Annotated in this window: 53 protein-coding genes (2 of these 53 cut by a window edge); 35 read left to right on the top strand and 18 right to left on the bottom strand. The window is 68.6% G+C overall.

All coding sequences use genetic code 11. The annotated features are described in order from the left end of the window. Window positions 1-4,083: the 3' portion of an AAA family ATPase gene (locus QHF83_RS00425; protein WP_282415716.1), read on the top strand. The gene continues 882 nt to the left of window position 1, outside the view; only the last 4,083 of its 4,965 coding nucleotides appear in the window; the start codon falls outside the window, past its left edge; the stop codon is at window positions 4,081-4,083. Window positions 4,084-4,123: 40 nt separating this feature from the next. Here the strand turns inward: QHF83_RS00425 and QHF83_RS00430 are convergent, their stop codons facing one another. After that, window positions 4,124-4,816: a hypothetical protein gene (locus tag QHF83_RS00430; RefSeq protein ID WP_282415717.1), complete on the bottom strand. Its 693-nt coding sequence runs from the start codon at window positions 4,814-4,816 to the stop codon at window positions 4,124-4,126. A 284-nt stretch (window positions 4,817-5,100) separates the two neighbouring features. Between QHF83_RS00430 and QHF83_RS00435 the strand changes: the two genes are divergently transcribed. The 9 genes from QHF83_RS00435 (at window position 5,101) to QHF83_RS00475 (ending at window position 11,070) form a co-directional block, all read left to right on the top strand. Next, a complete protein-coding gene (locus QHF83_RS00435) occupies window positions 5,101-5,541 on the top strand; it encodes a transcriptional repressor (RefSeq protein WP_282415718.1) in 441 nt (146 codons plus the stop codon). Between the two features lie 116 nt (window positions 5,542-5,657). Beyond that, the gene (locus tag QHF83_RS00440) at window positions 5,658-6,197 is read left to right on the top strand and encodes a peroxiredoxin (protein WP_282415719.1); all 540 of its coding nucleotides are present in this window, start codon (window positions 5,658-5,660) and stop codon (window positions 6,195-6,197) included. Window positions 6,198-6,201: 4 nt separating this feature from the next. Continuing rightward, complete coding sequence (locus tag QHF83_RS00445) at window positions 6,202-6,744, top strand: carboxymuconolactone decarboxylase family protein (RefSeq protein ID WP_282415720.1); 543 nt, start codon at window positions 6,202-6,204, stop codon at window positions 6,742-6,744. A 106-nt stretch (window positions 6,745-6,850) separates the two neighbouring features. Continuing rightward, a complete protein-coding gene (gene dps / locus QHF83_RS00450) occupies window positions 6,851-7,327 on the top strand; it encodes a DNA starvation/stationary phase protection protein Dps (protein WP_282415721.1) in 477 nt (158 codons plus the stop codon). Window positions 7,328-7,511: 184 nt separating this feature from the next. Further along, complete coding sequence (locus QHF83_RS00455) at window positions 7,512-8,378, top strand: hypothetical protein (protein WP_282415722.1); 867 nt, start codon at window positions 7,512-7,514, stop codon at window positions 8,376-8,378. A 69-nt stretch (window positions 8,379-8,447) separates the two neighbouring features. Beyond that, complete coding sequence (locus QHF83_RS00460) at window positions 8,448-8,723, top strand: hypothetical protein (RefSeq protein WP_282415723.1); 276 nt, start codon at window positions 8,448-8,450, stop codon at window positions 8,721-8,723. Window positions 8,724-8,765: 42 nt separating this feature from the next. Continuing rightward, window positions 8,766-10,085, top strand: a complete 1,320-nt coding sequence (locus tag QHF83_RS00465) for a serine/threonine-protein kinase (protein ID WP_282415931.1) — start codon at window positions 8,766-8,768, stop codon at window positions 10,083-10,085. 125 nt (window positions 10,086-10,210) lie between these two features. Next, the gene (locus QHF83_RS00470) at window positions 10,211-10,834 is read left to right on the top strand and encodes a hypothetical protein (protein WP_282415724.1); all 624 of its coding nucleotides are present in this window, start codon (window positions 10,211-10,213) and stop codon (window positions 10,832-10,834) included. Next, window positions 10,831-11,070 (top strand): hypothetical protein, encoded by a 240-nt coding sequence (locus QHF83_RS00475; RefSeq protein WP_282415725.1) that lies wholly within the window; start codon window positions 10,831-10,833, stop codon window positions 11,068-11,070. Before QHF83_RS00470 ends, QHF83_RS00475 begins: the two co-directional genes overlap by 4 nt. Before the next feature lie 35 nt (window positions 11,071-11,105). On the opposite strand, the gene QHF83_RS00480 is transcribed toward QHF83_RS00475, so the two are convergent. The 4 genes from QHF83_RS00480 to QHF83_RS00495 form a co-directional block, all read right to left on the bottom strand. Continuing rightward, a complete protein-coding gene (locus tag QHF83_RS00480) occupies window positions 11,106-12,209 on the bottom strand; it encodes a DUF4215 domain-containing protein (protein ID WP_282415726.1) in 1,104 nt (367 codons plus the stop codon). An 88-nt stretch (window positions 12,210-12,297) separates the two neighbouring features. Further along, window positions 12,298-13,386 (bottom strand): DUF4215 domain-containing protein, encoded by a 1,089-nt coding sequence (locus QHF83_RS00485; protein WP_282415727.1) that lies wholly within the window; start codon window positions 13,384-13,386, stop codon window positions 12,298-12,300. Between the two features lie 91 nt (window positions 13,387-13,477). Next, on the bottom strand, window positions 13,478-14,410 hold the full coding sequence (gene rnz / locus QHF83_RS00490) for a ribonuclease Z (protein ID WP_282415728.1): 933 nt from the start codon (window positions 14,408-14,410) through the stop codon (window positions 13,478-13,480). 83 nt (window positions 14,411-14,493) lie between these two features. Continuing rightward, window positions 14,494-15,246 carry a M15 family metallopeptidase gene (locus QHF83_RS00495; protein ID WP_282415729.1) on the bottom strand — a complete coding sequence of 251 codons (753 nt, stop codon included), beginning with the start codon at window positions 15,244-15,246 and terminating at the stop codon, window positions 14,494-14,496. 125 nt (window positions 15,247-15,371) lie between these two features. Between QHF83_RS00495 and QHF83_RS00500 the strand changes: the two genes are divergently transcribed. Continuing rightward, window positions 15,372-15,920 (top strand): hypothetical protein, encoded by a 549-nt coding sequence (locus tag QHF83_RS00500; protein WP_282415730.1) that lies wholly within the window; start codon window positions 15,372-15,374, stop codon window positions 15,918-15,920. A 60-nt stretch (window positions 15,921-15,980) separates the two neighbouring features. Here the strand turns inward: QHF83_RS00500 and QHF83_RS00505 are convergent, their stop codons facing one another. Next, complete coding sequence (locus tag QHF83_RS00505) at window positions 15,981-18,773, bottom strand: DUF4215 domain-containing protein (RefSeq protein WP_282415731.1); 2,793 nt, start codon at window positions 18,771-18,773, stop codon at window positions 15,981-15,983. A 130-nt stretch (window positions 18,774-18,903) separates the two neighbouring features. Between QHF83_RS00505 and hrpA the strand changes: the two genes are divergently transcribed. After that, the gene (gene hrpA / locus QHF83_RS00510) at window positions 18,904-22,605 is read left to right on the top strand and encodes an ATP-dependent RNA helicase HrpA (RefSeq protein ID WP_282415732.1); all 3,702 of its coding nucleotides are present in this window, start codon (window positions 18,904-18,906) and stop codon (window positions 22,603-22,605) included. 351 nt (window positions 22,606-22,956) lie between these two features. Here hrpA and QHF83_RS00515 read toward each other — a convergent pair whose 3' ends face one another. Next, window positions 22,957-23,436 (bottom strand): hypothetical protein, encoded by a 480-nt coding sequence (locus QHF83_RS00515; protein WP_282415733.1) that lies wholly within the window; start codon window positions 23,434-23,436, stop codon window positions 22,957-22,959. 864 nt (window positions 23,437-24,300) lie between these two features. On the opposite strand from QHF83_RS00515, the gene QHF83_RS00520 reads away from it, so the two are divergent. Next, complete coding sequence (locus QHF83_RS00520) at window positions 24,301-25,161, top strand: PEGA domain-containing protein (RefSeq protein WP_282415734.1); 861 nt, start codon at window positions 24,301-24,303, stop codon at window positions 25,159-25,161. Between the two features lie 27 nt (window positions 25,162-25,188). Here QHF83_RS00520 and QHF83_RS00525 read toward each other — a convergent pair whose 3' ends face one another. Next, a complete protein-coding gene (locus QHF83_RS00525; RefSeq protein WP_282415735.1) occupies window positions 25,189-25,746 on the bottom strand; it encodes a hypothetical protein in 558 nt (185 codons plus the stop codon). Window positions 25,747-26,111: 365 nt separating this feature from the next. Beyond that, window positions 26,112-26,720 carry a hypothetical protein gene (locus tag QHF83_RS00530; protein WP_282415736.1) on the bottom strand — a complete coding sequence of 203 codons (609 nt, stop codon included), beginning with the start codon at window positions 26,718-26,720 and terminating at the stop codon, window positions 26,112-26,114. 60 nt (window positions 26,721-26,780) lie between these two features. Between QHF83_RS00530 and QHF83_RS00535 the strand changes: the two genes are divergently transcribed. Further along, a complete protein-coding gene (locus tag QHF83_RS00535; protein WP_282415737.1) occupies window positions 26,781-28,712 on the top strand; it encodes a hypothetical protein in 1,932 nt (643 codons plus the stop codon). 1 nt (window position 28,713) lies between these two features. Here QHF83_RS00535 and QHF83_RS00540 read toward each other — a convergent pair whose 3' ends face one another. Together QHF83_RS00540 and QHF83_RS00545 are read right to left on the bottom strand one after the other, a co-directional pair. After that, the gene (locus tag QHF83_RS00540) at window positions 28,714-29,205 is read right to left on the bottom strand and encodes an LEA type 2 family protein (protein WP_282415738.1); all 492 of its coding nucleotides are present in this window, start codon (window positions 29,203-29,205) and stop codon (window positions 28,714-28,716) included. Between the two features lie 28 nt (window positions 29,206-29,233). Next, the gene (locus QHF83_RS00545) at window positions 29,234-30,538 is read right to left on the bottom strand and encodes a hypothetical protein (RefSeq protein WP_282415739.1); all 1,305 of its coding nucleotides are present in this window, start codon (window positions 30,536-30,538) and stop codon (window positions 29,234-29,236) included. A 253-nt stretch (window positions 30,539-30,791) separates the two neighbouring features. Here QHF83_RS00545 and QHF83_RS00550 point away from each other — a divergent pair, with 253 nt between their 5' ends. Further along, on the top strand, window positions 30,792-31,352 hold the full coding sequence (locus tag QHF83_RS00550) for a 3'-5' exonuclease (protein WP_282415740.1): 561 nt from the start codon (window positions 30,792-30,794) through the stop codon (window positions 31,350-31,352). 42 nt (window positions 31,353-31,394) lie between these two features. Then, window positions 31,395-32,651, top strand: a complete 1,257-nt coding sequence (locus QHF83_RS00555; protein ID WP_282415741.1) for an NAD(P)/FAD-dependent oxidoreductase — start codon at window positions 31,395-31,397, stop codon at window positions 32,649-32,651. Between the two features lies 1 nt (window position 32,652). Here QHF83_RS00555 and QHF83_RS00560 read toward each other — a convergent pair whose 3' ends face one another. Next, the gene (locus QHF83_RS00560; protein WP_282415742.1) at window positions 32,653-34,605 is read right to left on the bottom strand and encodes a hypothetical protein; all 1,953 of its coding nucleotides are present in this window, start codon (window positions 34,603-34,605) and stop codon (window positions 32,653-32,655) included. 114 nt (window positions 34,606-34,719) lie between these two features. On the opposite strand from QHF83_RS00560, the gene QHF83_RS00565 reads away from it, so the two are divergent. Both QHF83_RS00565 and QHF83_RS00570 read left to right on the top strand, forming a co-directional pair. Next, a complete protein-coding gene (locus tag QHF83_RS00565) occupies window positions 34,720-35,442 on the top strand; it encodes a hypothetical protein (RefSeq protein ID WP_282415743.1) in 723 nt (240 codons plus the stop codon). Continuing rightward, window positions 35,439-36,146 (top strand): enoyl-CoA hydratase/isomerase family protein, encoded by a 708-nt coding sequence (locus QHF83_RS00570; protein ID WP_282415744.1) that lies wholly within the window; start codon window positions 35,439-35,441, stop codon window positions 36,144-36,146. Before QHF83_RS00565 ends, QHF83_RS00570 begins: the two co-directional genes overlap by 4 nt. 9 nt (window positions 36,147-36,155) lie before the next feature. Here the strand turns inward: QHF83_RS00570 and QHF83_RS00575 are convergent, their stop codons facing one another. Further along, a complete protein-coding gene (locus QHF83_RS00575) occupies window positions 36,156-36,533 on the bottom strand; it encodes a hypothetical protein (protein WP_282415745.1) in 378 nt (125 codons plus the stop codon). Between the two features lie 36 nt (window positions 36,534-36,569). Next, window positions 36,570-37,721, bottom strand: a complete 1,152-nt coding sequence (locus QHF83_RS00580) for a fatty acid desaturase (protein WP_282415746.1) — start codon at window positions 37,719-37,721, stop codon at window positions 36,570-36,572. A gap of 65 nt (window positions 37,722-37,786) precedes the next feature. Here QHF83_RS00580 and QHF83_RS00585 point away from each other — a divergent pair, with 65 nt between their 5' ends. From QHF83_RS00585 to QHF83_RS00630, 10 genes are all read left to right on the top strand, one after another. Beyond that, window positions 37,787-38,434, top strand: a complete 648-nt coding sequence (locus tag QHF83_RS00585) for a hypothetical protein (protein ID WP_282415747.1) — start codon at window positions 37,787-37,789, stop codon at window positions 38,432-38,434. Window positions 38,435-38,525: 91 nt separating this feature from the next. After that, window positions 38,526-40,499: a c-type cytochrome gene (locus QHF83_RS00590; RefSeq protein ID WP_282415748.1), complete on the top strand. Its 1,974-nt coding sequence runs from the start codon at window positions 38,526-38,528 to the stop codon at window positions 40,497-40,499. Further along, window positions 40,499-41,380 carry a hypothetical protein gene (locus tag QHF83_RS00595; RefSeq protein ID WP_282415749.1) on the top strand — a complete coding sequence of 294 codons (882 nt, stop codon included), beginning with the start codon at window positions 40,499-40,501 and terminating at the stop codon, window positions 41,378-41,380. The genes QHF83_RS00590 and QHF83_RS00595 overlap by 1 nt, the downstream gene beginning before the upstream one ends. A 39-nt stretch (window positions 41,381-41,419) precedes the next feature. After that, window positions 41,420-41,923, top strand: a complete 504-nt coding sequence (locus QHF83_RS00600) for a peptidylprolyl isomerase (RefSeq protein ID WP_282415750.1) — start codon at window positions 41,420-41,422, stop codon at window positions 41,921-41,923. A gap of 218 nt (window positions 41,924-42,141) precedes the next feature. Beyond that, complete coding sequence (locus QHF83_RS00605) at window positions 42,142-42,567, top strand: hypothetical protein (protein ID WP_282415751.1); 426 nt, start codon at window positions 42,142-42,144, stop codon at window positions 42,565-42,567. A gap of 37 nt (window positions 42,568-42,604) precedes the next feature. After that, window positions 42,605-42,991 (top strand): DCC1-like thiol-disulfide oxidoreductase family protein, encoded by a 387-nt coding sequence (locus QHF83_RS00610; protein WP_282415752.1) that lies wholly within the window; start codon window positions 42,605-42,607, stop codon window positions 42,989-42,991. A gap of 17 nt (window positions 42,992-43,008) precedes the next feature. Beyond that, entirely contained in the window at window positions 43,009-43,692 is a 684-nt protein-coding gene (locus QHF83_RS00615) for a TetR/AcrR family transcriptional regulator (RefSeq protein ID WP_282415753.1), read from the top strand. Between the two features lie 39 nt (window positions 43,693-43,731). Further along, the gene (locus tag QHF83_RS00620; RefSeq protein WP_282415754.1) at window positions 43,732-44,184 is read left to right on the top strand and encodes a hypothetical protein; all 453 of its coding nucleotides are present in this window, start codon (window positions 43,732-43,734) and stop codon (window positions 44,182-44,184) included. Then, complete coding sequence (locus tag QHF83_RS00625; protein WP_282415755.1) at window positions 44,181-44,999, top strand: hypothetical protein; 819 nt, start codon at window positions 44,181-44,183, stop codon at window positions 44,997-44,999. Before QHF83_RS00620 ends, QHF83_RS00625 begins: the two co-directional genes overlap by 4 nt. A 95-nt stretch (window positions 45,000-45,094) precedes the next feature. Beyond that, complete coding sequence (locus tag QHF83_RS00630; protein ID WP_282415756.1) at window positions 45,095-45,250, top strand: hypothetical protein; 156 nt, start codon at window positions 45,095-45,097, stop codon at window positions 45,248-45,250. 13 nt (window positions 45,251-45,263) lie between these two features. Here QHF83_RS00630 and QHF83_RS00635 read toward each other — a convergent pair whose 3' ends face one another. Beyond that, a complete protein-coding gene (locus tag QHF83_RS00635; RefSeq protein ID WP_282415757.1) occupies window positions 45,264-46,385 on the bottom strand; it encodes an AAA family ATPase in 1,122 nt (373 codons plus the stop codon). A 79-nt stretch (window positions 46,386-46,464) separates the two neighbouring features. Between QHF83_RS00635 and QHF83_RS00640 the strand changes: the two genes are divergently transcribed. Beyond that, a complete protein-coding gene (locus tag QHF83_RS00640; protein ID WP_282415758.1) occupies window positions 46,465-47,124 on the top strand; it encodes an RNA ligase family protein in 660 nt (219 codons plus the stop codon). Window positions 47,125-47,129: 5 nt separating this feature from the next. On the opposite strand, the gene QHF83_RS00645 is transcribed toward QHF83_RS00640, so the two are convergent. After that, the gene (locus tag QHF83_RS00645) at window positions 47,130-47,747 is read right to left on the bottom strand and encodes a nucleotidyltransferase domain-containing protein (RefSeq protein ID WP_282415759.1); all 618 of its coding nucleotides are present in this window, start codon (window positions 47,745-47,747) and stop codon (window positions 47,130-47,132) included. Between the two features lie 119 nt (window positions 47,748-47,866). On the opposite strand from QHF83_RS00645, the gene QHF83_RS00650 reads away from it, so the two are divergent. The 6 genes from QHF83_RS00650 to QHF83_RS00675 all read left to right on the top strand — a co-directional run bounded on the left by QHF83_RS00650 (window position 47,867) and on the right by QHF83_RS00675 (window position 55,040). Next, window positions 47,867-49,024, top strand: a complete 1,158-nt coding sequence (locus QHF83_RS00650) for a hypothetical protein (protein ID WP_282415760.1) — start codon at window positions 47,867-47,869, stop codon at window positions 49,022-49,024. Window positions 49,025-49,032: 8 nt separating this feature from the next. Beyond that, complete coding sequence (locus QHF83_RS00655; protein ID WP_282415761.1) at window positions 49,033-50,691, top strand: DUF1592 domain-containing protein; 1,659 nt, start codon at window positions 49,033-49,035, stop codon at window positions 50,689-50,691. 26 nt (window positions 50,692-50,717) lie between these two features. Next, on the top strand, window positions 50,718-52,049 hold the full coding sequence (locus tag QHF83_RS00660) for a DUF1552 domain-containing protein (protein ID WP_282415762.1): 1,332 nt from the start codon (window positions 50,718-50,720) through the stop codon (window positions 52,047-52,049). Then, on the top strand, window positions 52,046-52,918 hold the full coding sequence (locus tag QHF83_RS00665) for a hypothetical protein (RefSeq protein WP_282415763.1): 873 nt from the start codon (window positions 52,046-52,048) through the stop codon (window positions 52,916-52,918). Before QHF83_RS00660 ends, QHF83_RS00665 begins: the two co-directional genes overlap by 4 nt. A gap of 115 nt (window positions 52,919-53,033) precedes the next feature. Next, window positions 53,034-54,098: a hypothetical protein gene (locus QHF83_RS00670; RefSeq protein ID WP_282415764.1), complete on the top strand. Its 1,065-nt coding sequence runs from the start codon at window positions 53,034-53,036 to the stop codon at window positions 54,096-54,098. A 21-nt stretch (window positions 54,099-54,119) separates the two neighbouring features. Next, the gene (locus QHF83_RS00675; protein ID WP_282415765.1) at window positions 54,120-55,040 is read left to right on the top strand and encodes a UbiA family prenyltransferase; all 921 of its coding nucleotides are present in this window, start codon (window positions 54,120-54,122) and stop codon (window positions 55,038-55,040) included. Here QHF83_RS00675 and QHF83_RS00680 read toward each other — a convergent pair whose 3' ends face one another. Continuing rightward, the gene (locus QHF83_RS00680; RefSeq protein ID WP_282415766.1) at window positions 55,041-55,868 is read right to left on the bottom strand and encodes a carotenoid biosynthesis protein; all 828 of its coding nucleotides are present in this window, start codon (window positions 55,866-55,868) and stop codon (window positions 55,041-55,043) included. It abuts the gene before it with no gap. A 35-nt stretch (window positions 55,869-55,903) separates the two neighbouring features. Continuing rightward, a protein-coding gene (locus QHF83_RS00685) for an adenylate/guanylate cyclase domain-containing protein (protein WP_282415767.1) crosses the window boundary here: on the bottom strand, window positions 55,904-56,516 show its 3' portion. Its footprint extends 593 nt past the window's final position; 613 of the gene's 1,206 nt are visible here — the last part of the coding sequence; its start codon lies off the right edge, out of view — the gene reads right to left on this strand; it ends in the stop codon at window positions 55,904-55,906.

A 56,516-nucleotide genomic window follows, 5' to 3' on the forward strand; every position in this document is an offset into this window, starting at 1 on the left:
GTGCTGCCGCAAAGGCTCTACGGGCGGGAGCGGGAGCGGCAGCAGATGGCCCAGGCGTTCGAGCGCGCCGCATCCGGGCGGCTCGGGGTGATCGTGCTGTCGGGGCCGGTCGGCGTGGGCAAGTCGACGCTCGCGCGTGAGCTCGAGAGCGCGGCGGCGCTGCGCGGGGGGATCTTCGCGGAGGGCAGGGCCGACGCGGTCGGGAGCCGCGCGCCGTGTGGGCTGCTCTCGTCGGCGCTGCGGGACCTCGTGCGGCGGATCCTCGGCGGGCCGCCCGAGGACGCGCGGGCGTTCTTGCGGGAGCTCGCGCGGACGGTCGACGCGGGCTCGGCGGCGCTGTTCGCCCTCGTCCCGGAGCTCGAAGGGGCGCTCGGCGAGCGGGAGGCGCATCCGCCGATGTCGGCGGCGGCGTCGAGCGGGAAGCTCGCGGTGCTCGTGCGCGCGCTGCTCGACGCGGCGAGTCGGCAAGGGCCGCTCGTGCTGTTCCTCGACGACATCGGCGCGTCCGACGCGGACTCGATCTCCGTGGTGCGGGTCCTCTGCGCGGACCCTTCGGCGAAGCAGCTCTGCGTGGTGCTGTCGCGGCAAGAGAGCGCGCCGTCCGACGAGGCGCGGCTCCTCGATCTGCAAGAGCTGCGGCAGACGGGCGTCTGCGTGACCGAGATCGCGCTCGGGCCGCTCGCGCCCTCGGATGTGCGCGCGCTGCTCGGCGATGCGCTCGGAGCGTCGGAGGATCGTGTCGCCGATCTCGCGGACGTGCTCGCGGCGGCGACGCACGGGAGCCCCTTCCTCTTGCGTGAGGCCCTGCGCGCGCTTCACGCCGAGGGGTTCGTGCGGTTCGACGCGGGCGCGGGCGCCTTCCGCTGGGACGTCGAGCTCGTGCGCGACCACCTCGGCGCCGAGGGCGCGCGGGATCTCGTCAGCGAGCGGATCGCCGCGTTGCCGGCGCGCTCGCAGCGGATCCTGGAGCTCGCCGCATGCCTCGGCCCGAGCTTCGACCTCGACACGCTCGCGTGCGTGGCCGAGCGAGAGCCGGCCGCCGTCGCCCAGGACCTCTGGCCCGCGCTCGAAGCGGGCCTCGTCCTGCCGCTCTCGTCCGATTATCGCTTCGCGCACAGCTCCGCGACGCCGCCGCCGCCGGGGGAGGGGTGGGAGGTGCCGTACGCCTTCTCCCACGAGCGCGTGCACGAGGCCGTCTACGCGCGGATCCCCGATTCACGGCGGCAGGACGAGCACCTCCGGCTCGGCGAGATCCTTTCGTCCCGCGGGGAGCACGGCGATCGCGACATGCTGGCGGCGGTCCGCCAGCAGAACCGGGGGCTCGCGTCGATGCGCGACGCGGGGCAGCGACGCGCCCTCGCCGAGCGGGATCTGCTCGCGGGCCGGAGGCTCCAGGCGATCGGCGCGCTCTCCGAGGCGATCGCATGCTTCGAGGCGGGGCTTCTGGCCCTCGCCGGGGACGAGCCCCACGCGCTCTGGTTCGATCTGACCCGCGAGCTCTGCGCCTGCCTCGTCACGCGCGAGCCGCGCGGAGCCGCCGAGTCGCTCGTCGCGGCGCTCGCCCGCGGGGCGCGGTCGAAGCTCGAACGGATCGAGGCCGAGCGGCTGGAGGTCGCTCGGCAGGCGGCCGCCGGTCACCCGATCGAGGCGCTCCGCGTGGGCGCGCGGGACCTCGGCGAGCTCGCGTTCGTCGTGCCGGACAGCGAGGCCGAGCGGCGCGCGGCGCTCGGCCAGAAGGCGCAGGCGATCGAGGCCGAGCTCGCCGGCCGCGCGCCCACGTCGCTCCTTTCGTTGCCCGTCGCGCGGAGCCCGGAGGCCGTGGCCACGATGGCGCTCCTCCTCGAGTTGCTCGCGCCGGCGGGCGCCGTGAGCCGCTCGGCCACGGGGCTCGTCGCGGCCGCGCTGGTGCGCGCGTCCATGGCGCACGGCAACACCGAGGCGTCGGCCGTCGGCTATGCGGCGTACGGCGCCGCGTTGTTCGTCCTTCCCGAGCTCTCCGAGGCCGGCCAGGCGTTCGGCGATGTCGCGCTCGCGCTCGCGGAGGACCTCGGCGAGGGGCCGCTCGCTTGCCGCGTCCACCTCGCCGCCGGCTCGATCCTGCATGCGCGCAGGCCTCGGCGCCTCGCGCTCTTCCATTTCCACCGCGCCGTGGGCCAGGCCGCGGCCGTGGGCGACGTGCCCACGGCTTGCCGCGCGGCGGCGGAGGTGCTCGCCGCGCGCTTCGAGCTCGGCGACGACCTCGCCCGCGCCTGCGACGAAGCCGAGCGCAGCCTCTCCCTCGCGCGCCGCGCCCCGGGCGCCGAGGCTGCGGCCGATCCGGCCGCGCGCGTCACCTTGCAGGCCGTGCGCAGCCTGCTCGGGCGCACCCGCGCCCCCGCGAGCCTCGACGGCGACGACTTCGACGAGGCGACCTTCTTCGGCACGGACGAGGGCGCCGGCGGCGCGCGGGCGCGCTTCTACGGGCACGCGCGCCGGGCCGAGCTGTTCCTCCTGCACGAGGACGCGGCGAGCGCGGCGCGCGAGGCGCTCGCGGCGGCCGAGGGCCTCGCCGACGTCGAGGGCGAGTTCCTCGCGACGGACCTGCCCGTCTGGCTCGGGCTCGCGCTCCTCCTCGACACCACCGCGCTCCCGTCGGCGCGCGCGTCACGCCTCGCGCGGGTGGACGCGATCCTCGCCGAGCTCTCGACCCTCGCCGCGCGTTGCCCCGAGAACTACGAGCGCAAATGGCTCCTCGTCTCGGCCGAGCGCGCGCGCGCCGCGGGGGACGAGGCCACGGCGCTCTCGCTCTACGAGAAGGCGATCCGCGCGGCCGCCGAGAGCGGCGTCTCGCGGGACGAGGCGCTCGCCAACGAGCTCGCCGCGCGCTTCCACCTCGAACGCCGCCGCGACACGGTCGCGCGTGCCTACATGGGCGAGGCCTACCAGGCCTACCTTCGCTGGGGCGCGATCACCAAGGTCGACATGCTCCGCGAGCGGTACGGCTTTCTCCTGCCGCGCCGCAGCGTCGGCCCCTCGGCTGCGCCCCTGCCGGGGCTCTCGGGCGAGTTCGACCTCGGCGCGGTCATGCGCGCGACCCGGGCCATCGCCGAGGAGATCGTCCTCGATGTGCTCCTCGATCGGGTGATGCGCGTCATCGTGGAGACCGCGGGCGCCCAGCGCGCCGTGCTCCTGCTCGATCGGGGCTCGGGCCTGCACGTCGAGGCGGCCATGACGATCGATCCCGACCGCGTGCTCGTTGGCATCGACGCCGCGCGCGCGGCCGGCGAGGAGCTTCCGCGTGCGCTCGTCGACGAGGTCGCGGCGACCCGCGCGCCCGTCGTGCTCGGCGGCTCCCGCGGGTTCGATCGGTTCTCCAAGGACCCGTACCTCGCCGAAAGGCGGCCGCGTTCGCTCCTCTGCCTCGCCATGGCCCACCGTGGCCGCCTCTCGGGCGTGCTCTACCTGGAGAACCGCGCCGCGGCCGACGTCTTCAACGACGCGCGCATCGCCGTCGCCTCCTTCCTCTCCTCGCAGGCCGCGATCGCCGTCGAGAACGCGCTGCTCGTGGCGAGCATCCAGCGCATGCACGAGGCGCAGAGGCTCGCGAACGAGCGCCTCGAGCACGAGGTCCGGGCGCGTACCGCGGAGCTCGAACGCGAGCTCGTCGAGCGCGAGCGCGCCGAGCGCGAGAAAGAGGCCCTCCACGACGCGATGCTGACGGCGCAGGAGGAGCGCCTGCGCGAGCTCTCGGCGCCGATCCTCCCGATCGCGGACGGGATCGTCGTGATGCCCCTCATCGGCGTGCTCGACGAGCGCCGCGCCGACGAGATCCTCGCGGCGGCGCTCACGGGCGTCTCGTCGAGCGGCGCGCGCGTCTTGATCCTGGACATCACGGGGGTACGGGGGGCCTCGGCGAGCGTCGCGTCCGCGCTCGTCGCCGCCGCCTCGGCCGTGGGCTTGCTCGGGGCCGAGGTCGTCATCTCCGGCATTCGCGCGGCGGTCGCGCGGACGCTCGTCGACCTCGGCCATCCGATGCAGGGCATCGCCACCCGGGCGACCTTGAAGGGCGCGGTCGCCTGGGCGCTCGCGCGGACCCAGCGGTAAGGTTGTCCCGACGGACGAGCGCGCCCTCGCGACGCCCCGATCAGCGGAAGCCGCGCATACCGACCAGCATGCGCCCGCTCACGGCCGACGCTGCGATCAGGATGCCGCCGCCGAGCCCGAGCAGCGCCACGAGCAGCAGCGTGTACGGCTGGATGCCGAGCAGCGCGAGGATGCCGAGGATCGCGGCGCCGATGCCCACGAGCGCCTGCACGCCGGCTGCGCCTTGCACTGCGTCACGCGCCATGCGCACGCGCCGGTCGTAGGGGAACGCCTCGCCGAGCTGGTTCACGGCGCTCGTCGCGCCGGTCGAGAGCAAGAGCCCGCCGCCGAAGGCCACGACGGACACGGCCGACAGCGTCAGCGGCTCGATGCCGAGCAGGATGAGGACGCCCATCACGACGCCTGCGGCGCCCACGAGGAACTCCACGCCCACGCCTCCGCCGAACTCCACCTCGTCCACGCGTTGCCCGCTCACGCGCGAGGCGAACTGCGTGTACCGCGAGGCCAGCGCGCCGCCTGCGAACAGGAGCGCGGCGCCGATCGCGATGATGGCGACGGCGATCATCGTTTGCCGAGCGATCCCTGCCAGACCGAGGACCGAGAGCACGACGGCGGCGACGCCGCCGAGGGCCTCCACGAGCGAGCCGGCCGTCACGACCTGCATCGAACGCTCGCGCTCTTGCCGGTCGAACTCGGGCGGCCGGGTGCCCGTCGTATTGCCGAGATTGTCCATGGTTGTTCCCCTCGCCTTTGGTTGGCCGAGCCTGGGCGCTGCGCGAGAGGGCGCAGCGGCGTGTGAGATCGGCCAGGCACGCCGGTTCGTGATCGCATGCGCCGTGCCGAAAGGGTTCGTCCGGACGGGCGGGCGGGCGCTCGTCCACGCCCGCTGCCTTCCGCGCGCGCTCGGCCTGCCTGCGCGCGTCATCCCTTCTCATGCGGCCGCCCCGGACCGAGCCCTGGCGAGAAATTCGTTCGCCGTTCTTGACAGGGTCTCGGTTTAGACACAGTCTAACCCACGTGAAGCCGACCAAGCCGACGACGGCGAGCAGCGTGCTTTCCGAGGCGGAGCTCCTCGAACGGCACGGTGTGCTGCCCTCGGCGCAGCGCCTGGCCATTGCGCAGTACGTCCTGCGTACCGATGAACACCCGTCGGCCGACCAGGTCTTTGCGAAGGTCAAGCGGGCGCTGCCGATGGTGTCGCGGGCGACGGTCTACAACACCTTGAACCTCTTCGTGGACAAGGGCCTGCTTCGGGCGCACGTCCTCGCGGAGGGCAAGGTGGTGTTCGATCCGAACCTCGCGCCGCACCATCATTTCATCGACGAGGAGACGGGCGCCATTCACGACGTCCCGTGGAGCGCGCTCGCCGTCTCGAACGTGGACGCGCTCGAAGGCTTCGACGTGCACGAATACCAGGTCGTCTTGCGCGGCAAGCTCAAGAAGGCCCGCTCCACCTGACGCGTTCGCGCGTCCGAGGCGTGGCCGCTTTCTTGCGCCAAGCGTTTAGACGAGGTCCAGAGCTGGACACAGTACAAAACGGATTCTGAAGTCGAGAGAGTTCCCAGGAGGAAGACATGCTGACGGTTTCCCAGAAGATCCCCGCGTTCAACCTGAAGGGCGTCGTGAGCCTCGAGCAGGGCAAGGAGTTCCACGACATCAAGAGCGAGAACTTCCAGGGCAAGTGGCTCGTGATGTTCTTCTGGCCGATGGACTTCACGTTCGTCTGCCCGACCGAAATCGCCGGCTTCGGCAAGCGCTATCGGGACTTCAAGGATCGCGATTGCGAGGTCCTCGGCGTCAGCACCGACACGGAATACGTGCACCTCGCCTGGCGCAAGCAGCACCCGGACCTGAAGGACCTGCCGTTCCCGATGGTCGCCGACACGAAGCGCGAGCTCTCGCAGTCCCTCGGCATCCTGCACCCCGAGGCGGGCGTGGCGCTCCGCGCGACGTTCATCGTCGACCCGCAGGGCATCATCCGGCACGTCGGCGTGAACGACCTCTCCGTCGGCCGCAGCGTCGACGAGGTGCTCCGTGTCCTCGACGCGCTGCAGACCGACGAGCTTTGCCCCTGCAACTGGGTGAAGGGCCAGCCGACGCTGGAGGCGTCCTGACGTCATGAGCGCGCTCGAGGCCATCCGCGCGAAGCTTCCCGACGCCGCGCGGGACACGAAGCTGAACCTGCAGAGCGTGCTGGAGGGCGACTCCTCGCTCAGCCGGGCGCAGCGGCTCGGGATCGCCATCGCGGCGGCGGCGAACGCGCGTTGCTTGCCGCTCCGCGAGGCGCTCCTCGAGCAGGCGCGGGCGGAGCTCGAGAACGCCGACGCCCTCATCGACGACGCCTATGCAGCGGCGACCCTGATGGCGATGAACAACGTGTATTACCGGTTCCGGCACATGATCGGAAAGGAGACGTATTCGCAGCGCTCGCCGAAGCTCCGGATGAACCGCATCGCCCAGCCGAAGACCTCGAAGGTCGATTTCGAGCTCATGAGCCTCGCCGTGAGCGCCATGAACGGCTGCGAGGCGTGCGTGAAGTCGCACGAGCACGCCGTCCTCGCCGCCGGGCTCGGCGAGGATCAGGTGCACGACGCGGTGCGAATCGCCGCGACGATCCAGGCGGCGACGGTCGCGCTGGAGATCACGGCCGGGGCGGTTTAACCTCCCAAACCCTCGGACACGGCGCCTCGCCGCGCTCGCCCCCCTGCGCGGCGAGGCGCCGTGTTCCCGAAGGACGAACTATCACCCATTCCGATAGGAGCTTCTCATGTACTCCACCTCGAGCCATCTGCCCGAATCCTCCCGCGCGGCCATCGTCAAGACCCTGAACGAGCGCCTCGCCGACGGCCTCGACCTGCACAGCCAGATCAAGGTCGCGCACTGGAACATCAAGGGCCCGCATTTCGCCGCGCTGCATCCGCTCTTCGAAACGTTCGCCACCGAGCTCGCGGCGTTCAACGACGAGATCGCCGAGCGCGCCGTCACGCTCGGGGGCCTCGCGACGGGCACGGCGCGCCACGTCGCGGCCTCCTCGCGGCTGCCCGAGTATCCGCAGGAGACCACGCGCGGCCTCGAGCATGTCCGCCTCCTCGCCGACCGCTTCGGCGTTTACATCCAGGGCCTGCACGCCTCGCGCGCGATCTCCGACGAGAATCGCGACGCCGACACGTCCGACCTGCTCACGAACATCATCACGACGTTCGACAAGCACACCTGGTTCCTGCTCGCGAGCCTGGAAGGCTGAGCACAAAAGGAAACCGGGCACCGGCCTCTCTCCCCTCGAATCGCTTTTCCAACGTCAGGGGCTCCGCTCGGCCAAGCCGAGCTCTGCCCCCGAACCCCCGCGTCCCGAACATAGGACATTTCCTGTCCTTGCGCAGTGCGCGAATGCGTTGACGCGGAGCGTCTCCCATTCGATGCTTCCATGCATGAGCCCGTCGGGAAGGAAGACGCTCCTCGTCCTGATCACCCTGCTTGCGCCCGCGATCGCGGGTTGCGGCATGGCGTCGACGATCGGCACGAACACGCGCGCCATCCAGGAAACCACGAAAACCATGAACGAGACCGCCGGCGTCCTCGAGCGGTCGAATTCGAACATGGAGCGAATGGCCGGAGAGCTCGACGAGCTCGGCGCGCCCATGGAGCGACTCTCGGGGCTCGAAGCGCCGATGAAGGATCTCGCGTCCCTCGGCCCGGTGATGGACCGACTCGGCGCCGGCATGGCGCGCCTCGAAGCGCAGATGAGCACCATGGAAAAGGGCCTCGCGCGGCTGGAAAAGCCCATGGAGGACGTGGCTTTGCTGCGTGAGCCGATGAAAGACGTCGCGGCGCTCGACGACGTGATGGGCAAGGTCGCGCGGCTCGACGAGCCGATGAGCAAGGTCGCGACGCTGCGCGGCCCGATGGAGGACGTCGCGGGGCTCCGTGGATCCATGGAAACCATGGCGAATTGGGCGCGCGGTGAAACGGGCGTGAAGACCGCGGGGTTTGCGTTCGGGGCGCTCGCGGCGTGGGCCGGCGCGACGTTCCTCGGCGTCTACCTCGGCTTCCTGGCCGGCATGCGGCGCCTCCGGACGCCGCGTCGCTCGGGGCGACGCAAGTCGCGGGCGCGGCGCGGCGCGGTCGTCGTCTCGATCGACCGAGGCGGAGCCAAGGCGCTCGGGGGCAAGTCCGCGCGCGGGCGGAAGGAGACGCGCGAGGAGGACGAGGAGCGCGGGCCCGCGAGCGGCATGCGGCGCACGTTCGGCTCGCTCCACGAGGAGTGGAGCAGCCACGGGCCCACGGGTGCGCCGTAGTGCACGAGATCTTGCGCACGAAAACAAGCACTTGCCCGCGTGCGCCGAACCTCGTATGACCCACGAGCGATGAAGCGAGAGAAGCGATTGACGAAGCGCGAGCGCAAGGCCCTCGCGCCCCCGCGCCCCGCGGCTGCTCCGGCGCACGTGCATCACATCCATTGCATTGCGTGCGGCCGCCACCTCGAGCCCGAGGAGATGCAGACGGGCGAGGCGGTGATGCTGCGTTGCCTGCACGGCTCGACGTTCCCCTCGTGCAGCGGCTGCCGCGCGCGCTCGACGGAGCTTCTGGCCGAGCACGACCGGACGGGCCAGGCGGTCCGGACCGCGTCGGCCTGGCACTGAGGGCGAGGAGCGGGGGGGTTCGGTGAGGGCGGGGCGCGGGTGATGGGGAGCGCGGATCGATTCACGCTCGCCGAGCGCGTCGGTATCGGCGCGACGGCGGAGGTCATTCGAGGCTTCGACCAGGAACGCCGCGTTCCCGTGGCGATCAAGCGCCTGCACGAGCACCTCTCCGTCGATCCGCTCACGCGGGATCGATTCGAGCGCGAGGCGCGGCTCTCGGCGCGGATCTCGAGCGAGCACGTCGTCGGTTACGTCGCCTCCGGCATCGACGCGGACGACCGCCCCTACCTCGTGCTCGAATGGCTCGAAGGCGAAGACCTCGCGCACCGCATCCGCACCTCGGGCGCGCAGATCGGCACGGCCGAGGCCCTCACGATCACGCGCCAGGCGGCGCTCGGGCTCTTCGCGCTGCACGAGGCGGGCATCGTCCATCGCGACGTCAAGCCGGGCAACCTCTTCCTCGCCGAGCCGCCCGATGGCGGGCCCTTTGTGGTCAAACTTCTCGACCTCGGCGTCGCGCACGACAGCGCCTCCGAGAGCGTCGACGGGGTCGCGCTCGGCACGCCGTTTTACATGTCCCCCGAGCAGGCCCGGGGCGACACCGAGATCGGCCCTCGCTCGGACCTCTTTTCCCTCGGCGTCCTGCTCTTCGAGCTCCTCTCCGGGAAAAGACCTTTTGCGGGGGACGATGCCTTCTCCGTCCTCGCCAAGATCGTCCTCCAGGCGCCGCCGCGTTTGTCGAACGCCTGGCCCGAGGCGCCGCCGGTGCTCGACGCCCTCGTCACGCGGGCGCTCGCGCGCGACCCCGAAGCACGATTCTCCTCGGCCCGCGAGATGGCCGACGCGATCGCGGCCGCCCGACGCGTGGTCCTCGAAGGCGCGGCGCCCCCGCAGGATATCGTGCTTCCGAAGGCCCTCGTCCCGAGCGACGATCACCTCGTGGGCGTCATCTTCGGCCGATTGCCTCTTTCGAGCAATGTGGGCCGGACGCGAGCCCTGTTCCAGCGCATCGCCGAACAGCAGGGCGGGGTGGTCATTCCATTGCTCGGTCGTGGCGTGGCCGCCATCTTCGACGGCGAGTGCGCCGACGGCCTCCTGCGCGCGGCCGACGCGGCGCTCGACCTGGTAAAACAGGTGACCGGTGTTCGATTGTCGCTCGTGACCGGCGGGGCTTTGCCGTCCGGGGCGGGGTTATCGGCGTCCGTGATCGAGCGTGGAACCCGCGCGCTCGAGCGTCCGCGCGCCGACGTGAACGAGCCGCCCGTGCGTATCGACGACGCCACGGCGCAGCTCCTCGAAGAGCAATATGCGATCGAGGGGGCGCCCGGATCCTTGTCGATTCGTGGCACGCGTGGGCGGTAGCTCCCCGAATACGTGATTGTATTTGCCCTCGTCGACGCGCCCGGGATAAAGTCCGCGTCGCTTCGAACGGATCGACGAGCGCCGTGGTTTCCCTTTGGGGGGCGGCGCGCGAAGGGAGATCTACGATGAGCGGATTGTGGAAAAAGGGCGCCGTGGCCCTCGTGCTGGGCGGATTGCTCGGCGTGACGGGCATGGCGTCCGCGGATGTGGCGCCGTACCCGAGGCCGACTCCGGTCGTGGACAAGGGCAAGGGCCCGGAAAAGGCGCAGGCGGGCAAGGGGCCCGAGGGCAAGGGGCCCGAGGGGAAGGGCAAGCCCGACGACAAGGGCAAACCGGACGACAAGGCCGACAAGGACGCGGGCGCTGACGCGGCCGCGGCTCCGGCCGAGTCCGAGGCGGACCAGAAGGCCCGGGACGAGAAGCGCAAGGCCAAGAAGGAAGCGCGCAAGGCGAAGTCCAAGGAGGACCGCGACGCGCTCAAGAAGAAGGTCTCGGCCGCGCTGAAGGGCCAGCCGATGGCCGTGGCCATGAAGCAGGAGCTCGAGCGGCATGCGCGCCGCCTCGCGCGCCTCGAACGCGTGAAGGACCTCGCCGAGGAGGCGAAGGACACCGAGGCGACCGAGCGCGTGCAGAAGCTCCTCGACAAAGAGAATGCGCGCCACGAGAAGTGGATGGCGAACTACGACGCGAAGCTGACGGGCGCGAAGGGCGCGGACGGGAAGCCCGCGGAGAAGGCAGGTGAGAAATGAATCGCTCGATCGTGCTAGCGCTTTTCGCGCTCTCGGCGCTCGTCGTCGCCTGTGAGGAGCCGAAGTCCCAGACCGGCGGGACGACGGGCGCCGCCGCCCCGGCCCCGGTGGTCCTCGACGACAAGGACATCCCGACCGCGGCCGATTACGACGACCAGGCCGAGAAGGACATTTCGGCCACGAACTACAAGAACGAGCTCGACACGCTCGAAAAGGAAATCAACGCCCAGGACTAGGCGCGAGGGGCCGGGAGACCGGCCCCTTTTTCATTTCAGTTCGACCCGCAATAACGAAGCGAGCACTGCGGGGTCAGCGGGAGGTAGAAGACGTAGTACCCGCCGCAATGCGCGATCTGGATGGCCGAAGACCATTCACACGTGCTGTTGAGCCAGTTGAAGCACACGGTGGCGTTCACCACTTCGCCTTGGCTCTGCGGGTACGTGCCCTGCACCCAGCCGGGCGCGTCGGTACCGCAGGCATAATGAGGGGGCGGGGAGGTGGGCATCTGGGTGCCCGCGGCGCCCGTGAACCGGTACCAGCCCTCCCCGATCGCCTGGTTGTCGCAGATCTCGACCCCGAGGTCGCCGTCGTTGAAATTGACGTTCCGGTCCGCCTCGCTCAGCGTCCCGTAGCTCATGCATTGCGGCAGGAGGTTGTCCTTCGTGCATCCGGGCCCGCAGCCGTCGCCGCCGAGGAGGTTGCCGTCGTCGCACTCCTCCACGCCGGCCCGCACGTGTCCGTCGCCGCAGACCGCGTTCTTGCACGCGACGCACGCGTCGGTGTTCGACAGGTTCATGTCGTCGCATTCCTCGACGCCCACCTGGACGAACCCATCACCGCACGTCGCGGGCTTGCAGCCTTGCAGGCAGCCGTCCGTGTCGTCCGTGTTCCCGTCATCGCACTCCTCGAACCCCGCGTGCACGAATCCATCCCCGCAGGTCGCGGTCTTGCAGGCGGACGTGCAGACGTCGGTGTCGTCCGCGTTGCCGTCATCGCAATCCTCACCTTCCTGGATCGTGTTGTCGCCGCAGGTCGACAGCTTGCAGGTATTCGTGCAGCCGTCGTCGTTCACCATGTTGCCGTCGTCGCAGCCCTCGACGCCCTCCCAGACGAACCCGTCACCGCATTTCGGCTTCTTGCAGGTCGAGAGGCAGCCGTCGGTCTCGACGTCGTTGCCGTCGTCGCATTCCTCGCCGGTCTGATACACGCCGTTTCCGCAGGGCGACGGCACCCCGCCGCCCGAGGCGCCCGTGCCTCCCTCGCCGCCCTCGCCGCCCTCGCCCCCTCCTTTCACGGGATCCGGCGCGTTGACGAAGGAGCAGGCGGCGAAGAGCGTGAGGGCGAGGAAAATCCCAGCGTGGCGAAAAGCGGTCATGGCATCTCCCGGGCAAGATCCAGCAAAGATGCCATCCATGTTCGACCGGAACTCCGGCAACGTCAAGCGAACGCGGGATCGGACGCGCTCAGTTCGTACCGCAGTACCGGAGGGAGCAAACCGGCGTGAGCGGCAGGTAGAAGACGTAATAACTTCCGCAATGCGCGATCTGGATGGCGGAAGACCATTCACACGTCCCGTTGATCCAGTTGAAGCAAACCGTCGCGTTCACCACCTGGCCCTGGGCGGCGGGGTAGGGATCCTGCACCCAGCCGGGCGCGTCGGTGCCGCACGCATAATGCGGGGGCGGAAACGTCGGCATCTGGGTGCCCGCGGCGCCCATGAATCGGTACCAGCCCTCGCCGATCAGGTTGCTGTCGCAAACCACGCTGCCGCTGTAATTGACGTTCCGATCCGCCTCGTCCAGGACGCCGTAGCTCATGCATTGCGGCAAGAGGTTGTCGAGCGTGCAGCCGGGACCACAGCCGTCGCCGCCGAGGAGGTTGCCGTCGTCGCACTCCTCCACGCCGGCCCGCACGTGTCCGTCGCCGCAGACCGCGTTCTTGCAGGCGACGCACGCGTCGGTGTTCGACAGGTTCATGTCGTCGCATTCCTCGACGCCCACCTGGACGAACCCGTCGCCGCACGTCGCCACGTTGCAGCCTTGCAGGCAGCCGTCCGTGTCGTCCGTGTTCCCGTCATCGCAGGCTTCGATCCCCGCGTGCACGAATCCATCCCCGCAGGTCGCGGTCTTGCAGGCGGACGTGCAGACGTCGGTGTCGTCCTGGTTGCCGTCGTCGCAATCCTCGCCTTCCTGGATCGTGTTGTCGCCGCAGGTCGACAGCTTGCAGGTATTCGTGCAGCCGTCGTCGTTCACCATGTTGCCGTCGTCGCAGCCCTCGACGCCTTCCCAGACGAACCCGTCGCCGCATTTCGCCTTCTTGCAGGTCGAGAGGCAACCGTCGGTCTCGACGTCGTTGCCGTCGTCGCATTCCTCGCCGGTCTGGTACACGCCGTTTCCGCAGGGCGACGGCACCCCGCCGCCCGCGCCGGTCCCGCCCTCGCCGCCCTCGCCGCCCTCGCCCGCGCCCTTCACGGGATCGGGCGCGTTGACGAAGGAGCAGGCGGCGAAGAGCGTGAAGGCCAGGCACATTCCCGCATAGCTCTTGATTTTCATGGCGTCTCCCGGACAAACTCGGCAAAGGGGCCGCCATGTTCGTCCGGAACGCCGGCAACGTCAAGCGCGGCCGGTCCCGATTTCGGACGCGTCAATCGCGCAGCGGCAGGTCGATCCCGTCGCCGTCCTCGGCCACCATCACGGGCGTCCGCTCCCCGAGCTCCTCGCGCGCCTGGCCGAGCAGAATGTCCGGATCTCGATCGTATCGCGTCGACAGGTGCGTGAGCACGAGCTTCTGCGCGCCCGCGTCGCGCGCCACGATCGCCGCCTCCCGCGCGGTCGCGTGCCGCGTCTCCCGCGCGCGCGCCTGCTCCAGATCGCCGAACGTCGCCTCGTGCACCAGCACGTCCGCGCCCTCCGCTGCCCGAATCGTGCCCTCGCAAGGCCGCGTATCGCCGGAAATCACGATCCGCCGGCCGTGCCGCGGGGGCCCCATCACCTCGTGAGGCGCGATCGTGCGGCCGCCCGGCAGCCGCACCACCTCGCCGCGCTGGAGCCTGCCGAAGAGCGGACCCTCGGGCACGCCGGCCGCGCGCGCCGCCGCCGGATCGAACCGGCCTGGCCGCGGATCCTCGATGAGCGCGTACCCGATCGACGCAATGCGGTGGTCCGTCGCGAACGCCTCGATGCGATATCCGTCCCCCCGGAATACCACATCACCGGGCTCGGCTTCGGCGATCGTCACGGGCAGGGGCGCGTCGTCGGCGCCGAGGCGGATCACCTTGGGTAGGAACGTCGCGGCCGTGCGGGGGCCGACGAGCGCGAGCGGCTCGGTGCGGCCGAGCATGCCGAGCGTCCGCAGAAAGCCGATGATGCCGAGGTAATGGTCGGCGTGGAAATGCGTGAAGAACACGGCGTCGAGCGCGAAGCCCGTGCCGAAGCGGATCATCTGCCGCTGCGTGCCCTCGCCGCAGTCGAAGAGGAAGCTCTGGCCCTCGCGCTTGACGAAGAGGCCGGACAGGTTCCGGTGCGCGGTCGGGGCCGCCGCGGACGTGCCGAGGAAGGTGAGGCGTAGGCTCGACATGGATGGGAGGTGGGGACGTTTGTCTTCGGACCGGCCGGACGAACGTACCACGCGCGCGGGCCCCTGCCATCCCGCGCTTTCGATCACGGTGTGGACGTGATCCGGTCCGGGTCGCCGAGGAACTCGAAGTGCATCGTGTCCTCGAGCTTGTCGTGCCCGAGCCAGTAGAAGCCGTATCGCTCGAACGTCTCGATCCAGCACCGCGGCAGCTCCGCGCGCTCGTAGGCGGTCGCGCCTTGCTTGCGGCATGCCGGGTGATCCGGGAACGGCTCGACGCAGCGGCAGCAGGGGTTGCGCTCGGGATCGATGTCGATCGCGATCCCATAGAGGTGGTTCGAGACCTCGCCGTTGTGGAACGTGTTCTTGCCGCGCACGCCGAGCAGGCGCTTCGGCTCGTAGGGCGTATCGCCGCAGCGCGCCGCGATCGCCTGCTCCACGCAGCGCAGGGCGGGCACGATCCTTCGGTTCACCTGCACGGGCAGGCCGAGGAAGCGCACCGGCTCGATGTAGTCCGCGACCGCGTGCTCGTTCCATTCGAGCGGCGCCGCGCCCGAGGACCTTCCATATCGCTCGGTCCGGAACCGGAGCGCCCGCGTTTGCATCTCGACGCGGGTCTTGCGCTCTTCGGGGGGCAAGCCGTCCTGGATCGAGTAGTTCCCGCGCACCAGGAATGGCAGCGGCTTCTGCTCGTTGCAGGCGATCCCTTCGAGCGGCACGTCGGGCGCGCTCGACGCGTGCGCCGCCGCCGCGATCCCGAGCGCGAAGACGAGCGCGAGCCCGACCTGCCCGGGAAGGGCGCGACGCAGGGCGCGGCGGTCGTCGCGTGGGTCGATCACGGCGATACGAGAATACCAGAAAGAAGAAACGAGCGAGCTCCACGCGCTCCCCACTTCGGACATATCCTGTCCGATTCGACGGCGCGTGGACGGGGCCGGCATGCCCTGGTATCCAGTCGTGGCGCATGATTCGGCTCGAGCTCGCCGGCGTCCACTCGCTCCTCCTGTCGCCGCTCTGCGCGCGCTGCCCGCACGGGCGGGCTGGCTGCTGCGAGGCCCCGCCGGCCGTGGCCTGGGCCGACATCGGGCGGATCGTATCGCTCGGCGGCCGTGATTTTTTGCTTGCCGAGATCCACGAAGGCCGCCTCCTGCCGCAGACGCGCGGCCTCTCCATTCGACGCGCCCCGCCGAGCGAGCCCTTCCCCGAGCGATGCGGCTACCTCGGCGAGGCCGGCTGCGTCCTCCCGCCCGATCGAAGGAGCGCCACCTGCAACTATTACCTTTGCGAGGAAGCGTTCTCCGCGGCGGAAGAAGAAGGCGATCCGCGCGTGCCGCGAGGCCGCAAGATGCACGATCGCTTGACCGCGCTCTTCGGCCGCTGGGACCTCGAGCTCGCCGAGGCGATCGGCGCGCGATATCCGGACGGCGCGCCCTGGGACGCCGAATTCCTCGATTGGCTCGGCGCCGAGCTCCGAGCGCTCGCACGCAAAGCGCGGATATCGATGGGAATGTAGGGGAGGGGGCCGCGGGGCGAGGGCGGCATCCGCGCGCGCGGAGCCGCCCTCGCCGACTTTTCAATGCTTGTTCTTGCGGGATTCGCGGCGCCGCAGGAGCAGCAGCGCGAGCAGGCCGAGCCCGAACGCGGGCGCCCGGCCCTCCCCGCGGGACGAGCCCACGTTGCAAGCGCCGCCGAATACGACCTCGCCGTCGTTGCTCCGGCACTCGCCGCTCGTCGGGTCGAACGTCTCCGACGCGTCGCAGATCGGGTCGCACGCGCTCGGCTCGTCCTCGCAGGTGAAACCCGGCTCCACGGCGCAGGCCGCGTCGCATCCGTCTTCGCCCGCGGTGTTGCCATCGTCGCAGGCCTCGGCGCCCGCGATCACGCCGTCGCCGCAAGTGGTCACACATTCCGAAGGCGCGCCCGTGCAGGTGTAGCCCGGCTCCACGGCGCACGCGCCCGAGCAGCCATCGCCGCTCGCGTCATTGCCATCGTCGCAGGCCTCGGCGCCCGCGATCACGCCGTCGCCGCAGCTCGTCACGCATGCCGAGGGCGCGCCCGTGCACGTGTAGCCCGGCTCCACGGCGCAAACGTCCGAGCAGCCGTCGCCGCTCGCCGTATTGCCGTCGTCGCAGGCCTCGGCGCCCGCGATGACGCCGTCGCCGCACGCCGACACCTCGCAGGTCGAGGGCTCGCCATTGCAGCTCCAGCCCGGCTCGACCGCGCAGGCTGCGTCGCAGCCGTCGCCGGCCACGGTCCCGCCGTCGTCGCATTGCTCGTCGCCCGCGACGAACCCGTCGCCGCACGCCGCCGCCTCGCACGTCGAGGGCGCGCCCTCGCACGACCAGCCGTCCTCCACGGTGCACGTATCGTCGCAGCCGTCGTCGTTCGTCGTGTTGCCGTCGTCGCAGCCCTCGACGCCCGCGAGGATCCCGTCGCCGCACGCGCCGGCCTCGCAGATCGAGGGCTCGCCGCCGCAGGTCCAGCCGGGCTCCATCACGCACGTCGGCGAGCAGCCGTCGTTCGCGTTCGTGTTCGCGTCGTCGCACGTCTCGTCGCCGGCCACGATCCCGTCGCCGCAGGCGGCCGCGCCGCAGACCGACGGCGCTTCATTGCAGCTCCAGCCGGGCTCGACCTCGCAGACGTTCGAGCAACCGTCGTCGTTCGTCGTGTTGCCGTCGTCGCAGACCTCGCTGCCGGCGATGATCCCGTCGCCGCACACCGTGACGCAAACGACGCCGTTGCCCGCATAGCCCATGTTGCAGGCGCAGGTGAACGAGCCCGGGTTGTTCGTACACGTCGCGTTCGCGTCGCAGTTGTCGACGTTCAGCGCGCATTCGTCGATCTCGGCACACACGACACCGTCGCCCGCATAGCCCATGTTGCAGGCGCAGGTGAACGAACCCGGATTGTTCATGCAGGTCGCGTTCGCGTCGCAGTTGTCGGTATCCAGCGCGCACTCGTCGATGTCGGTGCACACGACGCCGTCGCCCGTATAGCCCATGTTGCAGGCGCAGGTGAACGAGCCGGGCGTGTTCGTGCACGTCGCGTCGTCATCGCAGTCGTCCGTATCGAGCAGGCACTCGTCGATGTCGACGCAGACCACGCCGTTGCCCGTGTATCCCATGTTGCACGTACACGTGAACGATCCCGGCGTGTTCGTGCACGTCGCGTCGTCGCTGCAGTTGTCGGTGCCGAGCGCGCACTCGTCGATCTCGACGCAGGGCGCGTTCGGCGTCGGACACGTGTATCCCGGCTGAACCTGACACGTGCTCGAGCAGCCGTCGCCCGCCGTCGTGTTGCCGTCGTCGCAGCCCTCGCCGATCTCGACGACCCCGTTGCCGCACACGGGCGCGAGGGTCGTCGTGAGGAACGTGGCCGTGTTGTTCGCCGCGACCGGATCGAAATTGCCCGCCTGGAACGTGGGTTTGACCGTCAGCGTGCTCGTGCGAATCGTGCCCACCGCGGACGCCGCGAGGTCGATCGAGAACGAAAACGCGCTCGACGTCCCGACCGCCAGGGCGGCCGCGCGGGTACACGTGATCGTCTGCGGCGCCGCGTTCGCGACGCACCCCCACGACGCCCCGTCCGCGCCCGACACCGAGAGCGACCCGGCCGCGCCGCCGAGCACGCTCACGCCCGCGGGCAGCGGATACGTCACGACCGGCGCCGTCCCCAGGCTCGGCCCGTTGTTCGTCACGGTGACATTCACCGGGGCCGAATTGCCACCCGGCAGCGCGCCGAGGGGCCCGGTCGCGGCGATGGCGAAGTCGGTGTTCGTCGCGACCGCCACCTGCACCGAGTCGAGGAAGATCCAGTTCGAGTTGTTCCCGGTCGGATTGCGGGCCGCGAAGGAGAGCGTGCACGCGATCGCATTCGCCGTGAAGACCTTCACCTCCTGGATCCATTTGCGGTTCTGCGCCCAGGGGATGTGCAGGGTCTCCTGGGTGCTGCCGCAGAACGTGACGTCGAACCACGCCTCCTCCGTGCTCGAGCCGAGCACGCGGTCGGCCATGATGTACCACTCGACCGCGTACGCCTGACCTGCGGTCAGCCCGGCGATCGTCTTCTGGATGGTCTCCCTCACGCCGGGGACGCCGTCGTACTGCACGCCGCCGCCGTAGGAGTTCCCGTCGGGGGGCGAAAGCCACATGTGGTTGAGGAAGTTCGCCCCCGTGGCGATTGGGTCATACGTACCGACGACGTTGACCCACCCATCGCCGGTGAACGTCGGGTGCATGTCGTTGTCCGCGGCGGACGAGACGATTTGCGCCGATGCCGTGCTCGTGACCGCGACGGCGGTCGAGAACACGAGCGCGGACAGCACGCGCTTGTCGAAGATCCAACGTTTTCCGAGGGGCGACCTCATCTTGCCTCCTGCGCGATCTGACCAAAAGAGCAGAATTTCAACGTATCACGGCCCCCATCCGTCCCGCGCGTTTTTTTCAGTGTCCCCGCCGCAAGCGCTGTTCTGCGTCGGGTGCTATCCCTCGGCCGCCGTGAGCCGATCGCCTGTCGATTTCCCCGAAGAGCTGCCCATCTCTGCGCGCGTGCGCGACATCGCGCAGGCGATGCACGAACACTCCGTCGTGATCATCGCGGGCGAGACCGGCTCGGGCAAGACCACCCAGCTCCCGAAGGTCGCGCTTGCCATGGGCCGCGGCCTCCACGCGCGCATCGGCGTCACGCAGCCCCGCCGCATCGCCGCGACGAGCGTCGCGGCCCGCGTCGCCAAGGAGCTCGGCGTCGACCTTGGCAAGGAGGTCGGCTACAAGATTCGATTCGCCGACCGCACGAGCCCGTCGACGTACGTCCGATTCATGACGGACGGCATCCTCCTCGCCGAGATCCAGGGCGACCCGCTCCTCCGCGCCTACGACACGCTCATCGTCGACGAGGCGCACGAGCGCACGCTCAACATCGATTTCCTCCTCGGCTACCTCAAGCGAATCCTGCCTCGGCGAAAGGACCTGCGCGTCGTCGTCAGCTCCGCGACGCTCGAGACCGAGCGATTCTCGGCCTTCTTCGACGGCGCGCCCGTCATTCAGGTCTCGGGCCGCACGCACCCGGTCGAGGTCATCCATAGGCCGCCGCGCAAGGAAGAAACCGAGCTCGCCGAGACGATCGGCAATACCATCGAGGAGATCACCGAGCTCGACCCTCGCGAGGACATCCTCGTCTTTTTGCCCGGCGAGCGCGAGATCCACGAGACCATGGACGAGCTGCATTCGCACGGCCTGCCGCACACCGTGGTCCTGCCGCTCTACGGCCGCCTCCCGCAATCCGAGCAGCAGCGCGTCTTCGCCCCTTTGCCGCAGCGGCGCATCGTCCTCGCCACGAACGTCGCCGAGACGTCGCTCACGATCCCGGGCATCGTCTACGTCGTCGACGCCGGCCTCGCCCGCGTCAATCGTTACCACGCGCGCTCGGGCGTCACGGCGCTCCAGATCGAGCCGATCTCCCGCGCCAGCGCCGAGCAACGCAAGGGCCGCGCGGGCCGCATCCGCAGCGGCGTCTGCTTCCGCCTCTACGAAGAGCGCGACTTCGAGACGCGCCCGGCCTACACCGATCCCGAGGTTTTGCGGGTCGGCCTCGCGGGCGCCATCTTGCAGATGAAATCGCTCGGGATCGGCGACATTCGGGATTTCCCCTTCCTCGACCCGCCTCCGCGCCGCGCCGTCGACGAAGGGTATCGGGTCCTCGAAGAGCTCGGGGCGATCGACGACGCGGGCGAGCTCACGGACATCGGCAGGAAGCTCGCGCGCCTCCCCCTCGATCCGCGGCTCGGCCGCATGGTCCTCGGCGGCGAAGCGGAGGGCGCGCTGCGCGAGGTCCTCGTCGTGGCCTCGGCGCTCGGCATCCAGGACCCGCGCGAGCGCCCGCTTTCCGCGCAGAAGCAGGCGGACGAAGCGCACCGCAAGTTCCGCGACGAGCAGAGCGACTTCGCCGGCCTCATCAAGCTCTGGCACGCCTACAAGCAAGCCGAGGCGCGGCTCTCCAAGAACCAGCTCCGCAAGTGGTGCCGCGACAACTTCCTCTCGCACCTCCGCATGCGCGAGTGGAGCGACATCCACCAGCAGATCTCGCAGATCGTGCGGGAGATGGGCTTCCGGGTCGAGGGCACGCAAGGCGACGGCGGCGACGGCGTGCACCGCGCGATCGTCCCGGCCCTGCTCAGCAAGATCGGCATGTGGAGCCAGGAGGCGAAGGCGTATGTCGGGGCCCGACAAACCCGCTTCCAGCTCCACCCGTCGAGCGGCCTCTCGAAAAAGCCGCCGGCGTGGATCATGACGGCCGAGCTCGTCGAGACCTCGCAGCTCTTCGGCCGCACCGCGGCGCGCGTCGATCCCGGCTGGCTCGAAGAGGCGGGCGGGTCGCTCTGCCGCAAGCACCACAGCGACCCGCACTGGGAGGAGAAACCCGCGCAGGTCATGGCCCGCGAGCAGGTCTCCCTCTACGGCCTGCCGATCGTACGGGACCGGAAGGTTCATTACGGCCCGCTCGACCCTGCGGCCTCGCGGAAGATCTTCATCACGCACGCGCTCGTCCGGCAGGAATACGCGACGAAGGCGCGCTTCATGGAGCACAACAAAAAGCTCTTCGAGGAAGTGAAGCGGCTCCGGGACAAGGCGCGCAAGAGCGACATGCTCGCCGACGACCACGCCCTCTCCCTCTTCTTCGAGGAGCGCATCCCCGATGGCATTTACAGCGGCAAGACGTTCGAGGCCTGGCGCAAGGAGGCCGAGGCGGAGAACCCGCGCCTGCTCGAGCTCTCGCTCGCGGACGTCCTCCAGGGCGAAGCGGACGAGCTCACGCCGGAGCGATTCCCGGACACCCTTTCGCTCTACGGCACCAAATTGCCGCTCACGTACCGCTTCGATCCGGGCGAGGACGACGACGGCGTCACGATCACGCTGCCCCTCGCGCTCCTCCCGCAGGCGGAGCCGGCCGTGCTCGAATGGACCATCCCGGGCTGGCACGCCGAGAAGATCGAATGGCTGCTCGACGCGATGCCCAAGGCCGTCCGCAAATCGGTCGGCGGCGTGAAGGAGCTCGTGGCCGAGCTCGCGCGGCGCCACCGCCCCTTCGAGGGCCCGATGCTCGAAACGCTCGCCCGCTCGATCCAGGAGCGCACGGGCGTCCGCATTCCGATGGACGCGCTCCGCCCGGACGAGCTCCCTCCCTTCTTGCGATTCTATTTCCGCGTCCTCGACGAGGAGGGCCGCGTCGTCGGCGAAGGGCGCGACCTCGCGGCGCTCAAGGAGCGATTCGCGAAACGCGCGCGAGATGCCTGGGCCGGCGCCTCGAAGGCGACCCTCGAACGCGAGGGCCTCACCTCGTGGAGCTTCGAGACCTTGCCCGAAGAGGTGCGCATCGAGGTCGCGGGCCGAAAGCTCGCGGGGTATCCCGCGCTCGTCGACACGGAGATGTCGGTGGCCCTGCGCGTGCTCGCCTCGCGCGAGGCGGCGGACGAGGCGACGCGCGGCGGCTTGCGGCGGCTCTTCTTGCTCCAGATGAGCATGCCGATGAACAAGCTCGAGCACCAGGTCTCCGCGGCCGTCGCCACGGGCGCCCTCGCCGAGCGCGCGGGCGCGGGCGGCGTTCCCTTGCGCCGCCAGATCGTGCTCCGGGCGCTCGACGACGCGTTCGGCTTGAACGACCCCGGCCGCTTCCCGCGCGCGCGCAAGGACTTCCTCGCGCGCCTCGACGCCGGCAAGGTCGAGCTCGCGGCGAGCATCTCTCGCCTCGGCAAGCTCGCGCAGGAAATCGCGGCGGAGCTCTCCCGCGCCGAACAAGCGCTCCGCGCGCTCTCGGGCAAACCCGGCGCGCCCCGCACATCCCTCGCGGAGATCCGAATGCAGCTCGACCACCTGATCCCGCCGGGCATGTTCCTGCGCGAGCGCGTCGAGCGACTCTCGCACTTGCCGAGGTATCTCCGCGCCGTGCAGATCCGGCTCGAGCGCATGCCGAATGGCCCGCAGAAGGACCAATCGAAGGCCGAGCAGGTCTTACCGTTCTGGAAAAACTACCTCGACCACCACGAAGGCCTGCGCGGGCGAGGTGTCCCGGGGGAGGACCTCGACACGTTCCGGTGGCTCATCGAGGAGCTCCGGGTGTCGCTCTTCGCGCCGGAGCTGAAGACGGCGGTGACGGTGTCGCCGCAGCGGCTGACGGAGTTTTGGCGGGTGCTCTCGGGCTGAGAGTGTGTTCCATGGGCGACGTCCGCGCCGGGGCGCCGCCCCGGACCCCGCGGGGGCTGTCCGCCCCTCGACCCGGACCAGGCACGGCCTGGACCGAAGGTGGAAGAACTGCGCTCCGCGCAGTTCTTCCAACGGGCCCGTTGGATCGCGTTGCCAATCGAAAGGGCAGCGCGGCTGTCTTGATGGGCAGGGGGCTCGCCGGTCTTTCCTCGGCCCGTTCGATGAACTGCGCATCGCGCAGTTCATCGACCAAAGGTCCAGCGCTTGCGCTGGTCCGGGTCCAGGGGCGGATAGCCCCGGTGGGGCCTGGGGCAACGCCCCAGCGCAGCGGCTCCCAGATGAGACCAATGCTCAGACGGGCGCCTCGGCCTCCTTCTTGTTCTTCTCGCGCGCCGCCGCGGACTTCTGCCCCGTGGCGAAGTGGTAATCGAGCAGCGCTTCGAACGGCCCCGCCACCTCTGCGCCGTTCGCGGACCGATCGGCCCGACGCCGCACCTGATGCGCCATCTCGCCGAGGCGATATGCGATCTCGTGCCCTCGCACGAGGCGCGTCTCGTGGAGCAGCTCGAGGAGCTTTTCGACGGCCGGCAGCACCTCCTCGATCTGCTCGTAGGCAGCCCAGTTCGCGTTGAGCTCGGCGACCTCCACCTCGCTCAACCCGGCCCGCTGCCGCGCTGCCGCGGCTGCCGTGAGCACGGCGGCGATGGCCCCCGCGTGCCCTTCGCGGAGCTTGCTCAAGTGGGCCACGTGATCGGGCGTGATGTCCACGAGCGGGATGTCGCTGAGGTCCATGGTGCGGTCGCCGGCCTTGGGATGCTTGGGGTCACTCATGATGATGGGTCTCCTCTTCCTCGGAGGAAGGGTGGTGGTTGCTCGAATGTGGCCTCGACGTCGGTTGCGTCGCGGTCGCGGCACCTATCAGCAAGGGGAGTGCCAGCGTTGGAGGTGAGTGAGGACCGTTGCAAAGAGGGGCGCTCCTGTCTCCACGACGGGTGCGTCTTCGAGGGCGAGAATGGGGGACCCTGCCGGGCTCCGGTAGGCCCTGGCGGCGCGGCGGGACGAAGCCATCTTCGTGAATGATTTCGAGCCTCTATCGAGTGAGATCGACGTGGGGCCGGCGACGGGTCCACCTGTCTCCGAGGTGAGTCGTACCCACCCGCGGGAGGGTCGGGACCCTCGGGAGGCGAGTTCGGACAGGGCGCGCCCAGGGACCGGACATGTCCAGAGATTTGTCCGGATTTGTCCGGATTTGTCCGGACATGTCCGGAAGACGGATGCGACCCCCTGGGGGGAGGGATGTGACCCTCTTGGAGGAGGGTCGTGACCGGGATGGGGGAGGGGTGAAGCGGTGGTGGCATGCTGGACGCTCACGCGAATGGGACACTGCGCTTCGACGGGATCGTCAATGGGTACTCGAGTGGGAACGACGGGAACGACGCGGAGCGAGAGCGTTGGACCAGGACGAACCACGGGTTTGCCCGCGAACACGTAGGGTTCGTCCGAGGAAAAGGTTCGTCTTGACCGACCGATGATCCAGGGGCTAGGCTTGTTCTCATGAAGCACGTACACCTCGCAGGCACCGTTCTTTTCGCGGTATCGGTCTCGTCGGCGGCTCTGGCGGCGGATCCTCCAGCTCCAGCTCCCGAGCCCATCAAGATCCCGTACACGTCGTACGCTTCCGCTCGATCCCTCGCGATGTTCCCGCCGACGTCGCAGAAGCACCTGCGGGAAGCTCAGAGGCTCGAAAAGGAAGGGAAGATGCAGGAGGCGCTCGATGAGTACCAGACCGCCTACGACTATCAGCCCCTCTCGGACGTTCAAGCCGAGCTGGGATTTGCGCAGGCTCGGATGGGGCTCTTCTTGCCGGCAGCTCGGAACCTGGGCGAGGTCCTGATGTTCAGCCACGTTCAAGACAGGACCGTGCATACGGACGAGGAAGTGCGCGCCGTCTTCATGGCGGTAAAAGCTCGGGTCGGGGCGATTCTCCCGCGCGTCAACATCCCCGGCGCTCGCATCACCGTGGATGGTGAGCAAGTGAGGGATTGGCCCTCCTCCGAGGTGATTTACGTCGAGCCCGGAAAGCATCATGTCAAAGCGATTGCCGATGATTACTATTTTTATGAAACGAGCGTGGAGGTCCAGGCGGGAGAGGAGAAGACTCTCAGTATCGCGATGCAGCGGCGGATCCAAAGTCACTATGTAGCGTTCCCGGCGACCCCGATGAACATTTCGATCCACGCGAACATATCGAAAGCGTCGAAGGACGACCAGCCCACGTGGCCTCGAAACCTCATGATCGCCAGCGGGGTCACCATGGGCTTGGGGGTCGGGGGGCTCGCGACGGGTCTCGTCTTCGTGAACAACGCGGAGTCGAAGTCGAGCGCAGCAACATGGACGGGGGTCGCCGCTGCTGGAGGAATGCTCCTCGGGCTGGGCGTGATCGGGATGTCCGTCGGCATCGCCAGTCGTCCCGAGCCGCCTCCCCCGAATGTCATCATCACGCCCCAGTTCGCCAAGGGCGCGGGCGGTGTTCAGGTCACCGGCGCGCTGCCGTAAGGGCTCCGTGGCGAAGCCGCGGTCGATTTACGGTGCGTCGCCGCCGGCTCCGCCGCCGTGGGTTGCTTTCCACTCCCTCTCCCTCTTCGACGGCATTTCTTGGGTCATCTCCGCGAGCGCGCGCATGCTCTCTCCGAGGGAGTCCCGGACGGGCATCTCGACGGCAAAGTCCTCGGCCCCTGCTTCGGCGACGCGCCGCCATTTTTCATCGACCGGCTGGCCCACGTTCTCCGAAAGCTCGACGAGCCGGGGCAAGTAATAGGGAATGGCGGATGCATATCTCGGATCCTGATGGCTGAACGCCGCCTCGAAAGCCGCCAGGGCCTCCCGGTGCCTCCCGAGTGCTTGCAAGCTGAGCGCCTTTGCGCTGCCGTTCGACCATCGATACGTGACGTTCTCGCATCCGAGCTGCGCCGCGACATCCGCGGCTTGCAGCGCTTCCTCGTACCTGCCGGCTTCGTGGAGGATGAACTCGCGCTCCGACGCGGCGCTTCGGGCCAGCCAACCATCGTGATCACGAGAGCGATTCATTTGCTCGAACGCATCCAGGCATGCAAGCGCTTCGTCGTAACGCTCGTCGTTCATCAATTTATCGATGTCGAGGCATTTGTATTCAAATGCCTCTTGCACCTCCAGCCGGTCGAGGCAGGTAGCGCACACGCAATCCGTGCGCCCTGCACACGTGTAGGACTGTGTCGCCTCCCGCTTCCTGCAGAACGAGCAAAGCTGAGGATTCTCACTGGGAGACTGCATGACGCTTCACTCCTGGACAGAGTTCACCACCGCATGCGGCTCAGTTGGGGCGATGGCCAGGGCGCGGACACCTCTCCGCAGGCCAAACGCTTTCCCGCAAGCACTCGCGCAAACAGCCTCGGCAATCCTTCCTCTCTCCATAAATTTTCTTGTTATCCTCGGGTTGCCCCGGATTCTCTAGACACTCCTCCTGAAGTTCATAGCATCGCCTCTCCACCGCGCGCCGCCGACCGGCCGCCTCGACCGCCTCCTCCGCGACATGCACCGTGACGGCCACGGACGATCGTCACCCCGGCGGCGACGATCAAGATCGGAACCAGGTTCACGGCGGCGCCGGCCGCCGCGGCCGCGGGGTGGCCCACGGGAGCCCGTCCGTCCGTGGAGACGCTGCCGCCGTAGACCGGCCCCGAGGAACGCAGCGAGGTGACGACCCCAGGCAACGACATGCCGTGGAGCGCATCCTCCATGCAGGACACGATCTCCCGGTCGTTGATCAACGACTCCCTGACCTTGACCTTGTCGACCTGACCGTCCGCCGCCAGGTCGACGTCGAACATGATGGCGTAGTGCGTATCCGTCAGCCGCGCCGCGCCATGCTCGGCGCAGTCCTCGAGCTGCGCGACAGTCGCCGCAGGGACCGACGGGCCATCGTGCGAACCGTGATGGCTGGGCCGCGGGTTCCCCATAGGGCTGCTCCCACAGCCGAGCGGTGTGAAGACAAAGCCCAACCCGAGGGCGAGCCCCAGGCATTTGGTCACTTCATTGATCTTGCCAACGGTTCTGATCCCTCGCTCTGCCCGTCCCATGCGGCCCCACCCCCAGATCTCCGGGAACTTCTCGCCCCGTCCGGTTACTCTACCCGCTGGATGTCCCGCCGCGCCCTCTGCACCGTGATCCTCTCGGTCCTCGGGCACGCGCTTTTCCTCCGCTACGGCGCCCCGCGCGCGCCCGAGGCGCCCCGGACGATCGCCGCGTCGCATGCGACCTCGCCCCTCACCTCCATCGCCGACGCCCTCGCGCGGAAAGAGCGCACGCAGGAGGCCCGGCGAAAGCTCGTCGAGTCCGCCAGGAGCGACCGCAAGAAGGGACGCCTCGCGCTCGGCCGATTCCTCCTCGAAGCAAATCGCATCGACGCCGAAGAGGCCGGCGAGGAGCTCGACGTGGCCGAGGCCCTCATCCGGTACGAAGATCGGCTCTCCCGATTGCGTCAAGCCCTCCGCGAGGGGGACCCCGTCACGCTCGCCGTGCCCTGGGCCTTCGAGGACATCAAATACTACGGACAACCGGGCGGACGCATGGCCGATGCGCTCCTCGACGGCGGTGGGTCCTGCGAGCAAGTCGCGCAGCTCGTCGTCGCCGCCGTGTTCGACGCGGGCAGGCGCGCGGAGGTCGCCTTGCGCTTTTATGGAAAGCCCATGGCCGACGGCGTCGCGCACCTCGCGCCCATTGCGATCCATGGCAAAGAGGAGCACGACCTCATGGCCGGCACGCCCGCGACCCCGGGCGGCAGCCGCGTCCCGCCCGACGAGCTCGTCGAGGTCTACGCCCGCGTGCACGGCCTCGCGCCACCCATTCCCGTCGCTCCCGGCGGGGGCGGGGGCGCCGGCAAAGAGGCGGCCCCACCTGCATCCGCCGATCCCGCCGATCCCGCCCCCTCGCGCCCCTCCCTCTCCGCCGGGTTTCCGCCGAATGCCGACGTCTACCCCGGCACGCTCCCGCTTTATGCCGTACGCGCCGTGAAACAACCGGGCGAGCCGGGCGATGTCCTCGAAGATCCGAGCTTCGCCGCCGAGGGGGCGCGCCATTGCGCCTATTTCCTCCGGATGGCCTCGCTCAGCCCGCCGACGATCGAGGTCGAGCAGGGCGTCGCGCTCGAACCCTATCCCACGCCGAGGCCCCAGCGCCTCGAACGCGAGGCGTTTCTCCTGCGCGTGGCCCAGGACCTCGCGAAGAGCCCGCAGGCCGACGAAGCGGATCGGCTCATGAGCCTCTCGTGCCTCGCCGCGCTCGGAGAGGTCGCCGGGACCGATTTCACCCTCGCGGGCGAGCGACGCCTCGCCAATGCCGCCGTCGCCACGGGCAAACAGGCCCGGGAGGCGGGCGAAAAGGCGCTCGCCGCGATACGCTGGTCGAGCGAGGAAGGCGCGCGGGTCGCGAGGCGCATCGAGACCGAATATGCGGGCCGGAGCTGGATCCTCCTCTTCTTGAAGGGCGGCGGCGACGTGGTCCTCGACCTCACGCTGCGCTCGCCGCGGGAGAGCTGGGGGCGCGTGAATGCGCTCGGCGCGCTCGTGCTTTTCCCCGAAACCCGCGCCCGCGCCATCGAGGCCACGACGACGCTGTCGCTGCGTGACCAGGTCGACGTGATGCACGAGGTCTTTCACGCGCACGACCACCTGCGGCCCTGGGCCACGAATTTCGACCTCGAAGCCCCGCCGAATGCCTCTTCCGCCGTGCTGCAATTCGTCCGGGCCTATCGCGTGTTCCGCGGCGTCGCATTTCGCCTCTGGGAGGGGCAACGCGAGGCGGGCGAGACGCTCGCCGCATTGAGCGAGGAGGCGCGCGCGGCGGGCCTCGACCGGGCCTGGGAGGCGGCGATGATCGATTACCACGCGCGCAACGTGCTCGGCCTCTACGCCCAGCGATCCTCGGGCTTCGAGGTCGTGGCGGCGCTCGTCGGCGCGACGCGGGGCAATCCGGATCCGTCGCTGGATCCGCTCCGCAAGCAGCTCGCCTACATCGAGGCCGAAGGCCGGCTCGACGCGCGCACGCTGGCGGATGCGTTTCGGATGCGGTGATTCAAAACGAAATCCCCGCCGCCCCCAGCAAATCCTCCCGCCCGAGCGCCCCCGCCTCGTCGATCGGATAATTGTCCTTCTCCACCCCGAGCGCCCGCACGGCCGTCACATCCGCGCTCCCTTTCACCGTATACCGCAACGTCGGCGACCTCCGCGCCTCGTCGACCACGCCGGGCACCAGCGTGAAAGGGATCGCCACCGGCACGCGCACGATCGTCGATTGGCCCGCGGCGAGCCACTGGTTCGGGCTGTAATCGATCGACGGCAGCGCGTACCTCTCCGCGAACGTCACCGTCACGCGCACATTGCGGATCTCGATGTCGAACGAGTTCGGGTTGTCGACGGTCAGGTACACGTCGAGCCCGACGCCCCGCAACGACGCCGAGCGCAGCTCGGCATGGTGCAGCCGCAACGTCGGTTTTTCCGCGGCGCAACCCGCGGCGCCGAGGCCGAGGGCCGTGACGAGGAGCAGGTGCGTGGGGAGCTTCGTCATCGTTTGCCGGGACCAGGATAGATCAGGTTCACGGCTCCAGGCGGAAAAAAGCTCCCTCGCTCGCCGCGCGCGCCACGTCGCCCCAGGTCGCGTGGCTCGAAAGGGGTGCGCCGTTCGGGGCCATCCGCAGCTTGCTTTGGCAGCAGCGACGCCGCAGCTCGACCTCTCCGAGCGTCGCCGTCGCGACGCTTCGCTCGGGGTGGGCTTCGAGGATTGCGACGTGCCCGCGGTAATCGTTCTGCACGGCCGAGATGACGGGCAATACGCGCGTCATCGGCGTCTCCGCGGCCGCCGCGACCACCACGAGCGGATCCACGAGCTCCTTTTGCTGGACCATCGCGAACAGCTTTCGTTTGTTCTCCAGGACCACCAGGAGCTCCGCGACATCCGCCACGCGCAGGCCGTCGATCCAGATCCCTTCTGCGTCGATCGCCACCTCCGGTGCGTCGTCGGTCCCGTCACACCGCCCGGCAGGGGGAAGCGAGGTGGCCGCGGGGCTCCTCCCTTCGGAGCAATATACACCGTCCTTCGTCGGAAGCGGCAGCGGATGGCGTGCATCGTGGGCCATTCCCCGCGCTCCGGCCCATCCCGCGAGCCCGAATGCGAACACCGCGGCGCCGAGGGACAACGTCCCTTCGGGGTCGCGCGCCGGGGCCTTTTCGTTGCGTCGCGAAACGGCGACGAGGAGCCCGCTGCCGAGCGTCGCCAGCGCCAGGATCACCACGCGGGCGATCGACGATACGCCTCGCCCCTCCTGCTGCAAATCGAGAATGCATTTGTCCCGATCCTCGGTCGTGCCGCAGAACAACCCGATGCGCACGTGCGTCGTATCGAAGTGGTGCTTGATGCCCACGCCCGTCACGAGGCCGAGCGCGCAGGCAAGGGCCCCCGCGACGGCGAAGGGCCGCAGCCCGCCCGCGCGTCGCGCGAGGACGGCGAGGGCCACGCCCGAAAACCCCGCAATCGGCACGAGCGCGAGGCCGAGGACGAGCCAGGCCGCGTGGATATCCTCGAAAGCCTTCCCCCACGCCCATCCTACCTTTCCCAAGGGGATCGTCGGCTCGACCGGGAGGATCAAGGCGTGCGCCTCCGTGAGGACGCGCGACGTGGCGAAGGCGCCGAGCGCGAACGTGCCGAAGGTGAGGAGCCCGAGCACCCGCGTGGCCCTCGTGGCGCCGCTCCGCCACGCGAAGAGCGCCGCGACGACGAACGCGAGCGAGGCGAGCACCGAGGCGCAGAGCGCGAAGAATGCGACCGGGCCGAAGGGCCTCGCGTCGAGGAGCTGCTCCACATCCCACGGCGAGATGTCCAGCAACGCTATCCAAAGGGCCATCAGCGCCACCCGAAGGAGGCCCAGAGCGCCTCGTAATCGGCGGCGTCGAGCACGGCGAGGCACGCAAGGGCCACGCCCCAGAGGGCGAGCAGAGCGGGAGCGAGGTCGCGTTTCATGGGCAGGATGGACCCGGGGCGCCGGGATGGATTGGGCCGGCCCCTTGCGGTCAGGGTAGCCGATGTCCGGGATCGTGTCCGGGCGCTTCGGTGGGGGTCTCCGTCAAACTGCCCAAAAAAGAGAACAGGAGACACCGATGACTTCCCCCAGCCATTACCTCGTCATCGACCTCGAAGCGACGTGCTCCGAGGACGGATCGATCCCGCGCGAGGAGACCGAGATCATCGAGATCGGCGCCGTGCTCGTCGAGGCCGCGACGCTCACGAGCGTACGCGAGATGCAGACCTTCGTGCGGCCGATCCGCCACCCGCGCCTCACGCCGTTCTGCACGAAGCTCACCACCATCACGCAGGCCGACGTCGACGCCGCGCCGCGTTTCCCCGCCGCGATGGCGAAGCTGCGCGACTTCCTCGGCCGCGACGCCGCGCTCTTCTGCTCGTGGGGCAACTACGACCGCAATCAGCTCGAGCGCGACGCGCGTCGCCACGGCATTCGCCTCCCGCTCGGCAAGGATCACTGGAACCTCAAGGCCGCCTTCGCGCGAAGACACAACGACGGCCGCGAGATTGGCGTCGGCCAGGCGCTCCGCAAGCTCGGTTCATCGTTTCAGGGTACGCACCACCGCGGCATCGACGACGCGCGAAACATCGCGCGGATCCTGCCGTACGTGCTCCGGGACGCAAAAGAACGCGCTTGACACGCACCGCGCCATGGCATCCTCTTTCATGCTGCGCGCGGCATGAAACCCATCGACGTCGGCATCATCGGCTGCGGCACCGCGGGGAGCGCCGCGGCCCTTCTTCTCTCGCGGGCGGGGCATCGGGTCACGGTCTACGAGCGCGTGGTCGAGCCGGGCCCCGTCGGCGCGGGCGTCATGCTCCAGCCCACGGGGCAAGCCGTGCTCGGCGTCCTCGGCCTGCGCGAAGCCGTGCTCGCCCGCTGCACGCCCATCACCCGAATGGTCTGCCGCACGACGGACGGACGGCAGCTCTTCGACCTTCGTTATGGCGACGTCCCCGGCAATCACGTCGGGTATGGCCTCCACCGCGGCGTGCTCTTCGAACATCTCTTTCGCGCCGTCCGTGCGGCGAACGTGAGCTTGCGCCTCGGCGTGACCGTCGAGAGCCTGGAGAATGTCGGCAAAGGCCGCGGATTGTATTTCCTCACGCCCGAGGGCGAGCGCCTCGGGCCGCACGCGGTCTGCGTCGTCGCCGACGGCGCGCGCTCGCAGCTCCGCGACGATACCTGCATTCGCAAGCGCATTCGTCCCTATCCGTGGGGCGCGTTGTGGTTCGTCGGAGAGGACCCGGGCGGCGCGTTCCGGGGCGAGCTCGCGCAGGTCGTGCGCGGGACCGAGCGCATGGTGGGCCTGTTACCGACGGGATTCGGCCCGGGCGAGGGGCCGGCCACAAACAAGATCAGCCTCTTTTATAGCCTCCCGGCCGCCGGGCACGACGCGTGGCGCGCCGCCGGGCTCGACGCATGGAAGAGCGAGGTGCGCGCGCTCGCGCCGGCCGCGGAGCCGGTGCTCGATCAGATCAATGCCGCCGACGAGGTGCTCTTCGCGCGATATCACGACGTCTCGATGTATCCGTGGAACGACGATCGCGTCGTGTACCTCGGCGACGCGGCGCACGCGATGAGCCCGCAGCTCGGCCAGGGGGCGAACCTCGCGCTCTGGGACGCGATGGTCCTTGCGGAGGAGCTCGCGGCGCACGAATCCTTGCCCATCGCGCTCGACGCGTATTCGCGCGCCCGCCGCTCCCACCTCGATTATTACCAGTTCGTCACGCGCTGGCTCACCCCGTTCTTCCAGAGCGACCTCGCGCCGCTCGGCTGGCTGCGCGATTTCGGGTTTCCTATCGCCACGGCCGTGCCCTTCCTCCGCCGCCTGATGGTGCGCAGCATGTGCGGGATCGCGCAGGGAATCGGGATCGAAGCGCCGATCGCGCTGCCGGCGCCCGATCCCCTGCCGCGGCTCGGCGCCGGCGCTTGATTCACTTCGGCGAGTCGATCACCGCCACCGTCCACTGCGGGCTCACGTATTGCGCCGTGATGCTCTGACCCGGGATCCAGAACGCCGGCTGGCTCGGATCCTCCGTCCCCGCCGCGAGTTTTTCCCGATCCAGCGCGGTGATCCAGAGCTGCTTGCATTGCTTCTGCCCCTGCACGAGCGAGCACGTGCTGTTCTGCGGCGTCAGCTTGTGCCCGTAGGGCCGCTCCGACGCATAGGCCAACCAAACCCATTTCTTGCCGACCGTCGGCGCCCATTGCGACCACGTGCTGCTCCAGACCTGGTCCGGGCCGTTCGACGCGCCCCGCTTCAGCTCGAGCACGGTCTTGTCGCTCCGCCGCACGAGCGCGATGCGGCCCGACAGGTTGATCAGCGATTGTTGCGTCTTGATCGACCACCACCCGTTCGCCCGCGTGAACGAGACGACCGACCCGTCGGGCGAGATGCTCGGCAGCACGTTGTTCTCGCCCGTATCCGGGTTCGTCCCCGCGGCGGGGGGCGCGGCCACGAGCACCTCCGGCGTGCCGAACTGGAACGAGCCGTCGGCCATGTATTGCACGGACATCTGGACGATCGAGCCGAGCACCGTGTCGTCGCCGAGGAGGCGCACGTAATTCGAGTTGCTGTCGTACGCCGTGAACACCACGAAATCGCCGCCCGGCGACCAGTCCGGCATCAGCGTCGCGTGTCCGACGGCGGTCGGGAGCTCTCCGATGGCCTCGGCGAGGTTGTTCGGAATCGGCTCGTTCGTGTCCGGATCGACGAGCAAGAGCCGCACCGTGCCCGGCGTGTTTTGCGGGACGTTGTCCGGCGCCGTGAAGAGCATCGCGGGCCGCGTCTTTTCTTCGAGCGGGTTGAACGCGGCGTACGTCCCGCGGACGGCGGGGCTCGGCGAGATCGTCGATGCATAAAGCTTCTGGGCCTCGTCGTAGGCGAGCGCGCCGAAGTTGAAATTGCCGCCGTCGAAGCTGTACGCGAAGCGCTTGCCGTCGCGCGAGATGCGGTGGCAGCCGGAGCAGGGCTGACCGGGCGAGAGCGCGGGGCTGTTCGTCGGCAGCGGGACGTCCGTGCCCTTGATGATGTCGAGCACGCGGAAGCTGCCCGTCGACGATTGCCACACGTAAATCGCGCTCTCGTCGATCCCATCGGAGGCGACCGTGAGCGAGCGCGGGCTGCCGGCGCGGACCATGCCATTCGATCCGAGCCCGTCGACCGCGAGGCTCACCGCGACGTCCGGGCTCGACTGTGCGATCTTCGTCCAGACGTCGGCGGGGAAGGCGAGCTCGCGTCCGGTCGTGTAAAGCGTGAGGTCGAGGATGTCGGGGCTCGTGACACGGACGCGATACACGCTGCTATCGCCGCCCGGCGCCCATTGCGCCTCGATCGGCGGCAGGTTCGCCGGCAGCACGACGCCGTCCTCGGGGTATTCGAGGGCCGGCGCATTCGCGGGATCCGGATCGGCCGCGGCGGCGTCGAACGCGGCCTTCGTCGAGGGATCCGTGCCCGGGAGGAAGACGTCGCCGCGGAGCGTCAGCGTGAGCGACGCCTCGGCTGTCACGCCGTCGTACGTCGCGAAGACCTTCGATTTGCCGCCGAGCCCTTTGACTGAAACGTTGCCGCCCACGACGTCCGCGAGCGCGGGGTTTCCCACGAACCATTCGACCTCGCTCGTGACATCGACCTCGGGCTCGCCTTCACGCTTCGCATAAGCGCGGTGCGGGATGGCGGGGGCCGTGCCCGAGAGATCGAGCGTGACGGTGGTCGCGGGTGGATCGATGCGGAGCGACACGGCCGCGGGCGCGTCCGGGCCCGCGTCTTCGTTCGCGCCGCCGGGCCCGGTGCCGGTGCCCTGCGTATCGGAGCAAGCAGAGGCGGCCGCGCCGAGGACGGCGAGGCCGAGGGCGAAGAGGAAAAAGTGCCTTTGGCGAGGTCGCATGCTGCGAGGATACACGAGATCCGAGGGCGCGCGGCGGCTCGTCGCAACCTTCTTGGCCCAACCGCGGAGCACGTGCCACTCACCTCGGACCCTGTCACAGCGGAAGGAAGATCCTTGATTCGACCCATCGCCGTCCTCGTCGCAGGCATGCTCCTTTCGAGGCCGGGGATGCCGAAGGACGAGGCGAATCGTTATGCCCGGGTCCTCGCCGAGGTCGCGGCGGCGCGTGGCTTCGATCCGCTCATCGCCGTGGCCATCGTGCATTTCGAGACGCAGTGGCGCCCCACGCTCGTCTCGGCCGACGGAGAGGATCATGGCCTCGGACAGGTGCGCGCCCGGTTCGCAGGCGCCTGCCGCGACGACGCGGATCCCGTGAACGCGCCGAGCGAGGCTTGTCAGCGCGTGAAGGATTCGCTGCTCGACGGCGCGACGAACCTCCGGCGCATGGGCGCGATCATCGCGGCCAACATGGAATTCTGCAAGGTGAGGACCGGCAGCACGAAGGCCGAGCGCTGGCTCTCGGGCTATCAGGGGTACGGCGATCCCGAGCGCGGCCGATTCTGCGAGCCGGGCCCGAAGACGCGTATCGTGCTCGATTACTACAAGGAGCTCGTCGCGAAGCTCGCGCCGCCCCCGAAGCCCGCGCCGAAGCCGAAGGCCACGCGCCCACCGCCGCCGGACCACGGCGCGGAGCCCACGCGCGCGGCGCCGCCGACGAGCCCGGATCGAGGCGCGAAGACGCAGGCGGCGAAGAAACTCGAGACGACGAAGAAAGCGCCACGCGCGAAGGCCAGCAAGGCGCACGCGACGCGACCCTCGCAAAGGAAGACACGATGACCGAGATCATCAAGCTGTCGGGACCCGGGAAAAACGCGCTTTCGAGCGCCATGATGCGCCACGTCCTCGAAGGGCTCGACAAGGCCGCCGGCGCGCCCGTCCTGCTCACGGGGGAGGGCGACGCACTCTCCGCGGGGCTCGACTTGAAGGAGGTCCTGATGCTCGATCCCGGCGGCATGGTCGCATTCCTGCGCCTGCTCGAGCATTGCATGACGACCCTTTATCTTTATCCGGGACCGACGATCGCCGTCCTCAACGGGCACGCCATCGCCGGCGGCTCGGTGCTCGCCGCTTGTTGCGACGTTCGTATCGCCACGAGCAAGCCCACGGCGAAGATCGGCCTCAACGAGACCGCGCTCGGGCTTCGTTTTCCGCCGCGGATCCTGGCGATTCTGAGGCGTCGTCTCCCGCCCCAGCACATCGACGAAATCCTCCTCGGCGCGGGCCTCTTCAATCCCGAAAACGCCCTGCGTCTCGGCCTCGTCGACGAGGTGGCCGACGACCCGTACGAGGTCGGGCTAAAGCGTCTCGCGGAGCTCGCGAAGCACCCCGCGGCGGTTTATACGCAGACCAAGCAGGATCTGCGGGGAACGGCGGACAGCCTGTATCCCGAGGCCGATCACCCTCGCGCCATCGATGGGATGCTCACCTCCTGGGATCCCGCCATCGTGCATTCGAAGATCATGGCCGCCCTCAAGCGCTGAACGCGCTTCTCAAGGCGAGAGCCCGCCTGCCGACGTCGCTTCGATCGAATCGGCGAGCGGGCACTTCTCGATCCCGATCTCCTTCGCCTTCGCGCGGATCATCTGCGCCTGCTCCTCGGGGCCCTTCACGCTGACCAGCGTACGAAACTCGATTCCATCGGGATTCTCGATGTGATCGGCGAGCCACGCCGTCCGTTGCTGCCCGATCGCGAGTGGATCCTCCTCCGCGGTGAGGCCGGCGCGCTGGTCGACCTCGCACATGAGCTTCACGGCGTCGGCGAAGGTTTGCCCGGTTTGCGTCGCCGCGGCGGGCTCCGGGGCTCGCGAGGCGCCGCAGCCCACGGCGAGGAAGAGCGAGAACGAGGCGAGGAGCAGGGAACGTCGCATGCCGCATGGACACGGAAGGCCCTCGGGCTTTGGGTCTCAGATCGCGGGCATCGCCGCGGGGACGGACGCCGGGCGGACGGTCTTCTCCGGCTCCGCGCGCGTGACGCCGCGACGCATCGACGTCTTTCCGACCGCGATGTCGACCATCTTCTTCACCCGCGAAAAGACGCTCTCTTGCACGTAGGGGATTCCGTACTTCTCGCAGAGCGCTTTCACCTTCGGCTGCACCTCTTGGTATTTGAGCATCGGGATGTCCGGGAAGAGGTGGTGCTCGATCTGGTAATTGAGCCAGAGGTGCGCAGAATCGACGAGGTCGCCGCCCGTCTTGAAATTCGTCGAGCCGATCACCTGCCGCACGAAAAACTCCGCGCGCGAGGCCGGGCGATCGTCGAAGCGGTAGAGGTCGTCACCCGTGTGGTTCGGAACGATGACGCAGAACGTGTGCACGTTCGTGACCACCTCGGCCATCAGCGAATTGCAGAACGCGCTGAAGACGCCCCAGGGGCCGAGCGGGAGATAACAGAGCGGCATGACCCCGAAATGGACCGCCGCATAGGGCAGATAACATTTGAGCCAGAGTTCCCGCGTCTCGCCCTCTTTCGACGGGTCCTTGCCATCCCGCTCGGCGTGGCGCGCGCGATACACCTCCAGCGTGCTCGGCGCATAATACGAGGCGCGCCAGGTGAGCGCGAGGAGCCCCAGGAGCCCGTAACGCACCGGCATGGAATGTTCGCGCAGCCCCTCGGTGTTGCGCTCGACGAGATCTCGATCGTCGAGCTCGCCCGTGTAGGAGTGGTGCAGGACGTTGTGCTCGTAAATCCACGCCTCCGGTAAAATCCAATCGCACCAGTCAAGAAACCGCCGCTTTCCGCGCGCGAAGACCTTGCTCGTGTACCGCGCGGGCACGCCTGGCACCTTGTCGTAACCGCGATGACCAATGTGATGCATGAGGATCCATCGCGTCGATCGGCCGAGGCCGAGGAGCAATGCGCTCGCGGGGTTCGGCGCGAGGCCCGCGGTGAGCAAACCGAGCGCGGTGCACGTGCGCCCCCAGCGTTCGAGCTTGTAGAGGTGCCGCAGATCGTCCTCTCCGAGCGCGTCGTCGATCTCGCGTCGCAAGGCCTTGATGTCCGCGTGGAATGCTTCGAGGTCGATCTTGGAGAGGTCGAAAGGAAGGGGCTTTTGCATGGCGTCGGGCGACTCGCTCTAGCATCCTTCCCTCCGGACGGAAAGCGCCGTAAACTCGCGCGGCCATGAAGCGGAGAGGCGTGCTGAAGGTCGGCGTGGCACTCGCGGTGACCCCACTTTCTTTCTCACGCGAAGCGCACGCCTGTGACGGGCACGGCAACTGGGAGACGCCTCCGCCGGGGAAGGCGCCGGAGAAAACGGCCGTCTGCGAGCGGCTCGTCGCGCGGATCGGGCGAAACCACGGGCACGCGTTCACGATCGCCATCGCCGACGTGCTCGCGGGTGTCGACAAAACGTTCGACCTCACGGGGACGTCCGGCCACCGGCACACGATCACGCTCACGGCCGCCGATTTCAAGAAGATCGGCGCAAGGCAAATCGTGCGCCTCGCATCGAGTCGAGAGGGCGGACACATCCACAGGCTCTTGCTCGAATGCGCGCCGGCGGTCGACCCGCCCGAGCGCGTGAGTGCCTGCGAGATCGAGGTCGCCGGCAAGGACGAGCACGAGTTCGTCATTCCGGACGCGCACGTCCAGGCGAAGGTCGAGCGGACCTACGACATCCAGGGCCTCGCGGGGCACGAGCATTCGGTGACGGTCACCGCGGCCGATTTCGAGGATCTGCTCCGCGGCAAGCAGGTGAAGATTCCGAGCTCTCGGGGGAGCGACGGGCATAACCACCTCGTGTTCATCCGCTACCCCCGGAAGGCTTGAGATCCCGGGACGAACGGGGTGCCCGCGGGGGCGCCTTATCCAGGTAGGGCAGGAATAGGAAGGGCCGGGGCGGGCGTACAGGGCCTCCGCCATGTCGCCTCGCTCCCGCCTCGCATGGATCGCCGCTCTGGTGGCCGCGTTCGCCGGCGCGTGCACGAGCGCCCCGCGCGCCGCCGCGCCGAAGCCCCCACGAGCGTCTGCTGCACATGGGGCACGCGCCCTCGGGGCGGCAGCGACGTCTCCCGCGCAGAGCGACACCAGGCCATTGCCAAACCCCTGCGCGCGGCGCCATTCCGATGCCGTCGCCCTCCCTGAATCGCCCGTTCGTCAAAGCAGTACCATTGCCCTCGCCCGGCTGGCCGATCGAACGATCGCCTACGTCGCCGACGCCGATCGCCGCGCTCTTCACACGGTAGACGTCGACAGCCGGGCCGTCCTCGCGACGACGCCCCTCGGCGGCGCGCCTTCACAGCTCGTCGTTCTCGCGGATGGAAGGGTCGTCGTCTCGCTGCGTGACGCCAATCGCATCACCCTTCTCGAACCCGCGCCCGCGCCCGAACAAGGGCTCGCGCCCCTTTGCGAAGCCCGAACGCCGAGCGAACCGATCGGCCTCTTCGTCACGCCGAACGAATCCACCCTCTTCGTGACGAGCGGCTGGGGCCACGCGCTCACCGCATTCGCGGGCGACACCCTCGAACCGCGCTACGCCGTGGCTTTGCCGCGCGAGCCCCGCGCCGTCTACGTCGAGCCCTCGGGCCGCCGCGCCTTCGTCTCCCACGCCGTCGGCGACCAGATCTCGATCGTCGACCTCGAAGATCCGCTCCACGCCCGTAGGTCCGTCGATCTACGTCGGCACAACGGGGAAAACTCCTCTCGCCACACGGGTCAAGGATTCGTCCTGTCCGCGCTCGTCGGGACGAACCCCGAGCACGTGACGCGATTGCTCGCCCCGATGGTAAGCGTCGACCAGGATGCGGGCAGCATCTCCACCGAGACGTACGGCTCGCGATTCCTCGCCGCCGCGCCGCTCGTCGCCGTCGTCGATACCACGAGCGAATCTTTGCTCGGTCGGCACCTCTCGGTCCTCGGCGGCCTCGAACGCGCCGGTGGCCCCGAAAAGGCCTGCACCCTGCCGCGCGCCGCCGCGCTCGCCGGCGATCGCCTCCTCCTCGGCTGCCTCGGCGTCGACGCCGTCCTCGAGCTCGACGCCCGCGCGCGCGACCCCATGCATTTCGAGCGTCGTCGATTTCGCGTCCCCGCCGGACCCATGGGCATCGCGGCCGAGCCCGGCCGCGAGCGCGCCGTCGTGTGGTCCCAGTTCGCCGCCACGGTGAGCGTGCTCGACCTGCACGAAGGCGCCGCCACCAAGCCCGCTGCGGAGATCGTCGTCTCGAAGGAATTGCCTCCCGGCCTCGGGTCCGTCGAGGCGCGCGGGCGCATCCTGTTTCACGCGACGAACGACCCGCGCATCTCGGGCGACGGCCGCGCCTGCGCGAGCTGCCATATCGATGGGCGCGAGGACGGCATCACCTGGCAGACGCCCGAGGGGCGGCACCAGACGATCATGCTCGCGGGCCGCATGAACGAGGGCGCGCCTTTTGGCTGGCGCGGCGAGACCATCGCGCTCCGCCACCACGTCGGCCGCACGATGAAGCGCCTCGCGGGGCGCGGCGTCTTCAGTGGCGCCGATTTCGCCGACCTCGACGCGCTCATTGCTTACTTGAAGGTGATGCCCGCGCCCGTGCGCGTCGAGCCCGACGAGGCGCGGCGCGTGCTCGTCGCCCGCGGACGCGAGCTCTTCGACGATCCGCGACAGGGCTGCGCCACCTGCCATCCGGGCGGCGGCACCGACCGCTCGGCGTACGACGTCGCGCGCTCGCCGTACCACATCCCCTTCGATACGCCCTCCCTCCGGTTCGTCGGGGGAACGGCGCCTTATTTTCACGACGGTCGTTATGCCACGCTCGGCGATCTTTTGCGGGGCGTGGACGGCACCATGGGCCACACCGGCTCTCTCTCCGACGACGAGCTCCGTGCGCTCGAGGCGTACCTGGAGGATCTGTGATGAAAACGAGCCATGTTTTTCCGGCCCTCGCCCTCGCGTGTTCGCTCGGCTCGGCCGTGAATCCGGCCAAGGCCGAGGTGCCTTATCGATTCGAGGAGCTTCGTCTCGCCGAGATTCCGAGCATCGAAGCGGAGCCTGACGTCGCCTGGGTGACCGAGCAGTTCGATACGATCGGCGCACCCAACCCGCTGCCCGACAGCGAGCGTTCGCGCCCCGCGGCCGACTGGAGTGGTTTGCCCCGGCCGCGTTTGACCAACGAGCACGGCCATGCTGCCGTCGTGCGGATCCGGAACCTCTATCACCCCGACAGCCACCAGGCGCATCAGTGGCTCCGTTATCTCCAATCGGACGACGCCTCGCCGATCGCCATGGCGTGCGGGCCCGACACGGGCGAGCCGCGGGGCGTGGATACGTATTTGCTCGAAGCGTCGCGCCCGGAGGGACCGCGGTACACGGTCGTCGAGGCCTGGCTCGATGGGAAAACCTGCAAGGGCCTCGCGCTCCGGCGGTATCAGACAACCGTAAAGCCGCTCGCGGGCGGCCTCGCATATACCTACCGCACGCATTGCGCGCGCTGCTCCCCCGCGCAGAGCGAAACCCTCCACGTCGTCATCCCCACGGCCATGAGCTCCAGCGCCACCGGCGGATTTCGATACTGGACGTATTTGATGGAGCACCTCGAGCTCCCTCTTGGCCCCGGCACCTCCGGCAGCTTGCGGGCGCGTATCGAGGAAGGGAGCATCCGCTCGTGGAACCGCGTCGTTCCGCGGGCGCTCCCGGTGGCCGACGTCGAGCTCCGCATCGAGACGAGCTTCGCCGTGGGCGAGGACGAGCCCACGATCGTCCTGGCCACACGCGCCGTGAACATCCTGCCTTTGTAGGCTTTCGGCGGGTGCGGGGGCCGTGATAGGGTCCGCTTCATGTCCAAGGTCGTCCACTTCGAAACGAACCACGGCTCCTTCGAGATCACCCTCGATCCCCAGGCCGCGCCGCAGACCGTCGAGAATTTCCTTCAGTATGTCAACGAAGGGCACTACGACGGGACCATCTTCCACCGCGTCATCCCGGGCTTCATGGCGCAGGGCGGGGGATACGACGCGACGTACGAAAAGAAGTCCACGCGCAAGCCCGTCAAGAACGAAGCCGACAACGGTCGCAAGAACACGCGCGGCACCGTCGCCATGGCGCGCACGAGCGACCCGGATTCGGCGACGGCGCAGTTTTTCGTGAACGTCGCCGACAACGCGTTCCTCGACCATACCGCGAAGACCAGCTCCGGCTGGGGGTATACCGTGTTCGGCCAGGTGACGTCCGGCATGGACGTCGTCGACCGCATCGTCTCGCAAGAGACGGGCGCGCAAGGCCCGTTCTCGAAGGACGCGCCGCTCGAGCCCGTCGTGCTCAACTCCGCCCGCGTCCGCTGAGTCCCCGCCTTCGCCGCTCGGCGACTCTGTCGCACAACCACCCACACCCTCTCGCGTCGCTTCCGCACGAAACCGAATGGTTTCACTATGTTGCAAGAGTGTCTGAACGTGTTCAGATTTGCTCTTGACCGGCGCCGCGTCTGCACCCATCATCTGAACATGTTCAAACTCGGTCTTGCCGGAGGGCTCCGGAGGCCGACGTGTAGGAGGAAAACGCCATGGAGAGCACGATGATGAATGCGGCGTCGTATCTGGTCCCGGTATATGCGGCGTATGCGCTGACCAGCGTGGGGCTGACGGTGGGGCTCGCGCGGACCTTGTTCCGCAGCGGCGCGGTGTTCCTTGCGGACGTCTTCAAGGACAACCCCGGAATGGCCGAGGCCGTGAATCGACTGCTCGTCGTCGGCTTCTACCTGCTCAATTTCGGATACGCGTGCCTCATCATGAAGGCGGAGCGCGCGACGGACGTCATCTCGGCCATCGAGATTCTCGCCGCCAAGCTCGGGCTTTTGCTCCTGTCGCTCGGCGTGATCCATTTCTTCAACGTGTACCTCTTCCACCGCATGCGCCGCCGCGCCCAGATGGCCGTGCTGCCGCCCCCGGTCGTCCCCCAGCTCAAGATGGTCCGCGCGGGCGTCGAGTGAAAATGCCTGCCGCGACAGACGAGGCGGAGGTTTTCCCATGAAACGTCTCACGGTTCTTTTCGACGAGACCTGCGCGCTCTGCGTGCGTTGCCGCGACTGGCTCCTCACCCAGGAGGCGTATGTCGAGCTGGAGCTCCTCGCCTGCAGCAGCGACGAGGCAAAACGGCGATATGTCGGGGTGCCATGGCTCGGCGAGGAGCTCGTCGTGGTGAGCGACGACGGCGACGTCTGGGCGGGCGCGGCCGCATTCCTGCTCTGCCTGTGGGCGCTCGTGGAATGGCGGCCCTGGTCGTACCGCCTGTCCGGACCGTCGTTCGCTCCGCTCGCGGAGCGGTTCTTCCACGCGCTCTCGAGCAAGCGCCGCACGATCGCCGCGTGGATCGCGCCGGACGATTGCCCCGGCGGGAGCTGCCGGGTACGGTAGGCGGGAGAGCATTACCGATGACCACCCGCAAGCGCCGTCCGAGCGGCGAGGCGAGCCGCGAGCACATCCTCTCGACCGCGCTCGGGCTCTTTCGCGAAAAAGGGTTCGACGGGACCACGATGCGCGACATCGCCGCCGCCGCGGGCCTCTCGCTCGGCGCTGCGTATTACTGGTTTCCCTCGAAGGAGGCCCTCGTGCTCGCGTATTACGCGCGCCAGCAGGACGCGCACGCGGAGGCGTCGCGCGAGGCCCTCGAACGCCTGCCCGATCTGCGGTCGAGGCTCGGAGCCGTGATGCACGCGAAGATCGACATGCTGAAGGAGGACCGCAAGCTCCTCCGGGCCATTCTGCGGAGCACGCTCGGCGCGGACGAGCCGACCTCGGTCTTCAGCGCGGAGACCGAAAGCGTGCGGCGCCAGGCCATCGCCACTTTCGCCGACGTGATCGGGCAGGACGAATCGATCCCCGAGGATACGCGGCCCCTCTTCGCGCAGGCGCTCTGGACGCTGCACCTCGGCTTGCTCCTTTACTTCGTGAACGACACCTCCGACGACCAGGTGAAGACCCGCGCGCTCGTGGACGGCTCGCTCGACCTCGTCTGCAGGATCGCGCCGCTGCTCGCGTCGCCCATGCTCGGGCCGATGCGCGCCGAGATCACGGCGCTCCTCGAGAATGCGGGGCTCTTCACGGCAAAGAAATGACGGATTGACGCGCGCCGGGCGCCTTGCAACGGTCCCGGCATGCATCAACGAAGGTCGTTTCGACGAAGATGGGCCGCGGCGACGGCGATCGCCGCGCTGGTCGTGGGGTTTGGTTTCGGGCATGCGCGGCGGGCGTCCGGGGAGACGCCGCCCGACGACGGCGCGCCCTCGGGCATGGTCGCGTTCGTCGCGGGGGGCGCATGTCCGCCGGGATGGGTGACCGTGTACGACGTCGAGGGGCGCGTCGTCGTCGGCGCGATTCATCCGGAGGACGTGGGCCTCGAGGTCGGCACGCCGCTCACCGATCGGGAGGAGCGAATGCACGAGCACGCCTATTCGGGCGAGGTCACGCTGGTCGCGAAGAACATCGCCGCGGCGAACGGTGGGAATCAGAATGGCGCCGCCGCGGGGACGTATCCGCTCGCGGGCACCACCACGAAGGTCTCCTCGGGGCTGCCGTTCATGCAGATTGCGGGGTGCGTGAAGCCATGAAAACACGCGCCACGCTCATCTCCCTGCTGCTCGTCTCTTTCGTGGGTTGTTCGAGCGGCGATGGCAGCCCCAGCGTGCCCATCGCCACCGGCCCGGGCCCGCAGCCGCTCCGCGGTGACGCGCTCCCGGAAGGCGCCGTCTCCTTTTTCAAGAAGCTCGCTTGCCCCGAGGGCTGGAAGCCCTACGAGCCCGCCGCCGGTCGCACGATCGTCGCCGCGAGTGAAGAGTTTCCGAGCGGAGCGACCGTCGGCGAGCCGCTCGCGAGCCAGGAAGAACGGGCGCATTCGCACGCGATTTCGGCGACCGTCGAGATCCCGGACGTCTCGTACGTCGGCGCGCCCGGCGGCGGAAATGCCGGCGTGGGGCAAGCCGGGGCCGTCTCGTTCGCCACGACGTCGGAGCCCGCGTCCGACGATATCCCGTACGTACAGCTCCTCGTTTGCAGGAAAAACGAAGCGCCCGCCCCACGCGTCACGCCCCTGCCGTCGCGGTTGCTCATGTTCTTCGACCTTCCGGAATGCCCCGCGGGCTGGAAGCCGGCCGAAGGCACGACGGGCAGGCTCCTCGTGGGATTGCCACAACACGCGCCCGCGGACCGGTCTTTCGGCGGCGATCCGTTCACGAGCCCCGCGCTCCGCTCCCACGGTCATGCGGTTTCGTCGACACTCGAGACGCCCTCGCACGGCATCGCGCTCGCGGGCGGGTGCTGCGGGGACGGATATGCCAAGAATGGCACGTACGACTTTGCGGCCGAGACGGAGCCGTCCGAAGTGGACATGCCGATGCTCGCGCTCCTCCAGTGCGAGAAGGAGTGACGACGCGCAAATCAGGAAAACTCCGGATAGCCAGGGACGCGCGTGTCGTGAGATGAGTCGATCCCGGGGAGGGAGTCGTGCGCGTAAATCATCACTTGGCGGTTGGTTCCTCGAAACGTTCGGAGCGGTCGAAGCCGCGGGGCGCGGCGCTCGGCTTCTGGGGTCTCGGCGTCGATGTGCTCATCGGCGCCGTGGTGATCGCGGGCGTCGCGGTCACCACCCTGAAGCTGCAGCTCCTCCGGTACGGCTGACGCCGAAGCCGGCTCAGCGGAGCACGATGTCGAGCGCGTGCGCTTCGAGCAGGCTCGGGACCTCCCATCGCTCGCTCATGCGGCGAATGACGGCCTCGGGCACGCGCGCGGCGCGAGCGCGGTTGCCCGCGAGCAGCGTGCTCCGCGGCGCCTCGACGTAGACGATTCGCACCCGCGCGCCGTAATCGGCGGCGAGCGAGAGCAGGGGGCCGCGCCGCTGCCGGTTGAGGTTCGTTGCATTGTAGACGAACCGCTCGCCGCGCCGGAGGTGCTCGCGCACGCGCTCCTTGCCCGCCTGCACGACGGCGCCCTGGTTCTCGTCTGGCTCGACCTCGAGCTCGTGGCGGAGCTCGTCGAGCGACACCACCGGCAGATCCGCGAATCGCTCGCGAATGGCGGTGTCCTTCCCCGCGCCTGGCAGGCCGCACATCATGATCATCTCGCTGCGCGTGTCGTCGTGGATCGGCACGTCGGGCGAGCGCCCCTCGGAGCGGAAGTAGACGACGCGCGTGTGATCGGACGGGAAGGCGCGCGGTTTGTCATAACAACCCTCCTCGGCGCAGAAGGCGCGGAAGAGCTCGATGTTGTCGACGATGCGCTGCATGTCCTGGCAGACGCGGCCGCGGATGTCCGCCTCGGCGACGAGCGCGAGCAGATCGGCGCGGCAGACGAGCGAGATCTCCGCGGCGAGCTTCTGCGCGTCGTCTCGCTCGATCAGATAGAAGGGAATCTGGTGGTGGCGGATGAGCCCCGAGACCATCTCGCGGAGCGAAAACGGCGCGTCGAGCTCCCAGAGCAGCCTGCGCGCGAGCATCTCGCCTGCGCGTGAATGGCCCTTCGCCGTGATGCGCCCGTCCGGCTCTTCTTTCGTGGTGAACGGCTTGGCCACGTCGTGCAAGAGGCACGCGAGCCAGACGGCCGCCTGATCATCCGAAGAGAGCGCGCGCCACGCGGGCATGGCCACGAGCGTCTCGAGCACCATGCGCGTGTGAATCCAGACGTTGCCCTCGGCGTGGTGAATGGGGTCTTGCGGGCACGGTTCGAGCGCGCGGACCCATTCGAAGGTCTGCAGCTCGTCCCAGGGCACACGGAAAGCGGGCGGCCGGGGCGGCTCGGTGAGGAGGGAGAGCGACATGGCGGGGCTCGCGACGTGAAGAAAGGAGGGGCGCCACCATAGCACGGGCGAGGACGCCTGTGCTAGCCTGCTCTTCGCCGTGTCTGCAAAGTACCCGAGGACATTCCACCTCCCGTGGTCGCCGGGCGGGACGTCCGACGACAAGCGTATGTCGGACGTGTCCGCGCTCATCGGCGCCGAGATCGTCGCGACCGAGAAATGCGACGGCTCGAACCTGACGTACACGCGGAAGAACGTCTTTTCGCGCTCGCACGCGGGCCCGCCCGCGCACCCGAGCTTCGACCTCGCGAAGGCCACGCACGCCCGCATCGGCCACATGCTCTCCGAGGGGATCTCGGTCTTCTGCGAGTACTGTTATGCCGTGCATTCGATCACGTACGAAAAACTCCCCGATTACTCGCTCGTCTTCGGAGTGCGCGACGACGCGGCCGGCATCTGGTGGGACTGGGACATGGTGACGGCGCAGGCGAGCGACCTCGGCCTGCCCACGGCGCCCGTGCTTTTCCGCGGCGTGGTCTCGTCGGTGGATGAGCTCCGCGCGCTCACCGATCGGCTCTCGCGCGAGCCCTCGACGTTCGGCGGCCCGCGCGAGGGCGTCGTCGTGCGCGTGGTTTCGCAGTTTCCCGATGGCGCGTTTGGCCGATGCGTGGCGAAGTGGGTGCGCAAGGGCCACGTGCAGACGGACGAGCACTGGCTCCACCAGGCGATCGTCCCGCAGCGCCTCGCCCGGTCCGAGTAGGGCGACTACCGCTTCCCGCCGAGCTTCGTGAGCTCGGCGCAGAGCGCCTCCCGCGCCTTGCCGAACGTCTCCTCGTACCAAGCGAAATCGTCGTCGGGCCCCTCGCGGAGCTCCGCGAGGAAGTGGTTCGCGGCCGCGTAATCGGTGATCTTGCCGGTTTTCGCGACCTGCAAGGCGAAGACCGGCACGCGCAGCGCGTGAAACGCTTTCTTCCGGGACGGACTGGGCTCGTCGACGAAGCGCTTCTTTGCTTTCTGCCAGTCCGCCGTGGATCGACCGATCGCAGAGGACGCGAGTTTTTTCCGGTCGAGCGTGTACCGGAACGGCGGGCGCGGGGCGACGTGCACGTGCGCCGACGGCGCGAATTGGCATTCGAGCGCGAAGACGCTCTGGTCTTCGAGCGCGCCCTCGAACGTCGCGACCCCGTGAATGACGATGTTGAGGCCCGGGGCGAAGGCGAGGTCCTGCCTTTGCCCAGGCTTTCCGAGCACGACGAGGAAGTCCTCGTCGGAGCCCGGTCCGGCCGTGCCGTACACGCGTGAGCCGACGCGGTACGCCGCGCGGATCTCCGCGCGCGGGACCCGAAGAACGGCGAGCAGGCGGTCGAGAACGTCGCCGGACACGATCGCATCTTACAACGGAAGGGCCGTGGTGGAAAGTTCCCACGTGCCGGCATTACGAAGGAGGCTCGGCGCGAACAAAAGCGTAGCATCCTCGGCGGTTTCGTGATCCAATGGGTGCCGTGGTATCCTTCTCTGCCTTCCGCCAGGCCCGGCGCCTCTTCGCGCTCGGAATCGGAGCGGTATCGCTCTTGTCGGGATGCTCGTCGGAGGCCCCTCCTTCGAACCCCGACACGGGGCCGAAGATGCCGGAGGGGGGGCTGCTCGACTACCCCGTGGATGCAATCGGCCCGTTCCGGGTCGGTTATCGCTCCTTTCTGCACACGTACCAGCCGAAGGGCGTGGAGGGGCCGCGGGAGATCCGCATCAATCTCTGGTATCCCACGCTCGACGAGGAAGGTACGCCGCCGGTGTACCTGAACGTATTTCCCGACGACGACGTGTTCGAGGACGCGAGCGTCGCGCCGCCGATGGAGGCCGCGGGATACCCCGTGCACCTGCATTCGCACGGGTATTCGGGGTTCGGTGGGACGAGCTCGGACATGATGCACTGGTTCGCCTCGCACGGCTGGGTCGCGGTCGCGCCCGATCACAAGGGCAACACGCTGCCGGAGCACGAGGACACCGTGCCGCTCGCCATCAGCTTTTTGCGCTCGATGGACCTCACCGCGTCGCTCGATGCCTTGGAGGCGCTGCCCGCGGAGGATCCGCTCGCTGGCAAATGCCGCACGGACGAGGTGCTGCTCTCCGGACATAGCTTCGGCGGTCGCACGGCGTGGGCCAGCGGCGGCGCCGCGTACGACCTCGCCGCGATTCAGGCCATGTGCGACGACGGCACGAAGTTCTCCGAGCCTTGCACGCCCGAGCAGATCGCCGTCTTCGGCGAGGGGCTCGGGGATGCGCGCGTCAAGGCGGGCATTCCGATGGCGAGCGGCGTCGGGGACGAAGAGCCGGGCTGGTTCGGGTTCGACGGATACGATCCCGTGAAGAAGCCCTACATGCAGATGAGCGGGTCGCTCGATCCCGTCGGCGCCGAGAACGTGTTTGCGCGTGTGACCTCGATCGATTTCACCTGGCTCGATTTCGAGGGCGGATGCCACCAGCTCTTCGCGCTCGGCGGATGCCAGGAGTTCGAATCGTACGAGGGCTGGAGGCTCGTCAACACGTATGCCTTCGCGTTCGCGCGCCGGCACATCCTCGGCGATACGAGCGACAAGGTCCAGAAGCTCCTCGACGGCACCGAGGTCCTCTCGCCGAAGGTCAAGTTTCAGCACAAATGAGGTGTGCGATGTCATTCCGGGACGAACCTCTCCAAACCACCTTTCTCTCCCGGGCGCTCCTCCCCGCGGCGCTCGTGGCTTCGCTCGTCGCATGTAGCGAGGAGGCGCCCCCGCCGAGCGGCGGGCTCGGGCCGCGGCCGCCCATGCCGGAGCTCGCCGCGCAGACCGGGGCGCAGCGCCTCACGGTCGCGCAGTATGGCAATGCCATCCGCGACCTCTTCGGCGAGGACATCAACGTGCCGACCTCGATCGAGCCCGACGCCCCGCTCGATGGCTTCGTCACGCTCGGATCCTCGGTCAGCACCATCTCCTCGCGCGGCGTCGAGAAATACGAGAAAGCCGCGTTCGCGATCGCGGAGCAGGTCGTGGCGGACCCGGCACGGAAAGCCTCGGTCCTGCCGTGTGCGCCCGCGGGGGCGAACGACCTCGATTGCGCGAAGAAATTCGCTTCCTCCCTCGGGCGCCGCGTCTACCGTCGCCCGCTCGCGGCCGCGGAGGTCGACCGGCTGGGCGGCCTCCTCGTGCAGGCGGCGACCACGCTCGGCAGCTTCGACAAGGGGATCGAGTTTGCCCTCGCGGCGATGCTCCAGTCGCCGAATTTCCTCTATCGTCCCCAGGTCGGCGAGCCGGACCCGAAGAACCCGGGCAAGCGCCGCTACACGAGCCTCGAAATGGCCTCGAAGCTCTCGTTTTTCCTGTGGAACAGCATTCCGGACGAGGAGCTGCTCGCGGCGGCCGAGGCCGGAAAGCTCACGGAGGACGAGGGCCTCTCGGAGCAGGTCGTGCGTATGATCGAATCGCCGCGGGCGAGGGAAGGCCTGCGGGCGTTCGTCACGGATTGGCTGCACCTCGGCGAGCTCGACGCGCTTTCGAAGGACCCCACGGTCTTCACCTATTACAGCCCCGAGGTCGGCCCCGCCGCGCGCGAGGAGACACTGCGGGTCTTCGAGCACCTCGTCTTCGACCTCGACGCCGATTACCGCGACGTCTTCCTCACGCGGACGACGTTCGTGAACCCGAAGCTCGCCTCCATGTACGCCGTGCCCGCGCCGACGGACGAGGGCTTCGGCATGGTGGAGTTCCCCGAGGATGCGCCGCGGATCGGCCTGCTCGGGCACATCAGCGTCCTCGCGTTGCATTCGCATCCGCGGTCCACGTCGGCCACGCTCCGCGGCAAGTTCGTCCGCGAGGATCTGCTCTGCGACGGCATTCCGCCGCCGCCCGTCAACGTGAACACGGGCTTGCCGGATCCCTCGACGGAGGCGCGGACGTTGCGCGAGCGCATCGCGCAGCACAACACCGATCCCGCCTGCCGGGCTTGCCACATGCTCATGGATCCCATTGGCCTCGGTCTCGAGAACTTCGACGGGATCGGCCGGTTCCGCTCGAAGGAGACCGACGCGGTCATCGACCCGTCCGGCAACCTCGACGGCGCGGCGTTCGCGAACGCGCGCGAGCTCGCCTTGCGCATTCACGACAACGACAAGGTCGCGCCTTGCTTCGTGCGGAAGCTTTATTCGTACGCGACGGCGTTCGAGCCCGCGAAGGAGGAGACCGCCACGATCAACACCCTCACCTACGATTTCCGCGCGGCGGGCCATCGCGTGAAGTCGCTTCTCTCGTTCATCGCGACGAGCCCGGGTTTCCGGCTCGCGCACGAGCCTTGACCACCGGTGACGAAGGGGATCATGCCATGAAGCGGACCAAGCTCAGCCGAAGGACGATGCTCCGGGGCATGCTCGGGGGCGCGGCGGTCGCCATCGGGCTGCCGGCGCTCGAGATTTTTCTCAATGCGAACGGGACGGCCTATGCCCAGGGCGACGCCCTGCCGAAGCGATTCGGAATCTTTTTCTGGGGCAATGGCACCCTGCCCGATTTCTGGGTGCCCAAGGGGACGGGGCCGACCTGGGAGCCGTCTCCCACGCTCGCGCCGCTCGCCGAGGTGAAGGACAAGATCGCGGTCATCACCGGCATGAAGGTGTACACCGGGAACACCGTGCCGCATTTCTCGGGTTCGGCGGGCATTCTCTCGGGCGCCGCGCCGCTCAACAATGGCACGGAGCTCCAGACGTTCACCCAGCCGAGCATCGATCAGGTGATCGCCGAGGCCGTCGGACAGGACACGCGCTTCCGCTCCCTCGAATTCGCGGTCCAGCCCGGCGGACGGAGCCTCTCCTACTCGGCGCCGCATAGCGTGAACCCGCCGGAGAACTCGCCCGCGGCGCTCTTCCAGCGCGTCTTCGTGGACGGGTTCGTCATGCCGGGCAGCACGCCGATGCCGGATCCGCGATTGCCCCTGCGGCAGAGCATCCTCGACGGGATCATGGAGGAGGCCGGCTCGCTGCAGCAGGTCCTCGGACAAACCGACAAGGAGCGCCTGGAAAAACACCTCGATGGCATTCGTGCGCTCGAAAAGCAGATCGAAAAACTCCAGCAGAACCCGCCGAGCCTCGCGGCGTGCATGGTGCCCGGGAAGCCCCTCGACGAGTATCCCGACGTGGACGGCAGGCCGCCGATGTCCGAGATTTCTCGGGCGATGGTGGATATCCTCGTCATGGCGCTCGCCTGCGACCAGACGCGCGTGTTCAGCCAGTGGTTCTCGAGCCCCGTCGGCAATCCGCTGTATCCCGGGGCGACCGCCGGCCATCACCAGCTCACCCACGACGAGCCCGGCGACCAGCCGCAGGTGCAGAGCATCTTGCTCTACATCATGTCGGAATTCGCTTATCTCGTGAAGGCGCTCGCCGCCGTCCCCGAGGGCGACAGCACCCTTCTCGATCATTGCGCGATCCTCGGGACGAGCGATTGCTCGTACGGCAAGTCGCACCTGCTCGAAGAGTACCCGATCCTCGTCGCGGGGACCTGCAACGGGGCGCTCAAGACAGGGCTCCATTATCGGTCCCCGTCGGCCGAGAACGCGAGCAAGGTGCTCCTCTCGCTCGCGCGGGCGATGGGCATGACGCTCGACAGCTTCGGCGAGGGCGACGCGCGCGCGACCACCAGCTTGACGGCGATCGAGGTATGAAGACGAAAGCCATTTCCGGGCTCCTGCCCGCCCTCTCCCTCGGCCTCTTCCTCGTCGGCTGCGGCGAGGAGGATGGGCTCGGCGCCGCGGCTTGCACGACCGGCGAGACGTACGGCGCCATTACCACGAAGCTCGCGTTCTCGCGCCTGGTCTCGCCGACCGTGGCGCCCGGCTTCGATCTCGACGGCCGGACGAGCGACGCGACGGACGCGCTTTCCTGCGGAAAGGTCGATTTCACCGATTCCGACGGGCGGAGCGGTGTGGACAACCAGCTCGCGCCGCTCGTCCCGGAAGTGGAGAAATTCGTCGGCGACGCGATCGACGGGCTCCTGCAAGGGTCCATCAACGACGGGCAGCTCGTCATCTTGATGGAAATGGAGAACGTCGACGATTTCAAGAACGACGCCTGCGTGAACCTCGGCGTGCAGGTCGGCGTGAAGAAGCGGCCGACCCTCGGCACGGACGGTATCATCGAGGCGTATCAAACGTTCGTGCCCGACCCGGCGGCGAGCCGCAGCTACGTCACGAATGCGCGCATCGAGAACGGCGTGCTCGAAACCGGCCCGTTCGCCCTCGCGATCCCGCTCGCCATTTTCGACGTCGCGTTCACGTTGAACGTGCAAAACGCGCGTTTCCGTTTCTCGATCGACGAGGATCTCAGGCTCAAGGGCGTCCTCGGCGGCGGCGTCTTGCCGGAGGAGATCATCGACGGCGTGAAGGACGGCGACGGGCTCGAGGATCTGCTCCCGCAGATCAAGCTCCTGCTCGATGCGAACACGGACCTCGCATACAACGAGAACACCGGCAAATGCGAGCAGCTCTCGGCGACGCTCGATGTCGAGGGTGTGCCGGCGTTCCTCCGCCGCTGACGTACCGCGCGCGCGCGGGCGAACGTGACCTCCGCGCGCGTGCCGCCGCACGGCGCCCGCGTGTTCGTCCACCATCGCCATTGAGCCTCGGCGCCGCTGCCGATATGCTCACGCGATGCGACTTCCCCTGCGAACCCTTGGTAAGATCGCCTTTGTCCTCGTGTTCTCGGCCCTCGCGGGCTGCGGGGGCGACGAAGGCGGCCCGAGCACGACCGGCGGCGAGGTGCCGCGCAAGCCCTTGTTTCTCGTGGCGAACAGCCGCGGCGACGACGTCCTCCGATTCGAGCAGGACACGGGCGCGTTCGTCGATGCTTTCATCCCGAAAGGCACGGGCGGCCTCTTCCACCCGGACGCCATGACGCTCGGCCCCGAGGGCGACCTCTACATCGCGAGCGGCGATACGCCCGAGAATTCCGCGGTCCTGCGGTTCGACTCCTCGACGGGCGCATTTTACGGCGAGTTCGCGAAGGGCGGCGGCCTGCACCGTCCTTATGGGATTGCCTTCGGGCCGGACGGAAGGCTTTACGTGTCGAGCTTCCTCACGGACCAGATCCTTCGTTACGACGGGAAAACCGGCGATTTCGTCGACGTCTTCAAGGAGGGCAATGGCATGCCCGGCGGCCTGAACGGGCCGAATGGGCTGCTCTTCGGGCCCGACGAAAAGCTCTACGTCACGACCCAGGGCTCCGTCGCCGAGAACGGAATGCCCACGTTCCCGGGGCTGCCGAGCCAGGTCTTGCAGATCGACGTCACGAGCGGCGAAATGAAGGTCTTCGCCGATCAGCCCGATCTTTCGCCTGCCGGGCACGGCTACATCAGCCTGCTCGGCCTCGCGTACGGGCCCGACTGCAATGCGGGGCTCTGCGAGCTCTACGTCAGCGACTACGCGAACGACATCCGGCGCTACGATTTCGCGACGGGGATGCTACTCGGCACGATCTCCACGAACTACACGGGCAGCACGCCGAGCACCAATTACCTCGGCGCGCTGAGCTTCGGCGACGGCGGGCGCATTTTCGCCGTGGGCTTCGACGTGAACGAAGCGAAGGGCAACCCGGGGACGGTGCTGCGCTTCGACGTGGATGGGCAGCCTTTGCCCGCGTCGGGGCAGTCGGGCGCGGTGCTCGTGAACGCGGATGCGAGGCTCGCACGGCCGATCGGGATCCTCGCGCTGCCCTGAGAAATGCTAGAAGGGGCGGCGATGTCCGAAGCTGCCCTCGCGCCTGCCTCCTCCGCGCTCGCCGACGCGCTGGCGATCGCCCGATATCACATCGTGCTCGTGGCCATGGCCGCGTGCATCGTCTTCGGATGGCTCATGACGGGCCGCTACCTGCCGCTCGTCGCCCTCGTCGTCGGACTCGACTGGTTCCTCATCAACCTGATGAACCGAATCACCGACATCGACGAGGACCTCAAGAACGGAATCCGCGGCACCGAGCGCGTCGCGCGCCGCAAGCGATTGCTCACCGTGGGCTCCGTCCTCCTCATGGTCGGGTCGTTCGTCACGACGCACCTGGTTTGGCCGGGCCTCACGCCGTTCCGGATCGCGGTTCAGATCATCGGCCTCGCCTACAATTACAACATCGTCCCCACGCCGCGTGGCTTCTCCCGGCTGAAGGAGATCTATTTCTTCAAAAACTTCGGCTCCTCGGTCCTGTTCGTCCTCACGTGTTTCGTGTACCCGCTCGTCACGAGCCCCGGCGCGCGCGTGATGCCCTGGAGTGGAGTCGTTTGCCTTGCGCTGTTCTTCGTTCCGTTCGAGCTGACGTACGAGATCCTCTACGATCTGCGTGACCTCGAAGGGGATCGGCAAGAAGGAATCCCCACGTATCCCGTGGTGCACGGGTCTCACCGCGCGCGGCAGATCATCGATGGTCTGCTCGTCGGGGCGGCTGCCATTCTCGTCACGGGAATCGTATCCGGCTCGATCGGCGTCCGCGAGGGCTTGATGCTGGCAGCACCCGCGACGCAGCTTGCGTTTTATCGGCCCCGCTACCGCCGAGGCCTCACCTCGCATGATTGCATCGTGCTCACGCACCTCGGCACGGCCCAGCTCGTTTTTTATCTCGTCGGTACGGCGCTCTGGGAACGCGCGGGAATGCCTGCGAACGTTTTTCTTTGATCAGCGTGGCGTGAGCTCGCTCGCGGCGAAATAGGGGATCGCAACGATCGCGGTATGGTGCCAGAGCGAGAGCTCCGCGGGCGCGGTCGAGAGGAGCAGTACGAAAAAGAGGCCTGCCGCGACCATGCGCGGCAAGGCGACGGAGAGCGGAATCGCGCCGCCCCGACGGCGCGCGAGGACGACGGACGCGAGCACGAACGCGCCGATCACCGAGAGTCCCCAGATCGACGCCACGCCGAGCGCTTCCCGCTGCGCCCACCGGAAAAACCCCCACCACGTGATCTGGATGAGCGCATGCGCCACGAGCGGAGCCGCGACGATCGTGGCGAGCGCGCGCCGGATGCGCCCGTCCCCGGACGAGAGCCGGCCCGACAAGGCGAGGTCCGCGCCAATCGCAAAATATCCCCAGCCGACAATGCCGATGATCGGCACGCCGAGGTGCCCCGCCTCGGCCCACGACCAGAGCCCCGCGCGCACCGCGATCACCTCCACGAGCGACGCGTCGAACGCGACGATCGCGAACACCACGAGCGGGCGGAGCCGCTCGATCCGCGGCCAAACACAAGCCGCGACCTCCCGGGCCGAGAGGATCACGAGCGGCCAGATGAGCGGCACGAGGATCGGCACCCGATCGAGCCGGACGTGCCACCCCATCGCGTAATGGTAATATTCGTAAAACGCGACGCACGTCTCCTCGCCGATCCAGCCCGCGACGGCGAGCGCCGCATAATCGGTCAAGAGATCCGCGGGCGGCCGCCTCCGCGCCATGGCCGCGAGCGCGAGCAGGACGACGACGACGCAGGCCATCTCGAACACGAGCAAAGGCACGCGCCGACGCTAGCACGCCACCACGAGCGGCGACGTCACGACGTCAGCGTGAAGATCCGGATCCCCTGCTGCCGTCCGCGCACCGGCACGACGCCGAGGTCCTCGAACGTCACCTCGGGCACGCGTTGCACGGTCTCCTCGCTGACGAGCACGTCGACGCCCTTCTCCTTGGTCATCGCTTCGAGCCGCGAGGTCGTGTTCACCGCGTCGCCGATGACCGTGAACTCGAGCCGGCTCCCGCCGCCGAGGCAGCCGGCCACCACGGTCCCCGAGTGCACGCCGATGCCGATCCTGAGGCCCGCCGAGCGGACGCGGTTCTGCTCATCGAGCGCGGCGCGAATGCGGCGCACGGCCTCGATCGCGCGGCGCGCATGGTCGTGGCCGGGCTCGGTCGCGCCGAACACCGCGAGCATGCCGTCGCCCATGAACTTGTCGACGATGCCGCCGCACGCGTGCACGGCCTCGGAGAGCGCGCCCTGGAGCTGGTTCAGCATCTCGAAGACGTCGCTCGGCTCCATGCGCTCCGAGAGCGACGTGAAGCCCCGCAGGTCCGTGACGAGCAACGTCGCCTCCACGGATCGCGGCGCGTCGAGCAGCGAGAGCGGATCCTTCAGCGCCGCGCGCCCGACGGTCGGCAAGAGCCGATCG

This window comes from Polyangium sp. 15x6, assembly GCF_029960785.1.
In the GTDB taxonomy this organism is placed as follows: Bacteria; Myxococcota_A; Polyangia; order Polyangiales; family Polyangiaceae; genus Polyangium.

Bases quoted from the DNA above. Each gene is read 5' to 3' on its own strand.
- QHF83_RS00430 (WP_282415717.1), bottom strand. From the start codon at position 4,816: ATGGACAATCTCGGCAATACGACGGGCACCCGGCCGCCCGAGTTCGAC.
- QHF83_RS00440 (WP_282415719.1), top strand. From the start codon at position 5,658: ATGCTGACGGTTTCCCAGAAGATCCCCGCGTTCAACCTGAAGGGCGTC.
- QHF83_RS00445 (WP_282415720.1), top strand. From the start codon at position 6,202: ATGAGCGCGCTCGAGGCCATCCGCGCGAAGCTTCCCGACGCCGCGCGG.
- dps (WP_282415721.1), top strand. From the start codon at position 6,851: ATGTACTCCACCTCGAGCCATCTGCCCGAATCCTCCCGCGCGGCCATC.
- QHF83_RS00455 (WP_282415722.1), top strand. From the start codon at position 7,512: ATGAGCCCGTCGGGAAGGAAGACGCTCCTCGTCCTGATCACCCTGCTT.
- QHF83_RS00460 (WP_282415723.1), top strand. From the start codon at position 8,448: ATGAAGCGAGAGAAGCGATTGACGAAGCGCGAGCGCAAGGCCCTCGCG.
- QHF83_RS00465 (WP_282415931.1), top strand. From the start codon at position 8,766: ATGGGGAGCGCGGATCGATTCACGCTCGCCGAGCGCGTCGGTATCGGC.
- QHF83_RS00470 (WP_282415724.1), top strand. From the start codon at position 10,211: ATGAGCGGATTGTGGAAAAAGGGCGCCGTGGCCCTCGTGCTGGGCGGA.
- QHF83_RS00475 (WP_282415725.1), top strand. From the start codon at position 10,831: ATGAATCGCTCGATCGTGCTAGCGCTTTTCGCGCTCTCGGCGCTCGTC.
- QHF83_RS00480 (WP_282415726.1), bottom strand. From the start codon at position 12,209: ATGACCGCTTTTCGCCACGCTGGGATTTTCCTCGCCCTCACGCTCTTC.
- QHF83_RS00485 (WP_282415727.1), bottom strand. From the start codon at position 13,386: ATGAAAATCAAGAGCTATGCGGGAATGTGCCTGGCCTTCACGCTCTTC.
- rnz (WP_282415728.1), bottom strand. From the start codon at position 14,410: ATGTCGAGCCTACGCCTCACCTTCCTCGGCACGTCCGCGGCGGCCCCG.
- QHF83_RS00500 (WP_282415730.1), top strand. From the start codon at position 15,372: ATGATTCGGCTCGAGCTCGCCGGCGTCCACTCGCTCCTCCTGTCGCCG.
- QHF83_RS00505 (WP_282415731.1), bottom strand. From the start codon at position 18,773: ATGAGGTCGCCCCTCGGAAAACGTTGGATCTTCGACAAGCGCGTGCTG.
- QHF83_RS00515 (WP_282415733.1), bottom strand. From the start codon at position 23,436: ATGAGTGACCCCAAGCATCCCAAGGCCGGCGACCGCACCATGGACCTC.
- QHF83_RS00520 (WP_282415734.1), top strand. From the start codon at position 24,301: ATGTTCCCGCCGACGTCGCAGAAGCACCTGCGGGAAGCTCAGAGGCTC.
- QHF83_RS00525 (WP_282415735.1), bottom strand. From the start codon at position 25,746: ATGAACGACGAGCGTTACGACGAAGCGCTTGCATGCCTGGATGCGTTC.
- QHF83_RS00530 (WP_282415736.1), bottom strand. From the start codon at position 26,720: ATGGGACGGGCAGAGCGAGGGATCAGAACCGTTGGCAAGATCAATGAA.
- QHF83_RS00535 (WP_282415737.1), top strand. From the start codon at position 26,781: ATGTCCCGCCGCGCCCTCTGCACCGTGATCCTCTCGGTCCTCGGGCAC.
- QHF83_RS00540 (WP_282415738.1), bottom strand. From the start codon at position 29,205: ATGACGAAGCTCCCCACGCACCTGCTCCTCGTCACGGCCCTCGGCCTC.
- QHF83_RS00545 (WP_282415739.1), bottom strand. From the start codon at position 30,538: ATGGCCCTTTGGATAGCGTTGCTGGACATCTCGCCGTGGGATGTGGAG.
- QHF83_RS00550 (WP_282415740.1), top strand. From the start codon at position 30,792: ATGACTTCCCCCAGCCATTACCTCGTCATCGACCTCGAAGCGACGTGC.
- QHF83_RS00555 (WP_282415741.1), top strand. From the start codon at position 31,395: ATGAAACCCATCGACGTCGGCATCATCGGCTGCGGCACCGCGGGGAGC.
- QHF83_RS00560 (WP_282415742.1), bottom strand. From the start codon at position 34,605: ATGCGACCTCGCCAAAGGCACTTTTTCCTCTTCGCCCTCGGCCTCGCC.
- QHF83_RS00570 (WP_282415744.1), top strand. From the start codon at position 35,439: ATGACCGAGATCATCAAGCTGTCGGGACCCGGGAAAAACGCGCTTTCG.
- QHF83_RS00575 (WP_282415745.1), bottom strand. From the start codon at position 36,533: ATGCGACGTTCCCTGCTCCTCGCCTCGTTCTCGCTCTTCCTCGCCGTG.
- QHF83_RS00580 (WP_282415746.1), bottom strand. From the start codon at position 37,721: ATGCAAAAGCCCCTTCCTTTCGACCTCTCCAAGATCGACCTCGAAGCA.
- QHF83_RS00585 (WP_282415747.1), top strand. From the start codon at position 37,787: ATGAAGCGGAGAGGCGTGCTGAAGGTCGGCGTGGCACTCGCGGTGACC.
- QHF83_RS00590 (WP_282415748.1), top strand. From the start codon at position 38,526: ATGTCGCCTCGCTCCCGCCTCGCATGGATCGCCGCTCTGGTGGCCGCG.
- QHF83_RS00595 (WP_282415749.1), top strand. From the start codon at position 40,499: ATGAAAACGAGCCATGTTTTTCCGGCCCTCGCCCTCGCGTGTTCGCTC.
- QHF83_RS00600 (WP_282415750.1), top strand. From the start codon at position 41,420: ATGTCCAAGGTCGTCCACTTCGAAACGAACCACGGCTCCTTCGAGATC.
- QHF83_RS00605 (WP_282415751.1), top strand. From the start codon at position 42,142: ATGGAGAGCACGATGATGAATGCGGCGTCGTATCTGGTCCCGGTATAT.
- QHF83_RS00610 (WP_282415752.1), top strand. From the start codon at position 42,605: ATGAAACGTCTCACGGTTCTTTTCGACGAGACCTGCGCGCTCTGCGTG.
- QHF83_RS00615 (WP_282415753.1), top strand. From the start codon at position 43,009: ATGACCACCCGCAAGCGCCGTCCGAGCGGCGAGGCGAGCCGCGAGCAC.
- QHF83_RS00620 (WP_282415754.1), top strand. From the start codon at position 43,732: ATGCATCAACGAAGGTCGTTTCGACGAAGATGGGCCGCGGCGACGGCG.
- QHF83_RS00625 (WP_282415755.1), top strand. From the start codon at position 44,181: ATGAAAACACGCGCCACGCTCATCTCCCTGCTGCTCGTCTCTTTCGTG.
- QHF83_RS00635 (WP_282415757.1), bottom strand. From the start codon at position 46,385: ATGTCGCTCTCCCTCCTCACCGAGCCGCCCCGGCCGCCCGCTTTCCGT.
- QHF83_RS00655 (WP_282415761.1), top strand. From the start codon at position 49,033: ATGTCATTCCGGGACGAACCTCTCCAAACCACCTTTCTCTCCCGGGCG.
- QHF83_RS00660 (WP_282415762.1), top strand. From the start codon at position 50,718: ATGAAGCGGACCAAGCTCAGCCGAAGGACGATGCTCCGGGGCATGCTC.
- QHF83_RS00665 (WP_282415763.1), top strand. From the start codon at position 52,046: ATGAAGACGAAAGCCATTTCCGGGCTCCTGCCCGCCCTCTCCCTCGGC.
- QHF83_RS00670 (WP_282415764.1), top strand. From the start codon at position 53,034: ATGCGACTTCCCCTGCGAACCCTTGGTAAGATCGCCTTTGTCCTCGTG.
- QHF83_RS00675 (WP_282415765.1), top strand. From the start codon at position 54,120: ATGTCCGAAGCTGCCCTCGCGCCTGCCTCCTCCGCGCTCGCCGACGCG.